Annotated in this window: 46 protein-coding genes and 4 pseudogenes; 40 read left to right on the top strand and 10 right to left on the bottom strand. The window is 44.1% G+C overall.

What is annotated here, in order from left to right:
• Positions 1 to 624 precede the first annotated feature (624 nt).
• From CFT61_RS03775 to CFT61_RS03745, 7 genes are all read left to right on the top strand, one after another.
• Positions 625 to 1314: a DUF4468 domain-containing protein gene (locus CFT61_RS03775; protein ID WP_089543141.1), complete on the top strand. Its 690-nt coding sequence runs from the start codon at positions 625 to 627 to the stop codon at positions 1312 to 1314.
• Positions 1315 to 1502: 188 nt separating this feature from the next.
• Positions 1503 to 2543: a helix-turn-helix transcriptional regulator gene (locus tag CFT61_RS03770; RefSeq protein WP_089543140.1), complete on the top strand. Its 1041-nt coding sequence runs from the start codon at positions 1503 to 1505 to the stop codon at positions 2541 to 2543.
• An 8-nt stretch (positions 2544 to 2551) separates the two neighbouring features.
• Positions 2552 to 3694 (top strand): nucleotidyltransferase domain-containing protein, encoded by a 1143-nt coding sequence (locus CFT61_RS03765; RefSeq protein WP_089543139.1) that lies wholly within the window; start codon positions 2552 to 2554, stop codon positions 3692 to 3694.
• Positions 3695 to 4135: 441 nt separating this feature from the next.
• Positions 4136 to 5920, top strand: coding sequence for a DUF262 domain-containing protein (locus CFT61_RS03760; RefSeq protein ID WP_089543138.1), 1785 nt, complete (start codon positions 4136 to 4138; stop codon positions 5918 to 5920).
• A gap of 2 nt (positions 5921 to 5922) precedes the next feature.
• Positions 5923 to 7356 (top strand): DUF262 domain-containing protein, encoded by a 1434-nt coding sequence (locus CFT61_RS03755; RefSeq protein ID WP_089543137.1) that lies wholly within the window; start codon positions 5923 to 5925, stop codon positions 7354 to 7356.
• 336 nt (positions 7357 to 7692) lie between these two features.
• Positions 7693 to 8964 carry a site-specific integrase gene (locus CFT61_RS03750; RefSeq protein ID WP_089543136.1) on the top strand — a complete coding sequence of 424 codons (1272 nt, stop codon included), beginning with the start codon at positions 7693 to 7695 and terminating at the stop codon, positions 8962 to 8964.
• Positions 8961 to 9356: a hypothetical protein gene (locus tag CFT61_RS03745; RefSeq protein ID WP_229035388.1), complete on the top strand. Its 396-nt coding sequence runs from the start codon at positions 8961 to 8963 to the stop codon at positions 9354 to 9356. The genes CFT61_RS03750 and CFT61_RS03745 overlap by 4 nt, the downstream gene beginning before the upstream one ends.
• A 103-nt stretch (positions 9357 to 9459) precedes the next feature.
• Here the strand turns inward: CFT61_RS03745 and CFT61_RS03740 are convergent, their stop codons facing one another.
• Together CFT61_RS03740 and CFT61_RS03735 are read right to left on the bottom strand one after the other, a co-directional pair.
• A complete protein-coding gene (locus tag CFT61_RS03740) occupies positions 9460 to 9795 on the bottom strand; it encodes a helix-turn-helix domain-containing protein (protein WP_089543135.1) in 336 nt (111 codons plus the stop codon).
• Positions 9796 to 9888: 93 nt separating this feature from the next.
• On the bottom strand, positions 9889 to 10176 hold the full coding sequence (locus CFT61_RS03735) for a helix-turn-helix domain-containing protein (RefSeq protein WP_071122342.1): 288 nt from the start codon (positions 10174 to 10176) through the stop codon (positions 9889 to 9891).
• 241 nt (positions 10177 to 10417) lie between these two features.
• On the opposite strand from CFT61_RS03735, the gene CFT61_RS03730 reads away from it, so the two are divergent.
• The 28 genes and pseudogenes from CFT61_RS03730 to CFT61_RS03600 all read left to right on the top strand — a co-directional run bounded on the left by CFT61_RS03730 (position 10418) and on the right by CFT61_RS03600 (position 47470).
• Positions 10418 to 10717, top strand: coding sequence for a helix-turn-helix domain-containing protein (locus CFT61_RS03730; RefSeq protein ID WP_068856520.1), 300 nt, complete (start codon positions 10418 to 10420; stop codon positions 10715 to 10717).
• A gap of 77 nt (positions 10718 to 10794) precedes the next feature.
• Positions 10795 to 11073: a helix-turn-helix domain-containing protein gene (locus CFT61_RS03725; protein WP_081978971.1), complete on the top strand. Its 279-nt coding sequence runs from the start codon at positions 10795 to 10797 to the stop codon at positions 11071 to 11073.
• A gap of 31 nt (positions 11074 to 11104) precedes the next feature.
• The gene (locus CFT61_RS03720; RefSeq protein ID WP_089543134.1) at positions 11105 to 12763 is read left to right on the top strand and encodes a DUF4099 domain-containing protein; all 1659 of its coding nucleotides are present in this window, start codon (positions 11105 to 11107) and stop codon (positions 12761 to 12763) included.
• Positions 12764 to 12861: 98 nt separating this feature from the next.
• Positions 12862 to 15018: a type IA DNA topoisomerase gene (locus CFT61_RS03715; protein WP_089543133.1), complete on the top strand. Its 2157-nt coding sequence runs from the start codon at positions 12862 to 12864 to the stop codon at positions 15016 to 15018.
• A 180-nt stretch (positions 15019 to 15198) separates the two neighbouring features.
• Positions 15199 to 15648, top strand: coding sequence for a DUF1896 domain-containing protein (locus CFT61_RS03710; RefSeq protein ID WP_089543132.1), 450 nt, complete (start codon positions 15199 to 15201; stop codon positions 15646 to 15648).
• Positions 15635 to 20386: pseudogene (locus tag CFT61_RS03705) on the top strand (DNA methylase); the annotation flags it as partial. The gene CFT61_RS03710 and the pseudogene CFT61_RS03705, both read left to right, overlap by 14 nt.
• A 677-nt stretch (positions 20387 to 21063) precedes the next feature.
• Entirely contained in the window at positions 21064 to 22749 is a 1686-nt protein-coding gene (gene ltrA, locus CFT61_RS03700) for a group II intron reverse transcriptase/maturase (protein WP_049702337.1), read from the top strand.
• A 103-nt stretch (positions 22750 to 22852) separates the two neighbouring features.
• Positions 22853 to 23926: pseudogene (locus tag CFT61_RS03695) on the top strand (hypothetical protein); the annotation flags it as partial.
• A gap of 681 nt (positions 23927 to 24607) precedes the next feature.
• Complete coding sequence (locus tag CFT61_RS03690; RefSeq protein ID WP_254918838.1) at positions 24608 to 25207, top strand: transcription termination/antitermination NusG family protein; 600 nt, start codon at positions 24608 to 24610, stop codon at positions 25205 to 25207.
• 154 nt (positions 25208 to 25361) lie between these two features.
• The gene (locus CFT61_RS03685; protein ID WP_089543130.1) at positions 25362 to 27623 is read left to right on the top strand and encodes an AAA family ATPase; all 2262 of its coding nucleotides are present in this window, start codon (positions 25362 to 25364) and stop codon (positions 27621 to 27623) included.
• Positions 27624 to 27734: 111 nt separating this feature from the next.
• On the top strand, positions 27735 to 28190 hold the full coding sequence (locus CFT61_RS03680) for a hypothetical protein (RefSeq protein WP_142990542.1): 456 nt from the start codon (positions 27735 to 27737) through the stop codon (positions 28188 to 28190).
• A 21-nt stretch (positions 28191 to 28211) separates the two neighbouring features.
• The gene (locus CFT61_RS03675; RefSeq protein WP_142990541.1) at positions 28212 to 28628 is read left to right on the top strand and encodes a hypothetical protein; all 417 of its coding nucleotides are present in this window, start codon (positions 28212 to 28214) and stop codon (positions 28626 to 28628) included.
• A gap of 181 nt (positions 28629 to 28809) precedes the next feature.
• Positions 28810 to 30729, top strand: coding sequence for a tetracycline resistance ribosomal protection protein Tet(Q) (tet(Q), locus tag CFT61_RS03670; protein WP_089543219.1), 1920 nt, complete (start codon positions 28810 to 28812; stop codon positions 30727 to 30729).
• A 24-nt stretch (positions 30730 to 30753) separates the two neighbouring features.
• Entirely contained in the window at positions 30754 to 31875 is a 1122-nt protein-coding gene (locus CFT61_RS03665; protein ID WP_005816213.1) for an efflux RND transporter periplasmic adaptor subunit, read from the top strand.
• On the top strand, positions 31872 to 34985 hold the full coding sequence (locus CFT61_RS03660; protein WP_089543127.1) for an efflux RND transporter permease subunit: 3114 nt from the start codon (positions 31872 to 31874) through the stop codon (positions 34983 to 34985). The genes CFT61_RS03665 and CFT61_RS03660 overlap by 4 nt, the downstream gene beginning before the upstream one ends.
• Positions 34986 to 36344 carry an efflux transporter outer membrane subunit gene (locus CFT61_RS03655; RefSeq protein WP_089543126.1) on the top strand — a complete coding sequence of 453 codons (1359 nt, stop codon included), beginning with the start codon at positions 34986 to 34988 and terminating at the stop codon, positions 36342 to 36344.
• A gap of 121 nt (positions 36345 to 36465) precedes the next feature.
• Positions 36466 to 36693 (top strand): annotated as a pseudogene (locus CFT61_RS03650) (hypothetical protein); the annotation flags it as partial.
• A gap of 2 nt (positions 36694 to 36695) precedes the next feature.
• Positions 36696 to 37739 carry an ABC transporter permease gene (locus tag CFT61_RS03645; RefSeq protein ID WP_005809236.1) on the top strand — a complete coding sequence of 348 codons (1044 nt, stop codon included), beginning with the start codon at positions 36696 to 36698 and terminating at the stop codon, positions 37737 to 37739.
• Positions 37739 to 37990, top strand: coding sequence for an efflux RND transporter periplasmic adaptor subunit (locus tag CFT61_RS03640; protein ID WP_005809234.1), 252 nt, complete (start codon positions 37739 to 37741; stop codon positions 37988 to 37990). Before CFT61_RS03645 ends, CFT61_RS03640 begins: the two co-directional genes overlap by 1 nt.
• A gap of 301 nt (positions 37991 to 38291) precedes the next feature.
• Positions 38292 to 38714: a dihydrofolate reductase family protein gene (locus CFT61_RS03635; protein WP_004291474.1), complete on the top strand. Its 423-nt coding sequence runs from the start codon at positions 38292 to 38294 to the stop codon at positions 38712 to 38714.
• A gap of 238 nt (positions 38715 to 38952) precedes the next feature.
• The gene (locus tag CFT61_RS03630) at positions 38953 to 39558 is read left to right on the top strand and encodes an RteC domain-containing protein (protein WP_004304269.1); all 606 of its coding nucleotides are present in this window, start codon (positions 38953 to 38955) and stop codon (positions 39556 to 39558) included.
• A gap of 301 nt (positions 39559 to 39859) precedes the next feature.
• Positions 39860 to 40990 (top strand): ATP-binding protein, encoded by a 1131-nt coding sequence (locus CFT61_RS03625; RefSeq protein ID WP_089543125.1) that lies wholly within the window; start codon positions 39860 to 39862, stop codon positions 40988 to 40990.
• A 16-nt stretch (positions 40991 to 41006) separates the two neighbouring features.
• A pseudogene (locus CFT61_RS03620) lies at positions 41007 to 41858 on the top strand (P-loop NTPase fold protein); the annotation flags it as partial.
• A 266-nt stretch (positions 41859 to 42124) separates the two neighbouring features.
• Positions 42125 to 44425, top strand: a complete 2301-nt coding sequence (locus tag CFT61_RS03615) for a hybrid sensor histidine kinase/response regulator (RefSeq protein WP_089543124.1) — start codon at positions 42125 to 42127, stop codon at positions 44423 to 44425.
• A complete protein-coding gene (locus CFT61_RS03610; RefSeq protein ID WP_089543123.1) occupies positions 44422 to 45738 on the top strand; it encodes a sigma-54-dependent transcriptional regulator in 1317 nt (438 codons plus the stop codon). The genes CFT61_RS03615 and CFT61_RS03610 overlap by 4 nt, the downstream gene beginning before the upstream one ends.
• A gap of 230 nt (positions 45739 to 45968) precedes the next feature.
• The gene (locus tag CFT61_RS03605) at positions 45969 to 46598 is read left to right on the top strand and encodes an RteC domain-containing protein (protein ID WP_089543122.1); all 630 of its coding nucleotides are present in this window, start codon (positions 45969 to 45971) and stop codon (positions 46596 to 46598) included.
• A 133-nt stretch (positions 46599 to 46731) separates the two neighbouring features.
• A complete protein-coding gene (locus CFT61_RS16810) occupies positions 46732 to 46893 on the top strand; it encodes a hypothetical protein (protein ID WP_171479883.1) in 162 nt (53 codons plus the stop codon).
• A gap of 22 nt (positions 46894 to 46915) precedes the next feature.
• A complete protein-coding gene (locus CFT61_RS03600) occupies positions 46916 to 47470 on the top strand; it encodes an N-acetyltransferase (RefSeq protein WP_254918837.1) in 555 nt (184 codons plus the stop codon).
• Positions 47471 to 47594: 124 nt separating this feature from the next.
• Here CFT61_RS03600 and mobC read toward each other — a convergent pair whose 3' ends face one another.
• The 3 genes from mobC to mobA are packed head-to-tail and all read right to left on the bottom strand — an operon-like array spanning position 47595 to position 51296.
• On the bottom strand, positions 47595 to 49601 hold the full coding sequence (gene mobC / locus CFT61_RS03595) for a conjugal transfer protein MobC (RefSeq protein WP_089543120.1): 2007 nt from the start codon (positions 49599 to 49601) through the stop codon (positions 47595 to 47597).
• A 37-nt stretch (positions 49602 to 49638) separates the two neighbouring features.
• Positions 49639 to 50892 (bottom strand): conjugal transfer protein MobB, encoded by a 1254-nt coding sequence (mobB, locus tag CFT61_RS03590; RefSeq protein ID WP_089543119.1) that lies wholly within the window; start codon positions 50890 to 50892, stop codon positions 49639 to 49641.
• Positions 50877 to 51296, bottom strand: coding sequence for a conjugal transfer protein MobA (mobA, locus tag CFT61_RS03585; RefSeq protein WP_089543118.1), 420 nt, complete (start codon positions 51294 to 51296; stop codon positions 50877 to 50879). The genes mobB and mobA overlap by 16 nt, the downstream gene beginning before the upstream one ends.
• Positions 51297 to 52118: 822 nt before the next feature.
• Here mobA and CFT61_RS03575 point away from each other — a divergent pair.
• From CFT61_RS03575 to CFT61_RS03560, 5 genes are all read left to right on the top strand, one after another.
• On the top strand, positions 52119 to 52877 hold the full coding sequence (locus CFT61_RS03575) for a ParA family protein (protein ID WP_089543116.1): 759 nt from the start codon (positions 52119 to 52121) through the stop codon (positions 52875 to 52877).
• Positions 52878 to 52881: 4 nt separating this feature from the next.
• Positions 52882 to 53328 (top strand): DUF3408 domain-containing protein, encoded by a 447-nt coding sequence (locus CFT61_RS03570; protein WP_089543115.1) that lies wholly within the window; start codon positions 52882 to 52884, stop codon positions 53326 to 53328.
• Positions 53329 to 53353: 25 nt separating this feature from the next.
• Positions 53354 to 53998, top strand: coding sequence for a hypothetical protein (locus CFT61_RS03565; RefSeq protein ID WP_254918836.1), 645 nt, complete (start codon positions 53354 to 53356; stop codon positions 53996 to 53998).
• 19 nt (positions 53999 to 54017) lie between these two features.
• Complete coding sequence (locus CFT61_RS16805) at positions 54018 to 54185, top strand: hypothetical protein (protein WP_005823744.1); 168 nt, start codon at positions 54018 to 54020, stop codon at positions 54183 to 54185.
• Between the two features lie 82 nt (positions 54186 to 54267).
• On the top strand, positions 54268 to 54765 hold the full coding sequence (locus tag CFT61_RS03560) for a DUF3408 domain-containing protein (protein WP_227740970.1): 498 nt from the start codon (positions 54268 to 54270) through the stop codon (positions 54763 to 54765).
• A gap of 307 nt (positions 54766 to 55072) precedes the next feature.
• Here CFT61_RS03560 and CFT61_RS03555 read toward each other — a convergent pair whose 3' ends face one another.
• From CFT61_RS03555 to CFT61_RS17170, 5 genes are all read right to left on the bottom strand, one after another.
• Positions 55073 to 56350: a PcfJ domain-containing protein gene (locus tag CFT61_RS03555; protein WP_089543112.1), complete on the bottom strand. Its 1278-nt coding sequence runs from the start codon at positions 56348 to 56350 to the stop codon at positions 55073 to 55075.
• Positions 56347 to 56772 (bottom strand): PcfK-like family protein, encoded by a 426-nt coding sequence (locus CFT61_RS03550; RefSeq protein WP_004312216.1) that lies wholly within the window; start codon positions 56770 to 56772, stop codon positions 56347 to 56349. The genes CFT61_RS03555 and CFT61_RS03550 overlap by 4 nt, the downstream gene beginning before the upstream one ends.
• A gap of 23 nt (positions 56773 to 56795) precedes the next feature.
• Positions 56796 to 57035, bottom strand: a complete 240-nt coding sequence (locus tag CFT61_RS03545) for a DUF6926 domain-containing protein (RefSeq protein WP_089543111.1) — start codon at positions 57033 to 57035, stop codon at positions 56796 to 56798.
• A 12-nt stretch (positions 57036 to 57047) separates the two neighbouring features.
• Complete coding sequence (locus tag CFT61_RS03540) at positions 57048 to 57272, bottom strand: hypothetical protein (protein ID WP_068855719.1); 225 nt, start codon at positions 57270 to 57272, stop codon at positions 57048 to 57050.
• A gap of 12 nt (positions 57273 to 57284) precedes the next feature.
• On the bottom strand, positions 57285 to 57671 hold a 387-nt coding region (locus tag CFT61_RS17170), incomplete at its 5' end, for a hypothetical protein (RefSeq protein WP_254918835.1).

The following is a 57671-nucleotide window of genomic DNA, read 5'->3' as shown; positions in this document are numbered from 1 at the left end:
ATCGCTAATGGCATTAAAAGCGATTTTTTCTCTTTTTTATGCATTTTCTTAAAAATATTTTTCTATGCAGATTGACTGCACAGGACGCCCGTACCTTTGCATCGTGATTCAGAGAAACCGAGGAATGGTTCCAAGGTACTGACTAATAACATTCATAATATGGGAGCAATTTTCTTATTACTGTTTTTTGCTAATTTCTTCAAGGGTTTTGGTAAAGCTATGGAACATAGTAATGATACATATCGCCAAGATCGTTAGAAACACAGAAAGTATGCAATAATGAACTATGACAGTTCATTGAATCTTGCAGGAATGTATCTCTATACAAATTCCCTGCATAGCTAACACCTATTTTATAATAATAAGATTCAGAGAAACCGAGGAATGGTTCCAAGGTGCTGACAAACATATTTAATTTTATGGGAAGTATTTTTTTAGTTTTTTTCTTTGCATGGTTATTTAAGGGTTTTGGCAAAGCCATCACCCACACCGACAAAAGAAAGCCACGTACCAACTGGGATAGACTCAGTTATGAACAGAAAGCATGGATTCATGACCATGATAATGGAAGATAATCTGCCAGAAACGAGATAAACAATTCACATTCATAAAACAAGGTAAACAATGAAAAAAGTAATAATGTCATTAGCACTTTTGCTAACAGCTGTAATTTCAGCAAACGCCCAGATTCTCAGAGCAGAGGAACTAGAGAAGTATGCCAAGGAGAAATATGGAGACAAATGGGTAGAAGCTGCCTCTAATCTTGGCAAGCAACTCACTCTTGACAAGAACAACGCCATCGACTATGTACAGGTCATGGAAGCACCTGGCCAAAGCAAGGCACAGCTCTATGTTCTTCTCAATTATTGGTTCACTGCCACCTTCAATGACGCCAACTCTGTGATCAAACTCAATGACAAGGAACTGGGAACCATCATCGCACAAGGTTATGTAGCAGACATCGCACAACACGCAGGTGGAAGCAACGCCTACAACGTGAGCATCAAACCCGTCATCAAGTGTGATATCAAGGACGGAAAGGTGAGAGTTACCTATACTGTACCTTTCTACAGTGTCACCAAGATGGTAGGCGGCGGATGGATGGCAGCTCTTGGAGGAAGCCAGACTCCACCAGTTCGTTCCGATGAAAAGTGGACCTTGGATTCCTGCTTCCCATTTGCAGCCAAAGACTCCCATAAAAAGACATCCTGCAAAGCCTTGATCATGGCACATGCCTACTCAAATGTAGTAATGGACAAGATTGAGGAGTGTATCAAGAATGGTCTTACCGGCAACGAGAACGACAATTGGTAAAATACAAAGCGTTTACGAACTTATTCTTTCGTGGATGTATTTATTTAATCGGCAAATGTAGGAGGACTCTTCTGGAAAAGGAGTCCTCCTTTTGTTTTTTTGCAGGAAAAAGTTAAATATTCATGGCTACGCAAATAGATTGCGGAGTTATTTGTTATCTTTGCACCAAACTTTTAAATGAATAGCTTATGCCAGCAAACAAGAATGCCTTAATAAGGTACAAGACTATAGACAATTGCCTGAGAAACAAGTATCGCCGATGGACTATCGACAATCTGGTGGATGCTTGCAGTGATGCCCTCTATGACATGGAAGGCATCTCTAAAGGAGTCTCATTAAGAACCGTGCAGGCCGACCTGCAGATCATGCGCAGTGACAAACTGGGCTACAATGCCCCTATAGAAGTATATGACGGCAAATACTACCGCTATGCCGATCCCGACTATTCCATCTTCGACATGCCTCTGTCTGAAAACGACTATGAAATCATGAAGGAAGCCGTTGAAATGCTCAAGCAGCTGGAGGACTTTGACCATTTCTCGGAGATGGCAGACGTGGTGGGAAGATTGCAAGACAAGCTATCGATCAGCAGAAGCAACAGAAAGCCCATCATCCACTTTGACTCGATGCCGAACCTCAAAGGACTGGAACTTCTGAACCCTCTCTACAATTACATCGCCAACAAGCAGACGCTTAGAATCATGTATCAGTCTTTCAACGCAAAGGAGGCAAATGAATATATTCTCTACCCTTATTTGCTGAAGGAATACAGAAACAGATGGTTCCTTTTCTGCTCAGTGAAAAAAGACTTGGTCCTGTACAACTTTGCCCTTGACAGAATTGTATCCATTGAGCCTGTCGATGAACCCTTCAGGGAGAACCCGAAGTTTGATAGCGAGAAGTTCTTCGACGATGTTATAGGGGTGAGCAAGAATATCGACAACAAGCCACGCACCATCAAGTTCTGGGCTTCCCCTGAGCAAAGCAAGTATATCATGACCAAGCCGCTTCATCATAGCCAGGAGCTTATCAGGCAGAATGAGGACGGAAGCTGTATCTTCAAGATCTCAGTGGTCATCAACTTTGAACTCTACTCTGTACTCATGAGCTATGGCCCCGGGGTAAGAGTCATCTATCCCCGAAATGCTGTAAGCTATATGAGAGACAAAACTAAGGAAATGGCAGAACTGTACGAACAGCATACCCATTTCGATGAAGACAACAATTAAAATGCAAAATGATGGAACAAAACAATAATATGGCAGACTTGTATGGCATGAGCCAAACAGACTATCTGAGAGAATACTTCAATAAAACAGATACCCTAACGGCAGTTTACCTAGGAGGCAGCTACACCGAACTGGAAACAGGAAAGGAATATAAGGTATCATATATCTCTGTGGGAAGATCATCCTCCATGATTCTTCTGGAGGGATTTGAGAACAAAGAGTATAACACCATCCACTTTAAGATCCTGGAAAATGGCAAGGAGATTGAATATACCAAAGAAAAGAGATTCTTGTCTCCTCACCTTCTCAAGGTTCACAAGGCTATGCAAGAGCATTATTCCATTAAGGAAAGAATTCTCGGACACCTCCATGAAATCGAGCAGCAGCAACACGTGAAGATCCTGTATGCCGTGGAATCAGGTAGCAGGGCATGGGGATTCGCATCTCCTGACAGCGATTGGGACGTACGCTTCATCTATGTCCATGAACCGGAGTGGTACTTCCATATCGAAGAGCAAAAGGATACCATAGAACAGATGTTTCCTGATGAAACGGATATGTCGGGCTGGGACCTGAGGAAAGCCCTACGTCTGTTCAAACGTTCCAACCCTTCCCTCTTTGAATGGCTCCACTCCCCTATCATCTACTGCAAGGACGAAAAGTTCATCGGCGAAATGCAGCAAATGGAAGACCAATACTTCAACAGGGAGAAAGCCATGTTCCACTATAATCACATCTACAAAAAGCATAATGACAGATACATCAAGGACTATGGACTGCCATTAAAGAGATTCCTCTACTACCTTAGAGGCATTCTTGTATGCAAATGGTTAACAGACGAAGGTACCGTTCCACCGGTGAGATTCTCTGAACTGGTAAATGCAACAGTAGAAGATACAAGCATAAAGGAGAAAATCGCCCACCTGTTGCAACTCAAAAAGAAAAGCAACGAGCATAACTTGGAACCAGTGGATGAGCAGCTCTTCTCTTGGGCACAAGAATGGGCAAAGTTCTACGACAAGAAAGTAGAGCAGATCCACCCAGGAAAAAAGACTTGTCTTGATGACAAGCTCAACAAGCTGATGTACGATACTGTCAACAGAATGGCTACGGAAATAACCAACGCCCCATCTGTACAGCTATTCAATTAGTTAATATAAGAAGGCTTAAAGCTTCATTCCTGTAGGTTAACAGAAATGAGGTTTTAAGTTTTTTATTTTACCCTATGGGCAGCATTTGAGCATAAGAAAACAGTTAACCTGAAAAATATCTTTGACCCCATTTTATGTGCAAGATCCTTTTTAAATGAATCAGAAGCCAGCTCTATCTACTATGAATCAAAAGAAAAGAAGGACATCAGTACTATAAATCAGGTTAAAAGTGCTATTAAATTGCTTCACAATGAACTTTTAACACAAAATATGTTGGATTAATCAAAAAAACACTTAACTTTGCAGCCATAACAGTTACTCTTTAATTTGTTGTTCCTCTGTCATTAAACGACCATAAGGGTAATAACTTTTTTCCAGGAAGCTGTTATTATTTCCCCTATATATCAGGGGTATGTGGAATTTTAAACAAGATTCAAACATATGGCAACAAATTTCAAAACTCTTAAGGAGTATTTTTACCCAGATAATGGTAGTAAAACATTCATCATACCGAGCTACCAAAGGGGGTATAAGTGGTCTGTTAGAGAATCCAAAGACGAGACTTCGGTTGAGTATTTGGTTTCTCGCCTTATTGACTCCTATCGTAATAATCCTAACCAGCAGTATTTTCTTCAAGGAATGACTGTTGTTGAAGAGGGTAATGAAGTAACCCTAATAGATGGACAACAGAGAACTACAACATTATATCTCTTATTGTGGTGTCTTGACCCTAAAAATATAATACATAAAGATATTTCTTTGAACTATAGTATTCGAAAGCAATCAAAAGAGTTCCTGGAGAAACTGAAAGAACCAGAATTTGACTACAACTCATTTGATCCTGATAACAAAATTCAAGACATCTACTATTTTAAGCAGGCAATCAGCCAAATAAACAAGCTCATTGCAGAGATTACAGACAGGACTGATTTCTTGAATTATCTTTTGAATAAAATAAGTCTTCTTTATATCGTCATAGATCGCACTAAAGCTGTCCGTACATTTACAATGATGAACGGACAAAAAGCTATTATGCATGATGAAGAACTCATTAAAGCAGAGATGCTCCATATCGTTTCACTTCCTGAAGAGATTAAAGGCCTCCCAAAAATGAGAAGTGTAGAAGACACATATGCTGTTCTTCAAGAAATCATATCTGTTGAATGGGAAACCAACGCACTACGCTCTAAATATGCTAGAGAATGGGACAAATGGCTTTATTGGTGGAATAGAAAAGATGTCAAGGAGTTCTTTAATGTCAATAAGCCAATGGGATTGCTCCTTGAATATTATTTCAAGAAGAAATCAGGTTCAAAAAATGAATTTTCCTACAAATCATTTAAGCAACTTATTCCTGATGGGAATAAAACAAGAGCAAAAGAAGTATTTAAGGAACTTCGCGATTTACAAAAAGAATTCGAGGATGTCTTTAATGCACCAACATCATATAATTACCTGAAACTTTCTCTTATTGGCTCAAATGGTGAGGCAGACGATAAATATAATATAATTATATACTTTCTGGAACACAAACGTGATTATGAAGCAATGAATGATTACGCCAAGTGGCGTTTAGTTGGATGTACTCATAAAGAAATTGTAGAAGAATATACTATCGATGCTATAAATACAGAAAAGCGAACTCCTAATTCAGAAAAGCGAGTAGAAAAAGCAAAGATTATATTAGAGAAACTGTCAAAAGCTCATGTCTATAATGTCGAAAATGACGCAGCCTTAAAGCAGTTATTATGGCTTAACGTTACTGAGTATAACAGACTTAATGCACAGAATGGTGTGAAATTTGATTTTTCAATATGGGAAAATAAATCTCTAGAGCATATATATCCAAAATCAAAGTTCTATCATACAGAATATGATAAAGACCATAATACGGAAACATATATTAGGGGAGATGGTACAGAGCTGGAAAAAGACCAAATTTCAGATTTGAAGGATTCACAGGCCGTATTCAGCAACAATTCAAGATATAGCGAACATTGTATCGGAAATCTCGTACTGCTGTATGGTAAAGATAATTCTGAATTTGGCAAACTATCTTTTGAAGAAAAAAAACAAAAGTTTTTCAATAATGAAAGATGCTTCGAAAGTAGAAATTTACTTCATACTATCTCCTCGTTTGCTAACAGTAAGTGGGAAATAGAAGATATAGAAAAGAGCGCAGATAAGTTTCTCAATCTTTTTAAGAAATTATACAATTTAGATTAGACATGAATAAGGTTATAAGTTTTATTAGTGGCAGAGATTACTCATTAGCAGACCTGTTTGGAGGTGATACAAAGATTATCATCCCTGATCTGCAACGTGATTATTGCTGGGGTAATTATGCAGTTACTGACCCAAAGTCTAGCAAGACTAAGGAACTAGTATCTGACTTTGTTAAAAATATTATCGAGTTATTTGAAGAAAAAAATGGCTCATCCCTTACTATGGGGCTAATTTACGGATACGAACAACCACATAATCATATCCAGATATGTGATGGTCAACAAAGATTGACTACTCTTTTTTTACTTTTGGGCTACATAAACATTAAGTGTTCTGGCGTATATGATGATTATATTATCTCAAAGCAGGAAAGAGAAGACGATTATGAACCTCATCTGCAATATGCAATCCGTGAAAGTACCCTTTATTTCTTAAGCGATCTTTCACGTAACGTGTTCATCGAAAGAAATACAAGAGTTACTGATATAAAACTATCAAACTGGTATTTTGCCGAATACGACAACGATGCATCTATCCAAAGCATGACTGCTGCGCTACAAATCATAGATAATGTATTTAATTCGTTGGAATTTAATTGTTTTTTGGAACTTGGAAAATTTGTTTTGAACAATCTTAGAGTTCTCTATTATGACATGGAGAACCGTTCAAGAGGAGAAGAAACTTATGTTATAATAAACACTACAGGTGAGCCTTTATCACCCACAGAAAACATCAAGCCAGTACTTCTTGGTAATTCCAAATTAACCAAGGAGCAAGTCCAATTGTATTCAGACCAATGGGAAGATAGAGAAGAATGGTTCTGGAATCACCGTGGGACTGACACAACTTCAGACAATGGCATGCAAGTTTTTTTTATGTGGTATTGGCAGATTGGACTTATGAAGGAAAGAGTTTCGGTGAATGAAAAACCTGTGCCTTTGAATCCAAGAAATCTGTTTATAAGTGCTCCAACAAAGACGAAAGAGATGGAAAATTATGAGAAATTCCGTTCTCTTGACAATATTGAAAAGTATTTTAAGGCATTGACAAGACTTGTTGAAAAAATATCTAGCGATGTTGAGCTTCAGACTATTCTGCATAGTATTTATAGAAGACAGAATAAGGATATAGCCCTAGATAATCAAGAAAATGTCTGGCAATGGCTTAGAAATGCTGATCTGGATATCGTTTTGCCACTGATTGCATTGTTAGCAGAACATCCTAATACAAAACAGCTGACAGCATTTACACGTCGCATTAGAAGAAATTACTTCGATGGTTTGTGGGCGAAAGATGAAAATAATGTAGATACAAGAAGGGGACAAAACAAAATGGATTGGAGCGATTTGATACAAATAATTAACCAAGTAGAAGATAAAGATCTGCTCAATATTGAAAACGAAAAGATTACATTCATTACCAGAAAGTACATATAAAAAGTGTTTGAGAGAAGAATGAGGAAAGTTTACTGGTTATCAGTTACTTTCCTCATTTTGGTTAAAAGTGGCGAGGACAGACGAAGACGGGAATACGACAAGATGAGACAGAGGAACGTTACCTATCCGTAACCTATACCCCAAATGAGGAATGTTAAGGTTCGGAAGAATGAGGAAGGTTACGAATTGAATTTGAATACTCTGATTTATAGTGAGTTACTGATGAGTAACGTAAGATTTTTGGTTACGAACCAAATTTGCCGTGTTCTGCCGTGAAATGCGTAGCAAGAAAAGACTCTTCATGTATTAATTTTGAACGCAAAAAAGAATGACGTTATGAAGAGTACATTTTCAATTATCTTCTACCTCAAAAGACAGGTAGTAAAGAAAGATGGTACTGTTCCAGTTATGGGACGTATCACAGTGGACGGAACACAGGCGCAGTTCAGTTGCAAGACAACTGCCAATCCAGATTTGTGGGACACTAAGGGCGGACGCATGATAGGTAAGAGTATGCAGGCTTTGGAGGTGAACCGCAAATTGGACAAGATGCGTGTGAGTATCAGCAAGCATTATCAGGAGATTATGGACAGGGACAACTTCGTCACTGCCGACAAGGTGAAGAACGCCTTTCTTGGCTTGGAGTATCGTTGCCATACACTGATGAAAGTCTATTCTCAAAGCCGTGATGAAATGGAAAAGCAATATAAGGCTGGCATGAAATCTTTGAGTACATACACGAAGTATAGAATCGGGTGTGCCTATGTGGGCGAGTTCTTGCAGACACATTACCATGTGAAGGATATTGCTCTGAAAGAGTTATCGCTGCCTTTTATAACAGACTACGAGACTTTTCTCAGAACCGACAAGCACTTGAAGATAAACTCTGCGATGGTGTTTGTCCGCAATCTCCGTGCAATGGTATTCCGTGCCATAGATAATGAATGGCTCGTAAAAGACCCATTCAGACGATATGAGTACAAGGAAGAAGAGACCACAAGAGAGTTTCTGAGCAAAGAAGAGATTCACCTGTTGATGGAAACACCTATCACAAGAAAGAAGATGAGTATGGTGCGTGACTTGTTCCTGTTCTGCTGTTTTACAGGTCTCGCTTTCATTGATCTGTACAACTTGAAGGAAGAGAACATCAAGGAATTTTTCGATGAAGGTGAATGGATCGTTATCCATCGACAGAAGACTGGAACGGAAGCCAACATCAAGTTGCTTGATTATCCCAAGCAAATTATGGAAAAATACCGTGGATTGAGTGAAGACGGCAGGGTGTTTCCAGTACCCAACTACCAAAGTTGTATGGATTCGCTCAAAAGACTGGGCAAAAAATGTGGTATTACCAAGCCGCTTTCCTGGCACATGAGCCGTCATTCGTTCGCAACCTCGGTTTGCCTCTCCAACGGAGTTCCAATAGAAACCGTGAGTTCAATGCTTGGTCACAAGGACATAAAGACAACCCAGGTGTATGCCAAGATTACCAAGGAGAAATTGAGCAAAGACGTGGAAAAGTTGTCTCAGCAAATAAATAACATTGAGGAATTCACGTTTGGAAATGTTTGCAACGATAATACTAACACTATAAATGGCAGAGTATGAAACGACAAGTGATAACAATACAAGAAGATATGGTCATCTACGCCCCACATCATGGTGAGGTGTGGATGACTGTTTGGGAGATTGCCGAACTGTTGAATGTAACAGGGACAGCAGTGAAGAATACCATCAAGCGCATTTGGAAACAAAGTGTGCTGAAAGATTTCCAGCATTCTCAATACATCAAACTTGAAAATGGATATTCTGCGCATGTCTATGATATGGAAGTGATTATCGCCATAGCACTTCAAATGGATACATACCAAGCCTTGTTGTTCAGACAATGGTTTATCAGTAAGGTAGTAAACCGCAAGGATTGCCAAGCAGAGCAAGTAAAACACGAGTATCCGATGATTATTGTGATGAACGGAACGATGCCAAGAGGTGCAAGTTAGAATCTCTCATCTTTTAATAAGATTCCTACACCTTTATAATATAATAGCGTACGGGGGGAACGATTTTTGTCGTTGTACCCTGTACGCTATTTTTGTTTCGCTATTATGAAGCAGTACCCTCCCCTTGTGAAACAGTGCCGTCGATTATCGGCTTGCGGTAATTACCAGTGAGAAGTGCTTGTATCTCGGATTCCGGATAGAGGGTTTTGCCACATAATATAATGTAGGGCAAGATGCCTTGCCTGCGATATTCCTGCAAGGTACGGCGACTAAGCTTCAGGAGCTCGGAGAGTTCCTTGTCGGTGAGGTATCGCTCCCCGTCCAAAGGTGGGCTGTAGGACTCGATGAATGAGGATAGCCAGTTGTTGGCTTTCTTCAAGGATTGCATGGCGGTGTCTATCGACTTGCTCTCATGCGTAAGAAGTTGGTTCATGTTCATTGTTTACAATTTGGATTAAGTGGTGAATATAAAATGTGTTGGCTCGCCCAGGGTGAAGTTTTCGGCTTTGCCTTGGGCGAGTTTGGTTTTATGCTATACCGATTTGATTCTGGCGATAAGCGGAACGATGGCTTTGACCTCTTCGGGGCAGTAATAGAATTGGCGACCTATCTGGGTATGCCCCAAGAAACGGCGGTCACGAAGTTTTTGTAAGGTGCGCTGGCTGATGCGAAGTTGCTGGCAGACCTCATGACCTGTAAGCCATTTGTTCAGACGCTTGCCGTTAGCCTTATGCTTCAGCAACTCAACTTTCTTTACCAGGGCATCGTATCTTGCCATCATCAAGTCGAATGCCTTCTTTTCCATTGTTACTACTTCCATATTCTCTGTTTTATTGGTTCAACAAATTCGGATGCAAAGTTAATGTGTGCATGTAGAAAAACAATGAAAATGAATAACTGTGGCAGTGCTTTTCTGGGGTTTGCCGACCGCTTGGCAAGAAAAATCAAGAAAATTATACGTGGGTCATTAATGAGTTGTTAAACGGGTATTTCGCAAATGGTTAATTTTGCCGCCGAGAAATAAAAACAACGAATTATATAACATTTCAAACGGAATTAGAATGGAAGTAATAACAATGGAAAGTGCAGCCTTCAAAAAGCTGACAGAACAGTTGACAGAAATAGTCCAGTACGTGCGATTGGCAAAAATGGCATTTCAAGAGAACTTGACGGGTAAGGGATTGAAGCCGATGTTGACCAATGACGATGCAGCTAAGATGCTTGGTGTGAGCAAGCGCACCTTGCAGAGAATGCGCTCAGAGAACCGCATTGATTTTATTAAAATTGGTAATCAATGCCGATACCAAGTTGAAGCCATTGAAAGAATGGTTGAGGAACGAACAATAGCAAAGGAAACATGAGCATGGAAGATGGAACATTGAGAAAACTGGAGTTATATCTCCATGACCTACACAAAAAGATAGACGGCATCTACGACATGCTGATGTTGAGACACGAACGAGAGACGGAGCAAAAAGGAAGTTCTGCCATCAATGAAAAATTGCTCGACAACCAAGACCTCTGCCTCTTATTTCAAATATCCCCTCGTTCCCTTCAACGCTATCGCAGTCTGGGAGTGCTTCCCTACAAGCGTTTGGGGCAGAAAACCTACTACACGGAAGAGGATGTGATGCAGTTTGTAGAGAATAATGTCAAAGAATTCAAGAAAGAGAATGTGGAGCATTACTTGACTCGCATTCATCAGAAATTCAAATAACAACAGTATTCACCATTAAAAATTTACAATTATGGTACAAAAGAAAAAGAGTGATGAACAGGACGTGCTGGTAGTCCGTGACGAGAAGACGGGCGAGATCAGCGTCGTCGCCGGACTCAGCAGGGACGGCACCCCGAAGCGAGCACCCGCCAAGGCGGAGAACACGCCCGACTTCCTGCGTTTTGACCGCAACAGTGACCTGATGGACAGTTTCTTTAGAAACTTCTTCCGCCAGTGCAAGGAGCCAAGCCGATTCGGATTCTACCGCATAGCGGCAGACCAGGCAGAAAACCTGCTTGGCGTGATGAAGGAGTTGCTGAAAGATCCGGAGGCTAACAAGGAGATTCTTTCCGCCCACAAGGTTGACACCTCCAATTATGAGAAAGAGGCAAAGCAATCGGAAGGTCAGGCGAAAGAAACCGCATCATCGGACGATGCGTCCAAGACGCAGGCTAACACCGAAAAAGAGAATGTATCATCTGAACAAACCAACGAAAAGAAGAACGACATGGAACAGAAACCAGAACAGACCGCAACCGAACAGCAGGCACAGACCGCTCCGGGTGTAAAGCAGAACCTCATTAGTGGTAACGATGTGAACCTGCAGGAACTTGGTGCCAAATATGGCATAGACTTCAACAGTATGAATGAGAAGGATATGAAAGCCCTGCTCAACTACGGCAAGACGGGGCTTGTGATTGTGAAGCCGACCTTCGGCGGTGAACAGATAGAGATACAGGCCCGTCTGTCATTCCGCAAGGACGATAACGACCAGTTGCAACTCGTGCCGCATTTCGTGCGCAACGAGCCAAAACTCGATGTCGCTTACAAAGGCTATACCTTCACTCCAGAGGACAAGAAGAACCTGTTGCAGAACGGCAACCTCGGAAAGGTAGTGGATTTCCCCGACAAGAATACAGGTGAGCTGCGTCCTCATTTCATCAGTATCGACCGTCTCACCAATGAGATTGTTGACATCCCGACCAACAAGGTGCGCATACCCGATACCATCGGCAAGACACCTATTACCAAGGACGACAAGAGAGTGCTCTACTCAGGTATTCCGCTTCGCAAGGAGATTGAGCTTGCCAACGGGCGCAAGTTTACACCGCTGCTGCAGGTGAATGTGGAACAGCGTGGTGTGGAGTTCGTGCCTGGCAGCACAAGACAGGCGCAAGGTCAGAAACAGAATGGAGACAAGAAGCAGACCGCTGACAAGCAGGAGCAGAAGGCAGAAGGTGATGCGGGCGGTCAGAAGAAGCAGCAAGATCCCAACCACTGGCTCAATGAGGACGGGACCATCCGCCGACTCAACACCTATTTCAAGAAGGAACTGACCGAGCAGCAGAAGGACGACTATGTGGCAGGCAAGACCATCGAGATCAAGGAAGTGCCCAACAAGAACGGCAGCGGTACCTATACCGCCTATGTAAAGTTCGACTTCGACAAGATGCAGCCACGTTCCTACCGCAACAATCCAGACCTCAAACAGGCGAAGGAACAGATTCCGACCAATGAGAACAAGGTACAAGTCGCCGTCAACGAGCAGGGCAAGACCCATGAGGCGACCAAGCACACCAAGGAGCCGCTGAGTCCGGGACAGTCTGCGCCAAAGAACGAAAAGCAGCAGAAGGAACAGAACGCCGAGGAACAGAAGCCAAAGAGAAAGGCAAGAAGCGTGAAGATGTAGTTGCCGCCACTTGATCCACAGAGTTAATCATCCATTATAACAACCGACATCTGCGACCGTCTATCCCACGGTTGCGGATGTCACAAAAACAACAGACAATGAAGACAATCATCGCAGAGAAACCAAGCGTAGCCAAGGAAATCGCCCACATTGTGGGAGCTGACAAGCGTGAGGAAGGCTATATGCAGGGTAACGGCTATTTTGTGACATGGGCATTCGGACATTTAGTGCAGCCTGCCATGCCGGAAACCTACGGCATGAAGGGATTCCATGCAGAGAATCTGCCTGTGATTCCCGACCCGTTCATTCTTGTTCCCCGACAAGTCAAGACAGAGAACGGCTACAAAGCAGATGCAGGTGTGCTTGCCCAGATTAAAATTATCGGCAAGCTGTTTGACAGCAGTGAGCGCATTATCGTAGCAACCGATGCCGGACGTGAGGGAGAGTTGATTTTCCGATACCTCTATGCGTATCTCGGTTGCCAGAAACCTTTCGACCGTCTCTGGATCAGTTCGCTTACGGACACCGCCATCCGTGAGGGACTTCTGAACCTCAGGGACGGCAAGGAGTATGACAATCTCTATCATGCAGCCAAGGCAAGAAGCGAAGCTGACTGGCTCGTCGGCATCAACGGCACACAAGCCCTGACGATAGCCGCAGGACGTGGCACCTATTCCGTAGGTCGTGTGCAGACCCCGACCCTTGGCATGGTGTGCGAACGCTATTGGGAACACAAGCGTTTCGAGTCGAAACCGTTCTGGCAGGTACACTTCGGTGTGGTTGATGCAGACAGTGGCAATATACTGAAGTTCACATCAGTCAACCGCTGGACAGACAAAGCTACCGCAACCGTTATATATAATAAGGTGAAAGATACCGGTTCTGCCATCATCACAAAGGTCGCAACCAAGCGAAAGGTGGAGAAGGCACCGCTCCTTTACGACCTCACCACCTTGCAGAAAGAAGCCAACTCCCAGCATGGCTTCACGGCAGAGCATACACTCTCCATCGCCCAGAAACTCTACGAGGCAAAGTTCATCACCTATCCAAGAACATCAAGCCGCTATATCTCGGATGATGTATTTGCCACCCTTCCCAAACTCTTCAAGAATCTGGAGAATCATTCGGAATATGGAGAAAAAGTGAAACTCTTGCCTGGCAGTGAGGACTACAGCAAGAACAGCGTGAATGCCGCCAAGGTGACCGACCACCATGCCCTGCTCATCACAGAAAATGCAGCCATTGGTCTTTTCAAGGACGAGAAGATCGTTTATGACATGATATTGTGCCGGATGATTGAAGCGTTCTCGGCAGATTGCATCAAGGACATCACATCAGTAACGGCGCAAGTGGATCATGAAGTTGAGTTTGGCATCAGTGGCTCCATCATCCGACAGACTGGCTGGCGAGCGTTGTCGCTCAAGGAAAAGAACAAAAGGCAGGACAAGGATGCAGATGCAACAGACAATGAGGTCAAGGATCAAGTCATTCCCAACTGGCAAGAAGGACAGCATATCACTTTTTCTGGCTGCACCATCACGGAGGGCAAGACCAAACCGAAGCCATTGCATACGGAATCCACATTGCTTGCAGCAATGGAGACCGCAGGCAAAGAGATAGAAGATGATACGATGCGCCAGGCAATGAAGGACAGCGGTATTGGCACACCTGCCACACGTGCCGCCATCATCGAAACCCTGCTCAAACGAGAGTATATGGTGCGCCAGCAGAAGAAACTTGTGCCGACGGAAAAAGGACTCGCCCTGCATTCCGTGGTGAAGAACATGGCGATTGCCAATGTGGAGATGACGGGCAAATGGGAGGCAGAACTTGCCAAGATTGAACGAGGTGAAGCAAGTGCAGACGGGTTCACCCATAGTATCGAAGGCTATACCCGTGAAATCACTGCGGAATTGTTAGGTTGTGACAGACTTTTCAGCCACAAGGATTCCGGCTGCCAGTGTCCTAAATGCAAGCAAGGTACCATGCAGTTCTTCGGAAAGGTAGTAAGATGCAGCAACAAGGAGTGCGGTATGCCAGTGTTCAAGCAGGTAGCAGGAAAGTTGCTCACTGATGCCGACATCACCGACTTGCTCACCAAGGGCAAGACCAGAACGCTCAATGGTTTCACCAGCAAGCAAGGCAAATCGTTCTCCGCAGCCATTGCCTTTGACGAGAATTTCAACACGAAATTCGTCTTTGCAGAGCGCAAAACAGCAGAAAAGCGAGGAAATGTGAAGAGATACAAGAAATAGTTTGTACCTTTGCCACCGAAACATGGTTCATAAATGGTGTCTTTATTCAGGATGCTTTTATTTACTGTGGATTAAGTGGCGGCACTCGGAGGGATACCGAGTGCCTTTTTCTTGCTTTCACACAAACACCAACCGCCATCCACGGTTTATTATTCACCACTTAATCCATTCAACAGACAAATGAACAGAAAGAAACAGGCACAGACAGAGCTGTCCTATTACGGACTGTACCTCTTGCACCACCTCAGAGAGAACCGTTTTCCACAAGCCAGCGATGCGGACTTTATCCGCGAACGTGCAGACCATGCCGCAGAAGTATATGAGCAGGCACGGCGTGATGCCCTCTTTGCCGATGCGGCACAAGAGCTTGCCATGGCAGCATTGCTGAAAGGTCTCCGCTTTTCCAAGTACAGCATCCTGTATGATGTTGTTGACAGTGAGTTTCCCCTGGAGGTAGCAGTAGAAGACCAGGAAGCGTTTGTCAAGAACCTCCTGCCTTTGGTTGACAACGTGTATTCCATTTACGACCTCACCGATGACGATTTTGCCCAGTCACCGGACTACGACCAGCTCTACACAGAGTTGACGGGAGCCGTAGCCCTTTTCATAGAGTCAAATGGCGTACAATAGAAAACAACGTCTGAACGACAACATCAAGGCGATAGAGACAGCATTCATCCTTGACAGGGAACAGCGCACGCCGACCGCCCGTGAGCGTCTCCTTCTGGAGCGTTATTGCGGATTCGGTGGATTGAAGTGCATCCTGAACCCTGCCAGGGAACTGGCGGATGCCGTCCATTGGGCAAAGTCAGACCTTGAATTGTTTGCTCCAACCGTGGAGCTGCATAGACTTATCCGTGAAAACAGCAAGAATGAAAGCGAGTACAAACAGTTGATGGACAGTCTGAAACAGTCCGTCCTTACGGCATTCTACACGCCGTCAGCCGTTACGGAGGCTCTGATGGATGTGTTGAAAGAGCATCAGATTATCCCCGAAAAGGTACTTGAACCCTCGGCAGGCATCGGTGCCTTTGTCGATTCCGTCTTGGATAACAATCCCAAGGCAGACATTATGGCATTTGAAAAAGACCTGCTTACGGGAAAGATACTCCGCCATCTGCACCCGGAGCAGAAAGTGCGCATAGAGGGATTCGAGAAGATAGAAAAGCCTTTCAATGATTACTTCGACCTCGCCATTTCAAATATTCCCTTTGGCGATGTTGCCGTATTTGATCCGTCTTATACAGCCATGAAAGGCATGAGGGCACTTGTCACCAGACGCATACACAACTACTTCTTTGTCAAGGCTCTTGATACGGTAAGGGACGGCGGGTTAGTTGCCTTCATCACCTCACAAGGCGTATTGAATGCCAAAAACAACAGTGCCGCGCGTTTTATGATGCTCTATCATGCTGATCTCGTGTCAGCGATTCGTCTTCCCAACAACCTGTTCACGGAAAATGCCAATACGGAAGTGGGCAGTGACCTCATCATTCTCCAGAAAAACAGCCAAAAGGAGTCGCTGCGAGGAGACGACAACCTGCTTGACACTGTCTATAATGACGAGAACCGCATTCCGACAAACAACTACTTTCTTGAGCATCCGGAACGCATTATCCATACAACGGCAAAGTTGGATACTGACCCGTTCGGCAAACCTGCAATGATATACACGCATGAGGATGGTGTGGAAGGCATTGCAGAGGATTTGCGAAAGATGCTCCATGAAGACTTTAAGAAGAACCTCAATTTGAACCGATACTTGGGGATAGAGGAAACCAAGGCTGAGGAAGTTAAGGAGGTTGAAGAAACAGAAAAGATAGAAGAAACAGAGAAGATAAAGCCTTCCATTGAGGTAAAGCAGAACGATACGGTAGTATCCTTGCAAAAGCAGGAAAAGCCTACTGATGATGCTGAGCTATCCCAAAAGTCCAATCATCAGCAGCCACCAGTCCAAATGACTCTGTTTGACCTTTGGGGAATGGAAGAAGAAAACCGTCAGGCTGTACATTCAACGAAGAAGAAAGCAGAGGTAACAGTGGGTGCTGCCGCCAAGAAAGTGTCAAGGAAGAAAGCAAGTCCGTTGGTAAAAAGCGTCAATCCGACTTTTGAAGTTGTGACAAAGCCTGTGGAAAAAGAAGAAAAGCCTTCGTTGACAGATGCAAAAGAGCAGGAAACAACACAGGAGACAAAACCAATCCTGCCTGGTGATGAACCATACGCAAGCATCTCTTGGGAAGAGAATCCGCCAATCAACGGCTTTTACGAGATGATGATGACCATGGCTCCCGAAGACAGGGTGCTGCTGCGCCAAAAGGCGGAACTGCACCGCCAGGAACAACTCAAGGCTTTGGGCGTTGAAGATACGCTTGATCCGAAGTTCAAGCCGCCGATGGAACCGATAGAAGTTCTCAAAGTTCAAATCGGGCATGGACAGTCGAAAGGGAATGAGCCAAAAGAAGATTCCAAGACTCAGAGCACATTGAAAGAAACAAATCATGAGCGGGAACAACAAAAAGGGCAAGAAAGAATGCGGGAAGAGCAGGCAAGGAAGAAAGAGGATGCTATGAAGCCCCGTCCATTTGATGAGAAACTGGAAAGTTTTCATCGTGAGGGTTCTATGGTGCTCGACTCTGCCAGAAACATCGGTGTATTGAAAGACCTTACCAAGTATGGTGCTACCTTCATGCCGTTGGATCTGAATATGGAGCAGAAAGAAAAGGCTGTCCTGTATATCGCCCTCCGTGATGCCTATCAGAAACTTTACACCTATGAAGCGGAAGAACAGACGGAAAACAAGCAGATGCGTGAGAGTCTGAATGTCTATTATGATGCTTTCTTCATCCGCTTCGGCAACCTCAATGCCAAGCAGAACGTGAAGTTAATCCTTATGGATGCCTCAGGGCGCGACATGCTGTCGTTGGAACGGGTGGAAAACGGACAGTTCACAAAATCAGACATCTTCGACCACCCGGTCTCTTTTTCGCTTGACGAGGTCAGTCATGTGGATTCTCCAGAGGAAGCGCTCACCGCCTCGCTCAACAAGTTCGGCCGTATCGACTTGCCGTATATGACAGAATTATCGGATATGCCGGAACCGGAACTGACGGAAGCGCTTAAAGGGCGCATCTATTACAATCCGCTCATAGACGGCTACGAGATAGCCGACCGCTTCATTGCTGGTAATGTCATAGAGAAAGCGGAGCGTATAGAAGAATGGCTGAAGGAAAATCCCGACCATGCAATCGTGAGGGAGTCGTTGGAAGCCTTGAAGGCAAGCATTCCCGAACCGATAGCCTTTGAGGACCTGGACTTCAACTTCGGTGAACGTTGGATACCTACAGGTGTGTATTCCGCTTACATGAGCCACCTCTTCAATACACAGGTCAGCATCGTCTATTCCGACAGCATGGACGAATATTCGGCAAAATGCAGTATGAAGACCATGGCCATCACGGATGAGTATATGGTGAAGGGATATTACCGCCACTATGACGGCATGAGTCTTCTGAAACATGCCCTGCACAACACCTGTCCCGACATGATGAAGAGCATCGGTGAGGATGAACACGGCAACGACATCAAGGTGCGTGACAGCGAGGGCATACAGCTTGCCAATGCCAAGATTGACGAAATCCGCAACGGGTTCACTGAATGGCTGGAGGAGCAGTCTGACTCCTTTAAGGAACGCTTGACCACAATGTACAACCGGAAGTTCAACTGCTTTGTGCGTCCGAAGTATGACGGTTCTCACCAGACCTTCCCCGGTCTGGATCTGAAAGCCCTTGGCGGAAAGTATGGTGTCAAGAGTGTGTACCCAAGTCAGAAGGACTGTGTATGGATGCTTTTGCAGAACGGCGGCGGGATATGTGATCACGAGGTCGGTACTGGCAAAACCCTCATCATGTGCATGGCTGCGCATGAGATGAAACGCCTCGGTATGGCTCACAAGCCGATGATTATCGGACTAAAAGCCAATGTGGCGGAGATAGCCGCCACCTATCAGACAGCTTATCCCCATGCGAGGATACTCTATGCCTCGGAGAAGGACTTTTCCACCAAGAACCGTGTCAGTTTCTTCAACAACATCAAGAACAACGACTATGACTGTGTAATCATGTCGCATGACCAGTTCGGGAAGATACCGCAATCGCCAGAACTCCAACGGCAGATACTGCAGGCGGAGCTTGATACCGTGGAGGAAAACTTGGAGGTGATACGTACGCAGGGCAAAGACGTGTCGAGGGGAATGCTCAAAGGCTTGGAAAAGCGGAAGCAGAATCTGGAGGTGAAGTTGCAGAAGATAGCCTACAGCATCGAGCAGCGCACCGATGATGTAGTGGATTTCCGCATGATGGGCATCGACCACTTGTTTGTGGACGAGAGCCACCAGTTCAAGAACCTTATGTTCAATACCCGTCACGACCGTGTGGCAGGACTCGGCAACAGCGAGGGAAGCCAGAAGGCGCTCAACATGCTCTTTGCTATCCGTACCATACAGGAGCGGACAGGCAGAGATCTTGGAGCGACATTCCTGTCGGGAACAACCATCAGTAACTCACTGACTGAGTTGTATCTGCTCTTCAAGTACCTGCGCCCCAAGGAACTGGAGCGTCAGGACATCCGCTGTTTCGATGCGTGGGCGGCAATTTTCGCCAAGAAAACTACCGACTTCGAGTTTAACGTTACCAACAACATCGTGCAGAAGGAGCGTTTCCGATACTTCATCAAGGTACCGGAGCTTGCTGCTTTCTACAACGAGATAACCGACTATCGCACGGCGGAGGCGGTTGGCGTGGACAGACCGGAGAAGAACGAGATCCTTCATAACATACCACCGACACCCGAGCAGGAGGACTTCATCCAAAAGCTGATGGAGTTTGCCAAGACGGGTGATGCCACCATCCTCGGCAGACTGCCATTGTCGGAAATAGAGGAAAAGGCGAAGATGCTCATAGCCACAGACTATGCCCGAAAGATGGCACTCGACATGCGCATGATAGACCCGACTTGTGAGGACCATCCCGACAACAAGGCGAGCCATTGTGCCAAGATGATAGCGGACTATTACAAACGCTATGACAATCACAAGGGGACGCAGTTCGTATTCTCAGACTTGGGAACATACCGACCGGGCGAATGGAACGTGTATTCTGAAATCAAGCGCAAGCTGATAGAGGATTACGGCATACCGTCGTCTGAAATCCGTTTCATTCAGGAATGCAAGAACGAGAGGGCAAGAAAGGCGGTGATAGCAGCTATGAACGAGGGATCGGTACGAGTATTGTTCGGCTCCACATCCATGTTGGGTACAGGTGTAAACGCACAAAAACGGTGTGTGGCGATTCATCATTGCGACACACCCTGGGTGCGACATGAAGTCGCATAGATAATTGTTGGAATGATACTTTAAGTATCAGTTTTAACCCGCTGTTCCGTCAGCGGTAGCCTACCGACCGATGCACCTTAATGTTGTATTAAGCGGTCGGGACAAAGTACACTTTCACAAGACAAGACAGAACCGTGAGGGGAAGTCAAGTATGGTTAGTATCATACCGTAGAGTGGCGAGGCTGGATAGTATGGTTAGCGTAAGCGAACTGTTAGTAAACTTCGTAATGTCGTAAAAGAGTGCAAGATACTGATACACTCTACCCAAAATGGGATGCGGTCAGATAATCCTCTCCATGGTAGGATTACACGGATGTAAAGACCGTCGGAGGATGAGACAGAACCTAACCTATCCGTTAGTTATCTATGTGGAACATGGTAAGCCTGTACATCTCCTGTCAGACAAAAGACAGGTAAGCTGAAAGTAATGGATGCTGAATGATGTGCAGGTATAAGATAACAGAGAAAGCGAATGCCGTTCTGTAATGGGACGGATAGGGTTTGAGCCACTTATCACGAGTTGACAAGGGACAACATCAACCTACCACGAAAGTGGGCAGACTTCTGTGGTAATGTTTGGGAGGCAAATACCCAACATTAGCCAAATGGTAATTCTTTACAATAAACTTTTAGAACTTTTTAAAGTAGGAATGCAAATGAACGATAAAATCAAAGAAAATCTCCTCGACCAATCGTGTGCGCCGACTGACAACCTGCAATCAAATTGGGACAGAATAGACTGGACTAAGGCGGAGCAAGCTGTTAAGAAGCTTCAAGCTCGTATTGTAAAGGCTCAGAAGGAAGGCAGACATAACAAGGTGAAAGCCTTGCAATGGACGCTTACCCACTCTTTTTACGCAAAAGCCTTAGCCGTAAAGAGGGTTACTTCTAACGGGGGTGGTTGTACTCCTGGGGTTGACAAAGAAATATGGGATACCCCTAAAGCTAAAATGCAAGCAATAACCCAACTCAAACGCAGAGGCTACCAGCCAATGCCGCTGAGAAGAGTTCATATCAAGAAGAGCAACGGCAAACTGCGACCGTTGGGAATACCGACAATGAAAGACAGAGCCATGCAAGCACTCTATCTTATGGCATTGGAGCCTGTATCAGAAACTACAGCTGATACTCGTTCATACGGTTTCCGCAAGGAACGCTGCTGTATGGATGCAATACAGCAATGTCATAACATTCTCCGAAAGGGATATTCTCCCGAATGGATTTTGGAGGGTGACATAAAAGGGTGTTTTGACCATATCAGCCATGAGTGGTTACTTGCCAATATCCCAATGGATAAGGCAATACTCCGAAAATGGTTGAAATGTGGCTATGTTTTCAACAAGCAAATGTTCCCGACCGAGGAAGGAACACCGCAAGGTGGTATAATTTCTCCGACACTTGCCAATATGACTTTGGACGGATTGCAGAAAGCTCTTGCAGATAGATATAAGCGCCATCATGTTAATGGTAAGTTGTATTCACCAATGGTGAACCTTGTACGTTATGCGGATGATTTTATCATCACTTGCGAGAACAAGGAAACTCTTGAAAATGAAATCAAGCCATTGGTTGCTGAATTTATGTCTGAAAGAGGTCTGACCTTATCAGAGGAAAAGACGGTGATAACCAACGTGCATGACGGTTTTGATTTTCTTGGCTTTAATATCCGCAAATACGGCAAGGACATATTGACCAAGCCGACAAAGAAATCCGAGAAACGCTTTATGGAGAATATCCGTAAGGTAATTAAGGAGAACAAGGGTTGCAGACAGGAGTCGTTAATCAGAATGTTGAACTCTAAAATCCGAGGATGGGGAGGTTATTATCAGCATGGAGCGACACGTGATTCATTTCACAGAATCGACCATCAGATATTCCTCTCACTATGGCAATGGGCAAAACGCCGTCATTCCAAGAAAGGGAAACGGTGGATAAAAGACCGATATTGGCATGACATTCGAGGGAACAAATGGACTTTCGCTTCAAAATTCAAGAAACCAAACGGAAAGGAAGACCAATTGACATTATTGTCTCTGACTTCATCGTTTCCATTCCTGCAATACACGCAGATTAAAGGAGACATGAACCCGTTTGATGCAGACTGTCGTCTGTACTTCTATAAAAGAAAGAAGTCGAAAATGCTTGTTACGCTAAAAGGACGCAAGTCACTGCTGTACCTATGGGAAAAGCAAGGACGCAAATGTCCTATATGCGGTGAGCCTATTGATACGCACAAGGCATGGAATGTCATGCCAACCGTTCAAAACGGAAAGAAATGCAATCTGTTGGTTCATGATGAATGTTTTAAATTATCCCGCAAATCAAATGGAAACAAGAAGTAGTTTGAGCCGGTCTCTGCATACAAACAGAGGCTTAGAAAAGCTTGAGCCGTATGAGGGGAAACTCTCATGTACGGTTCTTAGGGGGGAAGAGGGCAGCAATGCCCTTGACCTACCCGATCGTCCATCAGATCTTGAACAACGCAATGGTCGTGGAGTTCGTGCTGGCAACGAGATAGCTAAGTTATACGCTGACAATAAGGTGGACATTATCATCTATGCGGTGGAAAAGTCGCTTGACTCGTACAAGTTTAACCTCCTGCACTGCAAGCAGACTTTTATCTCGCAGTTGAAAAGCGGAGCCTTGGGGGCGAGAACTATTGACGAGGGAGCAATGGACGAGAAATCGGGTATGAATTTTTCCGAGTATATGGCTATTCTCTCCGGAAATACCGACTTGCTTGACAAGGCGAAGTTGGAGAAGAAGGTTGCTTCTCTGGAGGGTGAGCGCAAATCGTTTAACAAGGGCAAGCGTGACTCAGAAACAAAATTGCAGTCAAAGACGGCAGAGCTGGGCAACAACAAAGCCTCTCTCAAGGGAATGACCGAGGACTACGGCAAGTTTATGGGCAAAGCCAAGAAAGACAAGGACGGCAACATCCTCAACCTCATCACTCTTGATGGTGTGGAGTCCACGAACTTAGAGGTTATAGGAAAGCATCTGCAAATGTTGGCGGAGAAAGAGACAACTGGCGGACAATACAAGCGGATTGGAGAAATCTACGGATTCCCTGTCAAGATTGTCAGCGAGACAAGTTTCGAGAATGGTCTTCCATTTGTTGACAACCGCTTTTTTGTCGAGGGCAATTACAAGTACCAGTACAACTACGGTCACATTGCCAAGTCGGACCCGATAGCAGCGGCAAACAACTTTGTGAATGCCTTACAGAAGATACCAAGCTACATTGAGCAGTATGATTCAAGATGCAAGGCTTTGGAAAAGGAAATACCGCAACTGGAAGAGATAGCTGGCAAGACTTGGAAGAAAGAGGAAGAACTGAAAGGTCTAAAAGCTGAGTTGGCGGCGTTGGACAGGAAAATACAGCTTGAACTTGCTCCATCTACTCCAGAGATAGATAAAGCAGAAAAGTCTCATGAAATAGAGGAACAACATAAACCCAAAAACGACCATACAGAATCAACTGTTGCTCAAAACAGGATGTTTCGAGTAGGTCTTTAAAATATTATAATAGGTGACAGACATATATATAATATGTTTGCCACCTATTATGATGTAATTATTATATATAATTTCAGAGATATTCAAGCAAATAGATTTAAATTATCTTAAATTTGCTGCAAAAGATAGACTTTTTCAATTGTTGTTGCTGTTTTCTCAATTAATTTTCGTACTTTTGCAATCGGACTGTATTTGCTTGACCGCAGTTGTCACTGTTAGACGTGTTCTTTCAAGATAACTGAGTCGGCAGCCTACGCCGTGCTGAGTGTAGTGAAGTCACTTATCTGACATATCTATACAAAAGCGGGCATTGGGTGGGATGACAGTCCAGACATATTGAAGGCGTTTATCGACGCTTTGTTCTTGACACATCGAAATCTTGCAAACTTCCGATATTATAGTCATGAACATAGCCAACGGTAGATGTCCCGGGTGTGATTATATCTATCCGTGGAGTACTGTGTATACTCATATTGTATCTTATTGGGTGCAATGTTGATGTGTACATCTGTTTCTTCATGGAGTTTATATATTCATATCGGCGTGGGCTCTGACGTTGTCTGTTCAACTATAATAGGCAATGCAAGAGCCTCGATGTGTGGGATGGACAACAGGACGATCTCACGCTTTTTTTATGTCGGAATTTAACGGATTTCTGTCTAGAAAAAAGTTAGCACCGATATGAAAGTCGATGAATGGACATCAACAGATGTACACACCCCAGGAGGCGGTGAACTCCCTCCTTGCGCTGGACTTACCTCCAACGCCCTCCCCGAAGCTCAAAGCACTATTTCCGCAGAGAGTTCACAAACAGGGGTGTCCACCAGAAATGCACATATAGCAAGTAAGTCAAAGGCTCAAAAAGAGATAGATGTTCCCCATTGGTATGCCTTACGCACCACTTATGGTAGAGAAAAAAAGGCATACGACTATATGACAGCCAAAGGCATTACGGCTTTCTATCCAACTACCAGTGTTGTAAAACTTATAAAAGGTAAGCGCAAAGTTGTTACCGTATCACGTTTGCCGAACATTTTCTTTGCATACGGTACAGAAGAAGAAATCAAAACTTTTGTTTACGACAACGTAAATCTCCCATTCCTTCGTTTTTATTATCGGCACATTCATATTGGTCGCAAGATAGAAAAGACACCAATGATAGTTCCCAACTATCAGATGGATAGTCTTAAAATTATCTGTGCTGCCGATGTGGACAATACTATCGTGACATTAGATGAAGTACCAAAGTTTGAAAAAAGGACAATTGGTGAGAGTTATTGATGGCGCATTCAAAGGAGTTATTGGGAGGGTCGCAAGATGGCAAGGGCAACAGAGAGTTGGTGTTGTGGTGGATGAATTGGTAACTGTTTGTACAGCTTATGTGCCAAGTGCATTTTTGGAAATTGTAGAATGATTATTCATATTCAACGCAGAAATGATGAACAAAAAAATTGCAGAATATTTTAATGGACTTCAAGTTGATTTAATCCATATATCTCAAGCTTTTGCAGTGGACAATAAATCACCGCAAATAGAGCCAGTACATATATTCAGAGCACTTTTACACAAAAGTGCAGGTTTGGTTAATTACATAGAGGATAGTCTTAATGAGGATTACTACTATTTAATTGATTGGTGCGATATTCATATTCAGCAATGCGACAAGTCCCCTTATCCTATGAAAAAAGCTGAATTTTCACGAGATAGTCAAAATGTGATAAAAGAAGCTATATCTTTGGAAGAGCAATATGGAACGGAGACGCATAAATTAGAATTTCTTTTGACCGCATTGGTCAGTCCTGGTGTAGGTTTTTCTTCAGAACAATTAAAGACAATGCCACTTTCAAGAGAAAAGGTTTTATCTTTTATAAGCAAGAATGTAAAGAATACCGTTAACTCTTCTAAAGAGATTCGTCCATCAGCTAATGACAGAAAATCTCAAAATGTATATTACAATTCCTTATTTGATGCAACAAATGATGTTGAAATCATTGACATGGAAAATGATTTACGTTCATTGGTGGAAATTTTGGCTCGGAAGGACAGGGCAAATGCTCTTATTGTTGGAGATACGGGAGTTGGCAAAACCTCGTTAATACGTAAATTGACCGATAATCTAACCAAAGGTGAACTTCCTGCATCAATAAGTACCATACAGCCATACGAACTTGATTTAATCGCTTTAAGTCAAGGCGTAAGCTACAAAGGTGAGATGGAAGACAGGTTTAAGTCTGTTATAGATGAGTTGTCGGATATTTCACAGCCAGTTCTTGTTATAGAAAATTTTTACCGTTTAGGAGAAACATCCTCACCTCTTAATGCGATATTGCCATCTATAAAAAAGATTCTATCCAATAATACCATACAGTTTATTTGTACTTCATCAATAGACGGATATACAAAGAATCTTGAAAAAGATAGAGAACTGACAGCTTATTTTGAGAAAATATCCTTAGAAGCACCTACGGAAGAGGAGGCTATTGGCATATTGGATAGCAAAAAAACTATATATGAACAGTATCACAATATAACTCTTGATGGCGATGTAATTCCAGAGATTGTTCGTTTGGCAAAACGATACATGCCAGAGCGTAATTTGCCAGCATCTGCAATAGACCTTTTGGATCGTTCGATGGCTTCTGTGAAAATTGAGAAAGAAATGGAGCAGACAACAAATGACGAGTCTAACACTATTATTTTAAAAAAGGATGAGATTAGAAATGTTGTTGCGAAGATGACTGGTATTCCAATGGGAAATATTCAATCAGAAGAACGTCAAAGACTTTCAAGTGCGGAAGATATTCTTCATAAAAGAGTTGTAGGTCAAAATCATGCTATTAAGAGTATCTTGGATGCCGTATTCGAGTCACGTTCAGGTCTAAATAAAAAAGGACAACCAATTGGGTCTTTCTTCTTCCTTGGTCCTACAGGAACAGGTAAAACTGAATTGGCGAAGTCTTTGGCAGAGTTCCTTTTCAATGATGATACCTCAATACTAAGATTTGACATGTCGGAATATAAAGAGGAGCATTCTGTCGCACTCCTTTATGGAGCCCCTCCAGGATACGTCGGTTATGAAGAAGGTGGACTTTTGGTCAATCAAATCAGACAGCATCCATATTCTGTAGTATTGTTCGATGAAATAGAAAAGGCACTTAGGTCTGTATTTGATTTATTCCTTCAGATACTAGATGAAGGAAAGTTGCACGACCGTCTTGGGCGTGTTGGTGATTTCTCCAATGCCTTGATTATATTCACCTCTAACATTGGCAGTGATTATATTTTCAAGTCTTTTGGTGAAGGTCATGTTCCGACACATGACCAGATGTTGGAAGTCATGCAAGGTCAATTCAGACCAGAATTCTTGGCAAGACTTACAGAAATTGTCCCATTCTCACCTATTACGCCAGAGATGATAGACAGAATTTTTGATATTCACATACAAAATCTGCTCAAGATGCTAAGAGAGCAGAATATCTCTTTGACGATTGATGAGTCTGCTCGTAAATATGTAACAAAAGTAGGTTTCAATGCCCATTACGGTGCTCGTCCTATTCTTGGCATAATCCGAAAAGAGATTCGCCGTCCTTTGTCGAAGCTTATTATTTCTGGTGACATCAATAGCGGTGATCGTGTTACCATGAAATACAATGAAGAGACTAAAGAAATAGCATGGGACATAGAAACTCCTGATTAATTACAATAATTTATCATGAGATTTTTCAGATGGCTGAAAAGTCTGTTGAATACAGACATTACCCCCAAAAAACAACAAGAAGTAAGTAACACAATAATAAATAGAAGAACAATGGCAAGAAAAACCGTTATTTCCAAAGTTGTTGAGGAAAATGCTCAGGATGGTGTCATTGAGTTTCCACAAAATAGGACACTCTATGTAGACCAGTTTACTGACGCTGCTCCCAACACCGATGAAGACCGAGAAGGCTTCAAAGCAAAAAGCATGAAGGAAGTTTTCGAACATTTCCAACCATCAAAAGAGGGCGTAACCCTCTCTACGGAAGAAGGTGGTGCTGTATATGAAGATTTCCAGTTTAAGCAGATGAAAGACTTCGAGGATGAGCAGCTTATTGCTCAGAGTGAGTTGCTTAGTGGAAAAAAGTCAAAGATTGACGCATACAATTCTGTAATTCGTCAGTTGGAGAAGAACAAGACATTGCGTAACGCATTGAAAAATGATGCTGCGCATGAAGATTTGAAGAATGCGTTAAAGTCTCTCCTTGCAGAGCTTGAGGACGCAGATTAACAACTAAAATTGATTATTATTATGGCAGTAGAAGAACAGAATTTGGCATCTTCGTCCGCCGGAATGGAACTACAGGAAAGACAAACTGTAGCAAATCCTGCGGAACTCCTTCAGAAAAGCCTGTCTGGATTGGATAAATTTGGAGGCTTCCAGTTGTTGAAGGGACTTATCAAAGGTGTTGAGAATATGGATTCTCGTAGAAAAGCCATCAAGAATGTTTTCTTGAACGATAGTGCATACGAGGATGCGAGAAACAGATTGAAGAATGAACTTTCCCTTTGGGTTGAGATTCTTGAATCTGGTGGTAAAGACCCAATGGAGATTGTTGACTCTTGTAAGGAAGAGTGTCAAAAAGCGGAAAGAAATCTCAGCGAGAATTTGTTCTGCATTCATGACGAGATATGCCATATGCGATTATCTGCTGCTTGTCATTGCTAAGAAGGTATATCGTATTGATCAAAATCTTTATATATTATCGGCCGCCATTGGTAAAGTCCTCTTTGAAAGGAAACCTTTAGGTGAGCTATTTGTTAAACCCAAACGTCCTCAGAATGACTACGATAATAGTCAGTTGACCTTATGGGAAGATTTCTTTGGACAATATTATTGCTTAATCCAAATGAATATTATAAATTTAGGAATTCTTGCTCACATTGATGCAGGAAAAACTTCCGTAACCGAGAATCTGCTGTTTGCCAGTGGAGCAACGGAAAAGTGCGGCCGTGTGGATAATGGTGACACCATAACAGACTCTATGGATATAGAGAAACGTAGAGGAATTACTGTCCGGGCTTCTACGACATCTATTATCTGGAATGGAGTGAAATGCAATATCATTGACACTCCGGGACACATGGATTTTATTGCGGAAGTGGAGCGGACATTCAAAATGCTTGATGGAGCAGTCCTCATCTTATCCGCAAAGGAAGGCATACAAGCGCAGACAAAGTTGCTGTTCAGTACTTTACAAAAGCTGCAAATCCCGACAATTATATTTATCAATAAGATTGACCGTGCCGGTGTGAATTTGGAGCGTTTGTATATGGATATAAAAACAAATCTGTCGCAAGATGTCCTGTTTATGCAAACTGTTGTCGATGGATCGGTTTATCCGGTTTGCTCCCAAACATATATAAAGGAAGAATACAAAGAATTTGTATGCAACCATGACGACGATATATTAGAACGATATTTGGCGGATAGCGAAATTTCACCGGCTGATTATTGGAATACGATAATCGCTCTTGTGGCAAAAGCCAAAGTCTATCCGGTGCTACATGGATCAGCAATGTTCAATATCGGTATCAATGAGTTGTTGGACGCCATTTCTTCTTTTATACTTCCTCCGGCATCAGTCTCAAACAGACTTTCAGCTTATCTCTATAAGATAGAGCATGACCCCAAAGGGCATAAAAGAAGTTTTCTTAAAATAATTGACGGAAGTCTGAGACTTCGAGACGTTGTAAGAATCAACGATTCGGAAAAATTCATCAAGATTAAAAATCTAAAGACTATTTATCAGGGCAGAGAGATAAATGTTGATGAAGTGGGTGCCAATGATATCGCGATTGTAGAAGATATAGAAGATTTTCGAATCGGAGATTATTTAGGTGCTAAACCTTGTTTGATTCAAGGATTATCTCATCAGCATCCCGCTCTCAAATCCTCCGTCCGGCCAAATAAGCCCGAAGAGAGAAGCAAGGTGATATCCGCTCTGAATACATTGTGGATTGAAGACCCGTCTTTGTCCTTTTCCATAAACTCATATAGTGATGAATTGGAAATCTCGTTATATGGTTTGACCCAAAAGGAAATCATACAGACATTGCTGGAAGAACGATTTTCCGTAAAGGTCCATTTTGATGAGATCAAGACTATCTACAAAGAACGACCTATAAAAAAGGTCAATAAGATTATTCAGATCGAAGTACCACCCAACCCTTACTGGGCCACAATAGGGCTGACTCTTGAACCCTTACCGTTAGGGGCAGGGTTGCAAATCGAAAGTGACATCTCCTATGGTTATCTGAACCATTCTTTTCAAAATGCCGTTTTTGAAGGGATTCGTATGTCTTGCCAATCTGGTTTACATGGATGGGAAGTGACTGATCTGAAAGTAACTTTTACTCAAGCCGAGTATTATAGCCCGGTAAGTACACCTGCTGATTTCAGACAGCTGACCCCTTATGTCTTCAGGCTGGCCTTGCAACAGTCAGGTGTGGACATTCTCGAACCGATGCTCTGTTTTGAGTTGCAGATACCCCAAGCGGCAAGTTCCAAAGCTATTACAGATTTGCAAAAAATGATGTCTGAGATTGAAGACATCAGTTGCAATAATGAGTGGTGTCATATTAAAGGGAAAGTTCCATTAAATACAAGTAAAGACTACGCCTCAGAAGTAAGTTCATACACTAAGGGCTTAGGCGTTTTTATGGTCAAGCCATGCGGGTATCAAATAACAAAAGGCGATTATTCTGATAATATCCGCATGAACGAAAAAGATAAACTTTTATTCATGTTCCAAAAATCAATGTCATGAATTAATACAAAACAAGAAGAAAATATGAACAAGCAATTCATTATCACGAATTTCGCCGCATTTGCTCTCATGCTGTTCCTGCCGACCGGATGCAGGCAGGCGGACGGCAAGCAGGATGCGGTGCAGAGTTATCGGGTCATAAAGGTCGCGGCAAGTCCGGTGGAAATCTCCGAGTCCTATTCCGCCGCCATACGCGGACGGCAGGATGTGGACATCCTGCCGCAAATATCCGGGCGCATTATCCGTCTGAAAGTGAAAGAGGGTGAACGGGTGAAGACCGGTCAAGTATTGGCTGTAATTGACCAAGTGCCCTATCGGGCGGCATTACGCACGGCGCAGGCCAATGTCAGCGCGGCACAGGCAAAAGTGGAAACGGCAAGAATCGAGCTGCGGGGCAAGCAGGCATTGTTTGACGAGAAGGTCATATCCGACTACGAGCTTTCTCTCGCCCGGAACCAACTGGCAGTGGCGTGTGCTGAACTCGAACAGGCAAAGGCACAAGAATCGGATGCACGCAACAATCTCTCCTATACGGAAATCAAAAGCCCGAGCAACGGAGTAGTAGGCACATTGCCCTATCGCATCGGTGCGCTTGTCGGTCCCAATATGGCACAGCCTTTCACGGTCGTGTCCGACAATGCGGAGATGTATGCCTATTTCTCCATTTCGGAGAATATGCTACGGCGATATTTGGCTCGCTATGGCTCGATTGACAGCATGATAGCCGGGATGCCGGAAGTGGGCCTGCAACTCAACGACGGCAGCCTGTACAAGGCGAAAGGACGTATTGAAACCGTAAGCGGCGTGGTGGATCCTGTTACCGGAACGGTACAAATCAAAGCCCTGTTCCCCAATCCCGACCGCGAACTGTTGAGTGGCAGCATCGGCAATGTCATCCTTCAAAACCCGAAAACGGAGGCCGTAACCATTCCCATGACCGCCACCGTGGAACTGCAGGACAAGATTATCGCTTACCGTCTGAAAAACGGACAGGCGGAAGCCGCCTATCTCACGGTGGACCGCCTGAACGACGGCAACCGGTTTATCGTAAAAGAAGGTCTTTCGGTCGGTGACACCATTGTCGCCGAAGGCGTGGGACTGGTGAGAGAAGGCATGAGCATAACCCCTAAAAACGAAACGAAATGAACCTGCGATTTTTTATAGACCGCCCGGTGTTTTCGGGCGTTATCTCGGTGGTGATTGTACTGTTGGGCATGATTTCCATGTTTTCCTTGCCGGTGGAACAATACCCCGACATCGCACCTCCGACCATCAACGTATCCGCAACTTATCCTGGAGCAAACGCTGAAACTGTGCAGAAGGCAGTGATAACCCCTCTGGAAGAAGCCATCAACGGCGTGGAAGACATGACCTATATGACTTCCACGGCATCGAATACGGGCGATGCTTCCATCGACATCTATTTCAAGCAGGGAACCAACGCGGACATGGCGGCGGTAAACGTGCAGAACCGCGTGAACGGCGCGCTGAGCCAGCTTCCGGCGGAAGCCACCAAGACCGGTGTCACCACTGAAAAGCAGCAGAATGCCGAACTGATGACTTTCGCGCTCTATTCGCCCGATGACCGCTTCGACCAGACCTTCCTGAACAATTACGTGAAAATCAATGTCGAGCCGAGGCTGAAACGTATCAGCGGCGTGGGAAAGGCACAGATGTTCGGTTCCAACTACAGCATGCGACTTTGGCTGCGTCCCGACAAGATGGCGCAATACGGGCTTATCCCCGATGACATATCCACCGTACTCGCACGACAGAACATCGAGGCCGCCACCGGCTCCTTCGGTGCCAATCATCCTACCGCCAATGAATACACGATGAAATACCGCGGACGCTTGTCCGGCGCGGAAGAGTTCGGTGAGTTGGTCATCAAGTCACTGCCGGGCGGCAATGTGCTTCGGCTGAAGGAGGTTGCCGATGTGGAACTGGGCGATGAATACTACAAACATTCCTCCGAAGTGAACGGGCATCCGGCAGCCATGATGCTCATCAACCAGAAAGCCGGGTCCAATGCTTCAAGCACCATCAAGGAGATTCACGAAGTGCTTGACGACCTCAGCCGGGACTTGCCCGAAGGGACGGAATTCGTGGTGCTTACCGATACCAACAAGTTCCTGTATGCTTCCATCAATTCTGTTATCCGGACACTTATTGAAGCGATACTTCTGGTTATCGTGGTGGTATATGTATTTTTGCAAGATATTAAGTCCACGCTTATTCCTACGATATCCATTTTCGTCTCCATTATCGGTACGTTCGCCGTGATGTCCATGATCGGCTTCTCCGTCAACCTGCTCACCCTGTTCGCGCTTGTGCTTGCCATCGGAACTGTGGTCGATGATGCCATTGTGGTGGTGGAAGCGGTGCAGGCGAAGTTCGACGAGGGCTATCAGTCTGCGGTTCTCGCGGCTGATGATGCCATGAAAGGCGTTTCGTCGGCTATCCTGACCTCTACCATCATCTTTATGGCAGTGTTTTTCCCCGTTGCCATGATGGGCGGGACTTCGGGAGCGTTCTACACGCAGTTCGGTATCACGATGGCTGTTGCCGTGGGAATCTCGGCAGTCAATGCCTTCACACTCTCACCGGCACTTTGCGCGCTGCTGCTGAAACCCTATATCGATGAGCAGGGCAACACCAAGAACAATTTTGCAGCCCGTTTCCGTAAAGCGTTCAATGCCGTCTTCGACCGTCTGAGCCGACGCTATGTACGTGGAGTGATGTTCATTATCCATCGCCGATGGCTGTTGTGGAGCATCATAGGCATTTCTTTCGGGTTGCTGGTGCTGCTGGTCAATGTCACAAAGACGGGACTTATTCCCGAAGAGGACACCGGGACGGTCATGGTGAGCATGAACACGAAGCCCGGCACATCCATGGCTCAGACAAGTAAGGTGATGGAGCGTATCAACAGCCGTCTCGACAGCATCGGCGAGATTGAATACAGCGGTGCGGTCGCCGGTTTCTCTTTCAGCAGTTCCGGTCCCTCGCAGGCGATGTATTTCTTGACACTCAAAGACTGGGAGCAGCGTAAGGGAGAGGGGCAGTCGGTCAATGATGTCATCGGAAAGATTTATGCCGCCACTTCGGATATTCCCGATGCCACGGTGTTCGCCATGTCGCCTCCGATGATTGCCGGGTACGGCATGGGAAACGGTTTCGAGCTTTATTTGCAGGACAAGGCGGGCGGAAACATCGCCGCCTTCAAGGAAGAGGCAGACAAGTTTGTCGAAGCCTTGTCGCAGCGACCCGAAATCGGCGAAGTCTATTCCTCCTTTGCCACGGATTATCCGCAATACTGGGTGGATATCGATGCCGCCAAATGCGAACAGTCGGGTGTGTCGCCCGCAGATGTGCTTTCCACATTGTCGGGCTATTATACCGGACAATATGTTTCCGACTTCAACCGGTTCTCCAAGCTCTACCATGTGACCATGCAGGCTCCGGCGGAATATCGTGTGAATGCGGAATCCCTGCACCACATGTATGTGCGTGCCACCGATGGCGGCATGTCGCCTTTGAGCCGGTTCGTGCGCCTGACCAAGACCAACGGCCCGTCAGACCTCACCCGTTTCAACCTGTTCAACGCCATCTCGATTAGCGGGTCTCCGGCTCAGGGCTACAGTTCGGGGCAGGTGCTCGAAGCCATCGGCGAGACGGCACGTGAAGTGCTTCCGTCAAATTACACATACGAGTTTGGCGGCATTTCGCGTGAGGAAAGCAAGACGACCAACAATGCCACGCTTATATTCCTGCTCTGCATGGTTCTGGTCTATCTGATTCTGTGCGCCTTGTATGAGAGCGTGTTCATACCCTTCGCGGTTCTGTTGTCGGTGCCTTGCGGACTGATGGGCAGTTTCCTGTTTGCGTGGCTCTTCGGTCTGGAGAACAACATCTACATGCAGACCGGACTTATCATGATTATAGGCCTGCTTGCCAAGACAGCGATCCTGCTTACCGAATACGCCGGCAAACGGCGGTCGGAAGGCATGACGCTGGCACAGGCGGCATACAGTGCGGCAAAAGTCCGCCTGCGCCCCATATTGATGACTGTGTTGTCCATGGTGTTCGGTCTTGTCCCGCTGATGATGGCGCACGGAGTGGGTGCCAACGGCAGCCGTTCGCTTGCCACAGGTGTAATCGGTGGAATGATTGTAGGTACTTTGGCTCTGTTGTTCCTTGTGCCGTCATTGTTTATTGTATTCCAATATATCCAAGAACGTGTTAAGCATAATTAAATGAAGAAGACAGTAATATATATCATATTGTCGGGATGGATGCTTGCCGGCTGTGGCACATACAGCCGGTATCATCGCCCTGACCTCTCAACGGAGAATCTGTATCGGGACATGCCGGCGGACATTGATACAATGACCATCGCGTCCCTGTCGTGGCGGGAAATGTTTACCGACCCGAAACTCCAGTCCTTGATTGAAACCGGACTTGAACGGAACGCAGACCTCAATGTGGCACGGTTACGCGTGGAAGCGGCAGAAGCCGTCCTGATGACTGCCAGACTATCATATCTTCCATCACTGGGACTGACTGCCGAAGGTAATGCCAATAAACATGACGGAGCAACGGCAAAGACATATAATGTGGGAGCGTCGGCAAGCTGGGAACTGGACATCTTCGGCAAACTTACGGCGGCAAAGCGTGGCGCAGCCGCCGCATTACAAGGAAGCCGTGCCTACCGGCAGGCCGTACAGACACAGCTTGTCGCCACTATTGCAGACAGTTACTACACCCTTGCCATGCTTGACGCACAAATGACAATAAGTAACCGGACTTTGGAGAACTGGCGGACTACCGTACGCACTCTTGAAGCGTTGAAAAAAGTGGGGAAATCAAACGAGGCTGGCGTATTGCAGGCAAAGGCGAACGTGATGCGACTCGAAGCATCCCTGTTATCCATACGCAAGAGTATTTCCGAAACAGAAAATGCCCTGTCTGCGATACTTGCCATGCCGTCACACTCGATTGGACGAAGTAATCTGGCCGAGGCTGCTTTCCCCGATACTGTCTCGATTGGAGTCCCTTTGCAACTGCTTTCCAACCGTCCCGACGTGCGTCAGGCTGAAATGGAACTGGCGCAGGCGTTCTACGCCACCAATGCGGCTCGTGCCGCCTTCTATCCCAATATTACCCTCTCGGGGACTCTTGGATGGACTAATAACGGCGGTGGCGTAATCGTAAATCCCGGACAATGGTTGCTCAATGCCATCGGTTCCCTGACACAGCCCTTATTCAACCGGGGCACAAACATCGCCAACTTGAAGATAGCCAAAAGCCGTCAGGAAGAAGCCAAACTGTTGTTCCGGCAATCATTGCTGAACGCTGGAAAAGAAGTGAACGATGCTCTGACTGCATGGCAGACGGCAAAATCGCAAATTGAAATCAATGCTCGACAGGTTGAAACATTATGCGATGCTGTGCGAAAGACAGAATCGCTTATGCGTCATTCCAATGCCACCTATCTGGAAGTGTTGACCGCCCAACAGTCTCTTCTCGAAGCGGAAGTGCAACAGCTACAAACTCGTTTTGAACGCATACAAAGTGTAATCAAACTTTATCATGTGTTGGGAGGAGGAATGTAACTGCAATAAATAGAAAAATTTGAAATTATTATTAGTGTTATTCATCTCGGATATTTTTCGTGATTCTGCCGCATGTAGATATTGTACGAAAGCAATATTTGGATTGTAAAATATCAAGCCAATGAAAATACTTTTGCAGCATAAAATATTTATAGGATACTTTCTTTTAATGGCGATCATTGGCAGCATGGTCGCTATTGTTCTGCACGAGCGTAGTCGTGTACAGAAAATAGAGAATGAATCAATCGCTATTTTTCAAACCCAGCACAATATCAATACCACACACCGCTATGTGACCACGTTAGTAACTTATGGTGAATCCGTCATGGTATGGAATGATGAGGATTCTGGGTGAAGTATAAGAATATCAGAGAAGGGGAACAATTGCATTTCGATTTGCATTTTCTTAACCGCATAAAGAAACAGTTCCCGGGGATAAAAGCTATTTCGCCTGAAATAACAGGACCTTATTCGCAAGTGATGAATAAAGCTAAAAGCGGACTTTTTAAGATTATAGGAATCAATGAAAACTATATGGGAATTAAGATACTTAAAATCAACGAAGATGGACGATATTTTAATAAAGGAGATGACGAGAATACCCGTAATGTTACCATTATCGGCGAAAATGTCAGTACGACCTTATTTAATAATCAAAAAGCGTTGGGTAAGTCGATCAACATTGCCGGTATTGATTTTAAGGTGATAGGCGTACTAAAGAATGATGATATTTTCAGCGCTTCGGAAATCAATTCGGTATATGTGCCCTTCTCAAGTTACATAAACTGTATTGACAATAAGACTCCATTGCGCGCTTTCTGTTTATATCTGAACAAAGAAGTTGATTCCAAGCGATTTGAGAATGAGCTGAGAGCCTTCATCGCTAATAAATACCAATTTGCTTATTCTGATAAGCAAGCCTTACAGATAATCAATTTTGAGACACAAACATCTGCTTTTGAGGGACTCTTTGATGGATTGAAAATGTTTATCTGGATCGTAGGAATTTGTTTTCTGATAAGTGGTATTGTTGGAGTAAGCAACATCATGTTTGTCGTGATCAAAGAAAGGAGTAGCGAAATAGGCATCCGTAAGGCTGTAGGAGCAACTCCTAAATCCATTCTTGTGTTAATGCTGACGGAATCTGTCATCATAACTGTAATCTCCGGTATCATCGGATTGATATCAGGTGCAGCTATTCTTGAGATTATAAATTGGTTGCTCGAAAGCGCCCGTCACGCGACAATGATAAAGCATGCAGAAATAGATATAAATGTAGCTGTTCTCGCTTTGGTTATCTTGATTTTGTCCGGTGTCATTGCCGGAGCATTTCCGGCTATGAAAGCATCTGTTATACAACCCATTGACGCCATTAGAAACGAAAATATAGGATAATGAAGACATTTAAGATTATATTAATTTGCATCTTTTCCGCCACACTGGCATTTGTTGCTTTTCGTTCTTCGCTAAGAGGTACAAAGGCAATTTACGAAACTACACAACCACAATATCGCGAGATCAAAGAGGAAATAAACATATCCGGCAATGTTTTTCCGATGAAGGAGATCGAAATAAAATCGCAGATATCGGGAGTCCTGGACAAGATTAATGTTTCGATAGGAGATAAAGTGCGCATAGGAGATTAAATATAAATTCAAGCAATCATAGCCCGTAATTCACTGAATTTGGCTATCTTTGCATAACATTTGAGAAAAACGGCGATTGGCAGGAGCTTTTCGCCGCCAACATATAGGATAAGACCGCAAGGCGTTTCAAGCGAAAATCTGGTAAATTGGAACTACGGAGACGATTGCGTGATGCTTATGCTATGCTTACGCATAGCGTGCATTCACGTACTCTCCGTAAAGGCTTTACCAGAGCCATCGCTTGAAGGTAGTGTGAATTGCACGCTACTTTTTTACCCTTGCCTAACGAAAGGAAACGATTATGGGTAAAGTTCAGATTCTCGCCGTACTGACGATGGACGGATGTCTTTCTTCAGAGTTATATGATAAAGCACATCAGGATTTGTGCCTTGACCGTTGCGGTCTTGATGAAATCAGGAAGAAAGCCTTTTACCGTGTGACACCGGACTATTCCATTTCAATGCTGCACGAATGGAGAAAAGACTGCACAAACATCCGTTACCTCGCGGAAGCCACACCGGACACGGCAGACTATATAAACGGACTGCTGCGGATGCACGCTGTGGATGAAATCATACTATACACCGTTCCTTTCATATCCGGAAGCGGACGACATTTTTTTAAGTCGGCTCTGCCAGAGCAACACTGGACGCTTTCCTCTTTGAAAAGCTATCCCAACGGTGTATGTCGCATTATCTATATCCTTGATAAAAAAGCAAGATAGCCAAAATGTGCGGCAAGCATACATTTCTATTTTCAGGAATAGAATAAATGTTCCGATTACAAACAATTTAAGTCGGAGATAATTTGTCCTTGTGAAAAAATACTGAATTTTATACCTCTGAAATCCAGCACTTTGTAAAATTGAGTGTTGGATTTTTTATTTTCTGCCGCGTTTTTTGCCAATTATATTCATGTGCGCACGCAGAAAACAAAGTGTAATTTTCAAAATTGACAGAACCATGAATTATTTCTTGCTGGCGGAAACCGACTTTTTCCGCCTGATAAACGAAGCCGGCGACTGCAATATGGAAACGGCATACACGGCTTTCGCCACCCAAGTGATCGAACTGTGCAACGGCGGCATGGACATGAACCTTACCGTCATCGCGCTTGCCTACATCGAAATCGAGTTGCAGCACCATCCCGTACGTAATCTGTCAGAAGAAAAAAGAGAGATTGCCGCCTACGTCAGCAAGGCTCTGTCTTTCGTAAGAAAGATGCAGAAATTCCTTGCCACGCCCCAAGTGCCACCACTAATATCCGCCAACAACGCAACAGAAACCACCGCCAGCCTTCTTCAATGGACGGGCAATGCCATCGACCTCGTGGAACTTATCTACGGCATAGACGTGATGGGCTGCATCAACAACGGCAATATGCCGCTCAAACAGCTCGCCCCACTTCTCTATAAGATATTCGGGGTTGATTCTAAAGACTGCTACCGCTTCTACACTGATATCAAACGCCGGAAGAACGAAAGCCGCACCTATTTCATTGACAGGATGCAGGAAAAACTGAACGAGAGAATGTTGCGTGATGAGGAGTTGGAGCGGATGAGAAAATAAAAAAATATCCATTACATATGAGAAGACAGGAATACTCGTATCCTGTCTTTTTATTTTCATTTAATTATATATTAATTAGCACAATATATGTGAGTTTTTCATTCCTATAAGGACAAATTTCAGAAACGTATGTCTGGTAAATTATTGAGTCATCATAGTATGAACATATATCATTACTAAAAACAATGAAACAACTTCCATAAGATTGTGGTTGTAAAAATCGCCATTTAATAGCCCGTTTTTTTTGTAAAATTCGCCAATTAAAAAAATATGATTATCTTTGCATTATATTTTATAAGGTATGGAAACAGTAAATAGAATACTTCAAGAGAAGATTACAGCACGAATCGCGCCCAATAAAGCAGTACTGATTTTTGGTGCTCGCCGTGTTGGTAAAACGGTAATGATGCGTAAAATTGTGGACAACTATTCAGGTAGGACGATGATGCTCAACGGCGAAGACTACGACACATTAGCACTATTGGAGAATCGCTCAATAGCCAATTATCGGCATTTATTGGATGGTATTGATTTGCTGGCTATTGATGAGGCACAGAACATACCACAAATCGGTAGTATTCTGAAGTTGATAGTTGATGAAATACCGGGAATAAGTGTCTTGGCAAGTGGTTCTTCGTCATTCGATTTGCTGAATAAGACTGGTGAACCGTTGGTCGGCCGCAGTACGCAATTTCTCCTTACACCATTCTCGCAACGGGAAATCGCACAGACGGAAACGGCACTTGAAACCCGCCAGAACCTCGAAGCGCGCTTGATTTACGGTTCCTATCCCGAAGTAGTAATGATGGAGAACTATGAACGTAAAACAGACTACCTACGTGATATTGTCGGTGCATACCTGCTTAAAGATATCTTAGCAATTGACGGCTTAAAAAATTCGAGCAAGATGCGCGATCTACTGCGATTGATAGCTTTTCAGTTGGGCAGCGAAGTTTCTTACGAAGAGTTAGGTAAACAACTCGGCATGAGCAAGACGACCGTTGAAAAATACCTCGACCTATTGGAAAAGGTCTTCGTTATCTATCGTCTGGGGGCTTATTCGCGTAACCTACGCAAGGAGGTTACAAAAGCTGGCAAGTGGTACTTCTACGACAACGGCATTCGCAATGCCATTATCGGGGCTTTCTCACCGCTGGCCATTCGGCAGGATGTCGATGCGCTGTGGGAGAACTACATCATCGGAGAGCGGCGCAAAGCGAACTTCAATGAGGGACTGCACAGGGAGTTCTATTTCTGGCGCACCTACGACAAACAGGAAATCGACCTGATTGAGGAGAGTGCCGACAGTCTTACCGCCTTGGAGTTCAAGTGGGGAAATAAAATGCCGGCCGCACCGAAAGCCTTCCAAGAAGCCTATCCCTATGCCGAGTTTCATGTGGTAAATCGGGAGAATTATTTGGAGTTCGTATAATCAATAAATTACGTATATGGAAACAAAACTACAATCCAAACAGCAATATCCGCGGTTTATCCAAAATAAACCGTGTGGTATTGACAAATTCGATGTAGGTTCGCAAGAAAGGTTGGCAAAAACTATTGCTCGCCATTTTTGTCAGAATGATTCATTGGATGAGGAATGTACTTTACCTCGAATTATCGGCATCGAAGGTATTTGGGGATCTGGAAAATCCAACGTGGTTAAAATGTTGGAACGTGAATTATCAGACGACTATTACTTTTTTGAGTATGACGCATGGGGACATCAAGAGGACTTGCAACGCCGCTCTATATTGGAATTGCTTACAAGCAAACTTATTGATGATGGTATCCTATCTGGAAATGCAACAATAAAAGTCAAAGGTGGAGGTACGAAAACCGTATCATGGTCTGAAAAGCTGAAATATTTATTAGCCCGTAAAACGGAGACCGTAACCGAAAAATATCCCCTTATCAGTAATGGTATGGTTGCGGCATTTTTGGTTGCAGTTTTAACTCCGATATTTACATTTATTGCGTATGCAGTAAAACCTACACCCACAACATGGTGGTTTTCTTTATTGTCTATTATCATAGCTGCACTGCCAGTTCTTATTGCATTGTGCGTTTGGAAATGGGCATATAGCAAAGATCATAAATATGGATGGAGTTATATGTTAGCTATTTATCAAGATAAAGTCGAAAAGGACGTTTGCTATGAGACTTTGAGCGAAGACGAACCAACGGTTTACGAGTTCAAAACATGGATGCAAGACATTTCTGATTTTATCAAGGAAAAAGGACAACGTAAATTAGTCCTTGTTTTTGACAACATGGATCGTCTCCCCGCTGAAAAAGTAAAAGGTTCCCTGAGTTAGCGTGATTTTCCTCCTACTCGATTTGAGTTCCATAATCTACACTTTGTTAGTTTTTGACTTTGTTGTCAATGATTATTGTTCAACAACAACTGTTTTTTTCTAACAATATACTATTTCTACCAAGAAAATACATAAAAGTTGTTGTAATATATGTAAATATTCGTCTTTGATGCTTTCTGCCATTATCTTTGCCGATTAAAATGTTAGTGCAAAGCAATAATGAAGTAATAGAAACGTAAAAAGTAAACAACATGGAACGCAAAGAACAGACCGGGCATATCTGTAGATGGATGGCTTTAGGCATCATGACTGCCATCGTCATCGTAGGATGTACCATTGTAATCGGCCTATTTGAATGGCGCGACAGAAAGGAGATTGAGTGTAGAAATGCAGAACTGCATCAGTGGCGAAAGAATGTGCATGACTTAAACTTGCACATAACGAAATTGTCACTGCTTGGTGAAATGGTTGCGGATTGGGACTCAACAGATGTAAATGAGTATCATTCGCTTCGATTGGAAGTGGACAGTATGCTTCAAGGCATCGCAGGTATCTGTCCGAAGAAAGATGCTGATACAATCTGCCATCTTTTTGCAGAAAAGGAACAGCTTCTTCTGGATATAAAGGATGCTATGCAGGAACTGAATGCCACTCAAGAAAAGCTGACCGCAGAAGTTCCAAGAATTGTAGAGCAGAATAAGACTGAAAGCAAAAGATTTTCAGCTATGCCACAGCAGGCAAAGCCAAAGAAGCGAGGTTTCTTCAGCAGATTGTTCGGCAAGAAAGAAAATGCAGTAACAACAGGAAACCGTTTAACCCAAACTGAAAAGATGCTCACCAACCTAAACCAAACGGTTGTTGCTAAACATCACCAGCAAAGCCGTAAGGTAGTGGAGATATTGGATAGTCTTGGAAACAGAAATGAAAGTATCAATAAGCAGTTGCAAAGAGTAATCAGCATAGCTGATGAGAATGTGGATAAAGGCATCAAAGTTCGTGAGCGACAAATCGCAGACTTGGAAGGCAATTATACCTATTATTATATAGGGATGATAGGATTGTTGATATTGGTGTTTTTCGTATTATTCCTATTGGTGTGGCGATTCGCATTCAAGACACGTAAGAGCAAGGAAGAAACAAGAAAGGTGATGCTGACTGTAACGCATGAGATGCGCAGTCCCTTGTCTGCCATCAAGGATTATGCTCGCAAGATTAGCGGACTTGAAGATGCTACGGATGAAAGCAAACGGTATGCCGACTTGATTGTTGACACATCGAAAGGCTTGACTTCTATGATAGACAGTTTCCTGGTTTACTCCAAATTAGCGAATGGAAAGGCGACCGTCAAGGAACGCCCTTTCCGTATGATGGACATTGCCGAGCAATTAAAAATGGAGTATGAGCCCTTTGCTGCGAAGAAACAACTGGAATTGAGCGTCAACAATAAGGCAGATGGTGTTGTCAATGGAGACAAGGAAAAGGTGCTTACAATAGGACGCAATCTGCTTTCCAATGCCATCAAATATACGGGAAAGGGTGAGATTGTATTATCCACAACCTATAAAGATGGTGTGTTCATGCTAAAGGTTAAGGATACAGGAACAGGATTGGACGACAAGCAACAAAAACAAATCTTCAAGGAATTTGCAAGATTGGGAAATGCGGTTACCCAACCGGGATTTGGCTTGGGGCTTTCCATTGTCAAGAACCTCGTTTCACTGATGAAAGGAAAAATCGATGTGTCCAGTCACCAAGGGCTGGGAAGTATCTTTACCATTAGTCTTCCTATGGCTGCAGCCGAAAAGCAGAATGTAGAACCAACTCAGTATAGAACGAAACGACAAGATTCGTTTACTGTCATTGCCATTGATGATAGCCATGTGCAACTGAGTACCATCCGTGAAGCGTTTGCATCAAACGGCATCGTATGTGACACTTGTAATAATGCCACGGATTTATTGGATATGATGCGCAAAAAATCTTATGATCTGCTGATAACGGATTTGAAGATGGCTGAAGTGAATGGTATCGAGATTCTGGAAATGATGCGTATGGTGAACGTGCGTAACTCCAAGACCATTCCTGTTGTCGTTATGACAGCAGCACCAAATGTGAGTGAGCAAGAACTGCTTGATGCAGGATTTGTCGCTTGTCTGTTCAAGCCGATGTCTGACAAGGATTTGATAAACACTGCAAGAAAGTGTGTGAATGGCAAGATAGCAGAAAAACAAATAGACTTTTCTATGTTGCTGACCTACGGCAATGAAAAAGAGACTTTGGAGAATTTCGTAAAGGAAATGACTGACACATTGGGCAGTATCCGTAATGCAGCCCAAGAGGAGAACCGCAAGAAAATGTCCGATGCCATTCACCACGCAAGAAGCTCGTGGATGATGGTACAATCTGACGAGTCTTTGAACCATCTCTTTGACCTGATTGAAGATTCTACATCATCAGACGACGTTATCAACCAAGCGGTTGAGGATGTTTTCGCACATGGTGAGGCAATCATCAAAGCCGCACAAAAGAAAATTGAGGAGGTAACAGCATGAAGAAAGTAATAATCATTGAAGACAGCCCTACATTTTGCAATATGTTGGGCAAGAAGTTGGAAGCGAAGGGATGGAAAACAATCTTATGCTACAATTACAGAGATGGTCTGAAAGCTGTGAGGGAATCCTCTGAATGGGATGTTGTCATTTCGGATATGCGCTTGGGGAATGATAACGGTATCGACCTGTTGGAATGGATGCGTAGTAACGGCTATCAGAATCCATTTATTATCATGACATCTTACGATGAAAGCATGAGTGCCGTGAGGACTATGAAATTGGGAGCAGAAGACTATATACCGAAGAAATTGTTGCTTGATGTAGTTTATGAACGTTTGGAAGAAATCATAGACAAGCAGAAACGACTCGTAGAGTTGAATAACAAGATTGTTTACCGCAAAAGTGAGAAGTTTCGCCGTATATACAAAATGGCAGAATTGTTTGCCAAAAGCGACATGGCTGTTATGATATTGGGAGACAACGGAACAGGCAAAGAACATATAGCGGAAAAGATACATCTGCAAAGCAAAAGAGCCGACAAGCCTTTTGAAGTAGTAGATTGCGGTACGCTTTCTGCGGAACTTGCCGTTTCCGCTCTCTTCGGACATGAGAAAGGAGCATTCACAAGTGCAGACGCAGCAAGAAAAGGTTACTTTGAATTGGCTGCTGGAGGTACGCTGTTCTTGGACGAGATAGGCAACCTGCCGAAAGACGTACAGGCGATGCTGCTGCGTGTGTTGCAATCCAAGAGCTACCGACCATTGGGAGCTACAAAAGATAAAGTGGCTGATGTGCGCATTATTGCCGCCACCAACGAAAACCTGCAAGAGGCAGTTCGGGAAGGACGATTCAGAAGCGACCTGTATTATCGACTTCACGAAGCGGTTATTGAGATTCCACGATTGCGAGATTGCAAGGAAGATATTATGCCATTAGCTAACTTCTTTCTGAAACTATATGATAGGCATACGGACAAAGAAATAAAATGTATCAGTAAGGAAGCGCAAAGGGCACTTGTAAGCCATACATGGCCAGGTAATGTGCGTGAGTTGAAATCATGTATCATGCGAGCTATGCTGTTATGCGAGAATGAGATAATAGATGTCGAGGACTTGCAGTTGTCACAATCGACATTGACAGAAGAGGCTTTGGACTTTGATGAACAAGAACGCAAGATCAATCGAGAGCGTATCTTGTGGGCTTTGAAGCAATGCAATGGCATCAAGCGTGATGCGGCAAAAATGTTGGAAATGAGCCATACTACATTCTATGCCCGTATGAAAGAGTATGGTATTCCTACTAATAAGTTGTAATGGTATAGGAACCGTGTAAGGAAGATTGGACGAGTGTCCGGTTTTCCTTACACTATTTCTGCTTGCAATTTCCTCGTGAAAATCTTATTCTCTTGATAAAGTTGCTGATTATCAGGAAATATCATCATCCTATTGTTTAGTTTGTCTTGGAATGGCATAGGTATTGGACTAATAAATGGTGTGCGCAAGAATACATCAAATTAGTACAAACCCATAAAAGAGACAGCAACATGGAATACAACATATTGATAGAGACTGATTTTTTCAACTTGCTGAATGCAGGTCATAAGAACAAAGGTGGTAACGCTTTGGAGAACTCATATCGTGAGTTTATCAAGGTTGTGGTTGATTTATGCAGCACCAACGTGAAGCAAGCGGTCTTTGCACTGTCATACGCAGAGACCGAGCTTGACTTTTATCTGTCAATGCCCCATATAAAGGATTGTTTGGGAACCGTAGGCTTGTATGTGCGCAAAGCAATTGCATTTGTCCGCAGAATGCAAGAGCATGTGGCAGCAACATATCATCTTCATGTGACCACATCCACTTCAGAAGCCTCTCCGCCAGTATCATCAGAATCAAAGCCATTTGTGAAATGGACTGGCAATGCCGTTGACCTTGTAGAAATGGTATATGGCATCTGCGTCATGGGAAGCGTGAACGATGGCGATGTGAAGTTCAAGGACTTGGCGCAAGCCATGTACCAGTTCTTTGGTATCAAAGCCAAGGACTGCTATCGTTTCTACACCGACATCAGAAGACGCAAGAACTATAGTCGCACCTATTTTCTGGACAAGATGCAGGAGAAGTTGAATGAGAAAATGCGGAGGGATGATGAATTGGAAAGAATGAGGAGATGAAAATGCATGAAGTTGGTATTTGGAATTTTTTCGTAGAAATTCAACAGAAAGTTAACAAAAAGTTTGGTAAAGTGAAAATAAAAGCATATTTTTGCAGATTAAATAAGTACATAACATTAAAAACAAGAAGATTATGGCAATAGAAATTAAAACAATACCTGTCCTTCATGGTGAGGCAGCAGCTCGTTTCGTTGAAGCGGCTGATGAGGCATTGGAAAAGCGTGGCTCCATTGACTTCTCCAAGCAAGTAGCCAAGGCACGTGCTATATTAAAACGTTCAAAACTGTACATTTAAAATGTTAGAGCAATGTGATTTTATGGAACTGACAGAGGAAGTCTTGCAGCAATGCAAAGGCTTCACTTGTAAGGATGAGGACATAACAGAGTTCTTCACCCAAGACTATGCTGACTATGCCTATCAGTTGCTTGGAAAATCATATTGTTTTGTTAAACCAGATACATCTGAAATAGTCTGCGCATTTACAGTCGCTAATTCGAGTGTAAAAGTAGATTCACTTCCTTCAAACCTTCGGAATAAGCTTAATAGGCAGTATCCAGCAGTGTTGGTTGGACAGTTGGCAGTAAGCGATTTATTCAGTGGGCATCATGTGGGAGATGAATTGTTGGATTTCATCAAATCATGGTTTATAGACCCATTGAATAAAACAGGATGCCGATATGTCATTGTTGATGCCGTCAACCATCCGAAAGTGTTTGAATATTATCAACGAAATGGTTTCAAGTTCTTGTTTTCGTCAGATGAAGAAGAATGGACCTTTTTGCATAACAAAGGTTTAGAGCAAACAACTCCGATAGAGCCGATGAAGACACGACTGATGTACTTTGATTTGATTTATCTTCGCACAAAATAACAAATAAAAGATAATGAGCCTCTCAAGCGAGCCGTAAGGCAGCATAATAGAGGGGCGTTACTTATTTTAGGCAGTAACGAAATCCATAGGGATACGTTGCTGCCTAAATTCATTTTATCAACTATTATTGTTTCTGTATCAAGTGCTTCAAATTCTCGTTAGCAGCGATGCGTTCCAGCTCGTCCTTGACAATCTGCTTGACGTCCTCCTTTATCTGATTGTAGTTGTCCTGAATAGCTTGCTTCATGCAGTCATTGCCATTGGTATCCTTGAAATCGTTAATGATAGGGATCGGCTGATAACGACTTTCCTCCCGTTTCACTTTGTCGGTGTCAACTACAATCTCGGCATGGAAGATCTTCTGCTCTATGCGCTCGGTGAAGTTATCGGAAACGGAGCCTACAAACATACCCTGGGTGAGTCCGCTAATCTTGCTCGGCGGAATGAGACTGTCCATCTGGGTATTGATGGATGTAGAGACATCCTGACGGTTGATGGAAATGGACTGGCGCTTTTGGAGCACTTTTCCAAAACGCTCGGATAAAGTCTTGGCGGTCTCGCCAACAACTTGTCCGCTGAAGATATTACCAACGGTATTGGTAACCACCTTTGCCTCCTTGTCTCCATAATCACGGACCAATTGCGAGAAGTCCTGGAAGCCCAAGCAGACGGCAACCTTGTTGCTCCGTGCCGTAGCAATCAGGTTATCCAATCCCTTGAAATAGATGGTCGGCAACTCGTCAATGATAACGGATGATTTGAGTTGTCCTTTCTTGTTGATGAGTTTCACGATGCGGCTGTTGTACAAGCCGAGTGCAGCACCATAGATGTTCTGTCGGTCGGGATTGTTGCCTACGCACAGAATCTTTGGTTCTTCGGGATTATTGATGTCGAGCGTGAACTCGCTTGCCGACATCACCCAATAGAGTTGTGGTGAAATCATTCGTGACAACGGAATCTTTGCGCTTGCAATCTGACCCGCCAACTGCTCCATCGCCCCACCTTGCCAGGCATCCATGAACGGAGATAGGTAGTTCTCCAGTTCGGGATAGCTCGTCAGTATCGGAAAGACATCCTCGTATCTGCGGTTAAGCAATTCGATGGCATGGGGAAAGGTACAATACTTCCCGTTCTTGTAGATGCGTAAGTACCAGATGATGGCTGCAAAGAGGATAATCGGACTCTCCACGAAAAAGTCGCCCTGCTTCTGAACCCACGTCTTGTTGAGGTTGAGCATGATGGTGTATGCACTCTCATAAGCATCGGAAATATCACTCATGAAATCCGGGTGAATCGGATTGCAGCGATGACTTCTGCGAGGATCGTCAAAGTTGATGACATAGAACTGGGGCTTGACCTTATATCCATTCTGATGGTTCATCATGTGGTTGTAGGCAATCGTCGAAAGGTCGGAAAACTTGAAATCATAGATATACATTGAATACCCCTTCTCTATCTGCTGTTTGATGTAGTTGTTCACTACAGCAAAGGACTTACCACTACCCGGTGTACCTAACACGATGGTCGCTCGGAACGGATTGACCACGTTGATCCATCCTCTCTGCCATTTCTTCTTGTAATAGAATCGTGTTGGCAGATTGACGGAATACTCGTTCTCCATGAGTTTAGTCTCCTGCATGAAACTCTCGTTCTCATTATTGAACACATCCTCCATGAGGTTGTGTTTCAAGAGTCTGCTCATCCAAAGTCCTCCCATCAACAGGCAGATATAACCCGCTGTCATTGTAAATATGTACAGCGTTGCATTGCCCAAATTAGATATAGGCAACAATAATATCCACCAGTTGAGGAAGAACAAGAAGAAGCCAACAGCAAGAACCGTCCAAATCCTGTTCCAACTCATCTTTTCCGCTTTCACGCCCTTGGTTCCCAGACATGAGAGTGCCAGGAGCAGAAGCGAAAACAGCTTGGTGTAGAGAATGGAATGGAATAAACCGCCTGTACGGTTGAAGTTGATTAGGATTCTGTCAACAACCCCGATTGTCACTCCCCACATGCGCATTGCCTCATAGCAATACCAATATACATTCATAATTGCGAGTATGATACTCACAGCACGGAGAAAATCCATGATTTTTCCCAATGCTCTCAAATCGTCTTCTTGTGCCATTGTTTTTCTGTTTTGAAGTTATACCTTGATAATATGATTAAAGGTTTCTCCCTTTTCGCTTCTTTTTCTTTCTGCGTAACTCTCTATCGAATGCTGCTTCCTGTGCTTCGTTAGAAGAACCATTCCCTGCCATAAGTCCAAGACCGCTGCCGTACTCATCGAACAAGCCAGAACCATGATATTCCTGTTCCGGCATTGTGCCATCTTCCTTCGGGATGGTAAGCGGTATCGGCTGCACATTCTCGTAAGGCAAGGTGAAGTGCTCCTGCAGGGCATTGGCAGAAAGATTCGTTCCAAGCCTTGAACCATTGAAAACGCTTTGGGTGCGGTGGTCAATGAATGTTGCTCCGTAGATACGGCCGTCAGCTGTATGGCGGAAAACGACATCAATGCCCTTTGCTTTCAGCAGTTCAACGAACTTATCCTTATGGTACGTCTGCTTCAAGACAGCTTCCACGCTATGACGAGTCATCTCGGAGAGTTTCTTGTCCTCCTTGAACTTCTTGGCAGAATAAGCGAACCGCTTTTCTATCGCCTCCGCACCGACAGACCTGTCAATCTTGGAAGCCTTGAAAGGATTTCCAACCTTATTGCCCTGTCCGTCCGTGGCAGAATAGACAAAACCATGATACTCACGATCGCCTACTTCGCCTCTGACCTCCTCTAAGGATATATTATATAAGGAAAGAAGTGCACGGTATTCGCCCAAGGACTGGAACCTGTAGGTGGCGCAGAGTGATTTCACGGTGTTGGCAACCTGCTTTTTCATATTGCCTTGGCTTACATCCACCTTACGGAGCGGATTGTCTGCCTGGCGTTGCTTGCGGTCTGCCTTGTGGAGATTGTACTTCTCCTCCAAGTCACGGGTGATAGCCTTGCTCCTATGGTAGTTGTATCGGCTATCTAAACACTTGCCGTTTTCATCCACTCGGATGGTCACGATGTGCATGTGATGACGGTCGATGTCCTCATGCTTGTAAACCATGTATGGCTGGTTGCCATATCCCATGCACTCCAAGTATTCCCGTGCGATGTTCTCCATCTCCATATCCGTCAGCACATCATCAGGATGCGGATTCAGGGAGATATGCACGACAGGCTTTTCCGTTCTTATATGCGGAGAAAGGTATCGCTGGAAATCACGCAAGGCGTTGGTGATGCTCGTCTTTCCCGAACAATCATCGAAGATCTTGTTTGTAGCTAAGAGTTTTCCTTCTTCCTTGTTAATCTTCTCACCATTGTATGCCAGTGCGCCATACAATGAACTTCCGAAACTTATCTTTGCGACCATCTTTCCTCAAACTTATGGGTTAGTTCAACAATCTCACGGGTAAGAGAGACCAGTTCCCTGGTGCAATTCTCCAGCTTATAGAGCAAAGCCATCGCCTTTTTCTCTGAGAAATGACAACGGAGTTCCTTGACAACCTGGTTGTAGTTGTTGCCAATCATTCGGTACTGCGAGTGAAAAGAAGAAAGCTTGGTGTAGTATTCCACCAGCGTCTTATCCTCACGCAACACCTTGAACGGCTCGCCGAAAATGCGTGCCTTGGCAAAGACAGCCTTCGCCTTCACATCAGTCTGCTCATACATGACGAGGAATTTCATCCACTCGTCATCGTCGAACCGAAGCATCACATGGTGCGACTTCGGGTTCAGCTTGGGGATTCGTCCCCCTCGTTTTCTTTCTGTGTTCATATAAAATGGATTAAGTGGTACATATGGCAATGATGGAATTGCACAAACTATCGTCAGATTGGAACATGGGGAGCCCGACTTCGGAGAGGCTACCAACCCGGCAGGGCAAGGTCTTTGAGGTACCCTCGAACATCGGCTGCGCTCGGAAGAATGAAAAGGAACTTTTCTTCTTCACTCGCTGGCACGATGTTACGGAGAGTAACTCCAAAGGTTTTGAGTAACTCAAAACATACCTTGCTATGTCTTTGAGGACATAAAAATCCGCTTAGGGTGGATTGAAGTTAGCCTTCGTAAGAAGCTGTCCCATCCCGAATGGAAGCTGTTCGGGAAATCCTGTCCTTTGCGGAGCATCAAGCCTTGTTCTTGTCGGAACGATATGGATGCGCTATCCATTGCTTTGCCTTTCGGGTGCAAAATTACGGCTAAAAATGCGCCCTTGTAACAATGCTACCCCAGACAACCACTGCAACTATCGGCAACATGCTGCCACAGGATTTGAAAACCATTGTTTTTCGGAAATTTCGTTGTTATTTTGCAGCCAAACATTGAACCAATGATTTGAAAATATGATGAAACAAGCATTTGCAGCAACGAATAAGTCTGTCACTATTGCAGCGTCTCTTTGCATCCATGATGCTCCACTGACGTACAGACTTACTGATTCACTGTCGTACTGTCGTATGGAAATGATGAAGCATTGCAACAGTTCAAGGTCTCCATAATGGAGCAATGACCGATAGACATGGACATCAAAGTGTTCATATCTTTGAATTGGCAGGAAATCATAGAAACGAGTAATCAACAATTTAAAAAGTTAACGATATGAGTAAGACAAGATTTGTTGCGTTCGCAACACAGAAAGGCGGAATAGGAAAGTCCACCATCACGGCTCTTGTAGCCAACTACTTTCACAATGTCAAGGGTTACAATGTGGCGGTCATAGACTGTGACGAGCCACAATACAACCTTGCAGACCTGCGAGACGAGGAACTGGAACTCATCAAAAGTAGCGCCTATTTCAAGGCGCAAGCCTGTGAGCATTTCAAAAAGCTGGGCAAGAAGTCCTTCAGCGTAACGAGAAGCAATGCTGTCAATGCGCTTGACGACGCAGAGACAGTGTTGAATGAAACAGAGGTTAAACTTGACTTCATCTTCTTTGACATGCCTGGGACTATCAAAAGTGAGGGCGTCATGAAGACCTTGTCTCAGATGGATTACATCTTTGTACCCGTCAGCGCAGACCGCTTTGTTGTAGAAAGCGCAATGAGCTTCATGCAGTTGTTCCACGACAACTTTTTGACACAGGGTTGGTCGGTCACCAAGAAACTTGCTTTCTTTTGGACAATGGTTGACAAACGAGAACGCACGAGTTTGTATGATGTATATGAAGGTATGTTCAAGTCTCTCGACTATTCGGTTCTCAACACACGACTGCCAGACAGCAAACGTTTCAGAAGAGAGCTGTCGGAGAACAGAAAGGCAGTGTTCCGTTCCACCATCTTTCCATCAGACCCAAACCTGTTGCGAGGGAGTGGCATCAAGGAGTTGTCCGACGAGATTTGTGAAATCATAAAGACATGAGCCTATGGTAAGCAGAAAAATCAACACTGACGCAATAGATGAAAATCTGCTCATTGCCTCTATTGGCAAGAGCAAGATTGGCACGACAACAGCATCCATTCTTGACGGAGCTTCCCAATCCCAAGTGAAAGATACTGAAGAGAAAGAAGAGGTTATCAGGAAGTCCCAATGCTCGCAGACCGATAAGTCGCCAATTTCACGCAAGCCTCCCAAGGCTTCTTCGGAAAGTTACGATTCGGCATTCTTCAAGCGAAACGAGATAAAGACTCGTCAATGCGTTTATATCAGCCGTGAGATACACAGGAGAATTTCAAGAATAGTCAGTGTGCTCGCAAAGCATGAGTTGACAGTTGGTGGTTATATCGACCTTATTCTTGAGAGACATCTTGAAGAGAACCAGGAAGAAATCAACGGCTTGCTGAGAAAAGAGATAGATGACTGGAATGTATGACAAATAAAAAGGAATAAGCATGACAATGGAAAGTATATTCATGATAGTTTTGGTTGCATTCAATGTCTGGACTATCTATTTTTACAACAAGTTGCTCCTTGAAGTTGCGAACAATAAGGAAGAAGAGGAAAAGCCACCCATCGACCCGATGGCACTTGTAGGCAAAAGTCTTTTCAAAGTGTCCCAACTGCGGAAGAAAGAAGAAACGGAACAAAAACAAACAGAATCCATATCCGTATCGGATAATGACGTGACATTTGACGATTCTCCAAAGAGTACGGCACGGATTTCTGACGAACAGCTTGATGACGTGTTTACGAATGTTCGCATAGAAGATATTGGTGTGAAATATTCTGACAACAAGAAAGATGCCGATGTGCCACAAGCCAAAGGGTCAAGTTTTGAGGACATTGACGCAGCTGTGAATACCGTCAAGGCACCGAAAGCAACGGACAAGGAGAAAAGACATGCAGGCAAGGTTTTCCATGAGATGGATGGCAACCAATTCTATGAGAAATTCATGGAGAACAGCGAGGAGTGCAAGAAGAACATCCATGATTACGTCACCTTCTACTTGCAAACTCACAAGATTGTAGAGATTTCCAAGCCAAAGAAAGAGTTTAAGGTGTCAGACAGTATAGAGGACTTCAATATCCTCGACTTTGTATAACAATTTAATAAGGAGAATTATGGAAAGAACAGAAGAGAACAATGCAACAAAGGATAGATTTGCACATGTGGGCAAAATATTCTCGGAAATGGACAGCGAAAAGCTACAAGCTGAAATCGCAGAACGCTCAAAGATTATTAAACGCAAAATAGATGCGTTGATGGAATTGCATATGTCAGGTATCTGACAAAAACTGTTGAGGTTGGATTTTCAATAGTCAACAAGTATTTCAATAGCAGAGAATTTGTATAACAATTAAAAAAATGATTATGGCAGACAAAACAAAAAACTGTGGTAAAGGACAACTCACTTCGACAGATGCCAAGGAGTTGTATGAGGCTTTCATGAGAAATTATGAAGAGACAATGGAGGAAGTTGGTAAACAGATTGACGCTTGTCTTGAAGAGACATTTCAAGACCGTACATCGTCAACTATTTCCGACAAGGAGGAGTGTTTTGATGAAGATGCAGCATATGAGAATTATGATGTGGGTGAATTTGAGCCAATCGACAGAATGGAGAAAGAGCGTGCTGAGCAGTATGTCGGTAAGTTCATGGCAAATGCAGGTTTTACCGCAAGATATGGCAGACATGTTGGCATCAGCGAGGACATTCATGAGCGTGTGACTAAATTTGTCAGTATCGTAGGCAAGGGAAAGATTTCCATTGCAAGTTATGTGGATAACATCATCAACGAACACTTCAATGCCTATGCAGCCGAAATCAAGGCTGCATTCGATGAAGGTCTCAAGTCGTATCGCCTCTGACAATAAATTAAGAGTACGCCAATGAAAAAGAAAGACTACGGCTAAAATCTCAGCTTGCCACTGAATCCATAGGACGGCATCATGCCGCATTAGTAAGCAAAAGTGTCAATCGCCAGATGGGACTATCTCCCAAGGAACAGAAAAAAACGATTTATGAATAAAGGACAGTCCTTTTTATTGGGGGCTGTCCTTTGTTCTTTGCAAGCATCGCAGATAAGGAAAAGGCGGTTTCTTTGCCACTTTCTTTTCCGCTCCTCGGCTCAAGAAAGTGGCGGAACGAATTTTCATCGCTCCGCCCTTATGGATTTCATGTCGTTGCAACCATACGCTGCTCTATAAGTCTTGCATTGCTGTTCACCAAGTTGATGATGTCGGCATGGTGCTCGGTGTCCTTGTTCTGTAGTCCGTGGCATTGTACAACTTTCATCTGTTCGAGTGAAAACTCCACGGTCTCAACCCTTTGTTCGGCTATTCTTGCAGAGAAGATGATGCAGTCGGGATTGAGTGAGTAGTTTGTACCGCTGCCTACACAATGATGCATCGCCTTGCCCTCAAGAACGTGCTCCCTGACGCTTTCAAGCATTCTCACCACGATATTGCCGTCCGTGAACATCAAACCGAAGAAACGGCTCTTCATTTCCTTGAATTTGTCCTCGTTCTTCAATGCCTTGCGTATCTCCTCCTCGGTGCGCTCCTTTTCTTTCTTTGCTCTGATTTTCTCGGATATTCTGTCGTGCTCGGCTTCAAGGTTGTCGGGGCAAATGTAATGTGGACTTCTGATGTCCTTGCCCATTTCTACCAACATACAGATGTAGTCCGCCCATTTGCCGATGTCTGTAATAAGGTAATGGTTGCGGTTGGCTATCTTGTAGGCATTCCAACAAGTTTCCAAGTGCCGTGGGTGGTCTATGAAGTAGCGGACGTGTCCGTAACGGCATTGTTTCATCATCGTTTCGATGCGGTGGTCTGTCAGCATCGCCTTGAACAATGTAAGCGGTTCGATGCCGTGAAACGCTCCGTCAAAGCCGTTGCGCCATATCTGAGGAATGACTTTCATATCGGGGCAGACCGGAAATGAAGCAATATGCTGATAGGTGGTGTTGTCCCTGCGCAGTTCAATGTCGGAGTCGTAGCAGAACGTGTCCATATAGATACCCATTGTGCGCTTGCGTGCCATAACCTCCACCTTGCCTTTCTCGTTCATCCAATAGCGTGCCACCTCCCAACAACAGATGTCTGCCTTTTGTCCCTTGCGGTAATAGGCTTTCATCTGATATGCTCGCATGAGTTGCAGTCCCTTACGCTCGGTGAGTACGCTGAAATAGGTAGAAGACATTGCCTTCTGTCGCTTGGTGCGCTGTACTTCCAACTTTGCCTTACACTTCGGGCAGACACATTTGTCCGCATCCTCGTCCGTAGTCCAAGTGTGTCCGCAGTCCATGCAAGTGGTCTGTCCGTGCTTCAACTGAAAGGCATAGTGGTCAAGACATTCACGGAATGCCCATTGCATTTGCGCTCCCTTGATAGGTCGTAACCCCTTGTTTGAGGTTACGACTTGCTTCTGATATTTCGTTCTTGGTTTCATAACGTGTCGAATAATGATGGTTGGTGTACTTCTGTTTCCGTTCTCTGTGAGGTGCGCTTGGCGGTATCTCTGTTACGCATCTTGTTCATCTGCTCTTGCTGATATTGGCGGATGGCTTCCTGTCTTGCTTGTGCCTTCTCCTCCTCGGTGAGTTCGATGTGGTGGTTGACTGACACTTGGCAGTTCAGAGGTTTGCCGACCTCGATGTCCTTCTCCTCGTAGTAGTGGATGGCTTGCCCATATATCTCGTCATCGCAAAAGCCGTTGCAACCGCTCTTCTGTACCCAATTAAGGATATAGGTCACGCAATCGTCTATGTTCTTGTCGGGGTTGTCATACTTGGCTGCAAAGAGTTCGTCCTCCATAGCACGCTCCTCCAAATAGGCTTGTATGGTTCTCTTGAAATATTCCGTAGTGTTCATATCTGATGTTGTTAAAGGGTTCGTTACTCGTGATAGATGATGTCGCAGTCCTCAACTTCTGTAGGCAGTCCGAAGAACGGATAATGGCTGAAGTAAGGTTCTGTGCACATGTCCTCGTTGTATCTTGGACTTACTATCTCTATATTGTTCTTGCGCATGGCTTCGTCCACCATACGGATTTCCTCGTCTGTCAGTCCGCTTGCATCGCCATTGATGATGTAGCAGAGTGACCATGTAGGTATCGCTTCAATGCTTCTGTTCATATCGCTTGCTCATTAAATGGTTTGCTTGATTAGCTCAATCGTGTATTTCGGGTTCACCTCGTTGAAGATGAAGTCCACGAAATCACGTCTTGCGTCCTTGTTCAACTCTCTGTAGATGTCCTTGAATGATGTGATGTTACCATTGATGTATGTGTCCACCATATACTCAAAGATGTTGTCCACCTCATAATATCTGCACTGCTGTGATGCAGTCTTTGAATGTCTTTTTGTTCCCATATTCTTGTATGCTTAAAGTGTCAATAACCAAATGAAAGTCCCAATCAGCACCGCCACCGAGAATATTGCTATGATGATGCCGAAGATGAACTTCACAATTCCCAATATGACTTCACCGACTATGCAGAGAGCCATATATCCCAACCAAGCCACCAAAGTGATGAGGGTTGAGCCGACTGCGGAGAGTAATCTCCACCAAGTCTGTGTTATATTGATGTTTGTTGTCATATAGCCTTGAATTAAATTTATTTGCGGTTCCAGGAGCTGAAGGGAAGTTCTCGTTTCTTCACCTTTTTGTCGCTCCCTTTTCCGACATTTTTTTTGCGTCTTCCTGTCGCATCGGTCGTTTCGTTTCAGGTGCCTTTCAAGGGCGGCGAGGCTGGAAATACAAGGTTTTTC

Source organism: Segatella copri (assembly GCF_002224675.1).
GTDB classification, from domain to species: Bacteria; Bacteroidota; Bacteroidia; order Bacteroidales; family Bacteroidaceae; genus Prevotella; species Prevotella copri_U.
The sequence above is the reverse complement of the archived record's forward strand: the minus strand, read 5'-3'. Positions and strand labels throughout refer to the sequence as shown.

Excerpts from the sequence above, each read along its gene's own strand:
- CFT61_RS03775 (WP_089543141.1), top strand. The coding sequence starts at position 625 with ATGAAAAAAGTAATAATGTCATTAGCACTTTTGCTAACAGCTGTAATT.
- CFT61_RS03770 (WP_089543140.1), top strand. The coding sequence starts at position 1,503 with ATGCCAGCAAACAAGAATGCCTTAATAAGGTACAAGACTATAGACAAT.
- CFT61_RS03765 (WP_089543139.1), top strand. The coding sequence starts at position 2,552 with ATGATGGAACAAAACAATAATATGGCAGACTTGTATGGCATGAGCCAA.
- CFT61_RS03760 (WP_089543138.1), top strand. The coding sequence starts at position 4,136 with ATGGCAACAAATTTCAAAACTCTTAAGGAGTATTTTTACCCAGATAAT.
- CFT61_RS03755 (WP_089543137.1), top strand. The coding sequence starts at position 5,923 with ATGAATAAGGTTATAAGTTTTATTAGTGGCAGAGATTACTCATTAGCA.
- CFT61_RS03750 (WP_089543136.1), top strand. The coding sequence starts at position 7,693 with ATGAAGAGTACATTTTCAATTATCTTCTACCTCAAAAGACAGGTAGTA.
- CFT61_RS03745 (WP_229035388.1), top strand. The coding sequence starts at position 8,961 with ATGAAACGACAAGTGATAACAATACAAGAAGATATGGTCATCTACGCC.
- CFT61_RS03740 (WP_089543135.1), bottom strand. The coding sequence starts at position 9,795 with ATGAACATGAACCAACTTCTTACGCATGAGAGCAAGTCGATAGACACC.
- CFT61_RS03735 (WP_071122342.1), bottom strand. The coding sequence starts at position 10,176 with ATGGAAGTAGTAACAATGGAAAAGAAGGCATTCGACTTGATGATGGCA.
- CFT61_RS03730 (WP_068856520.1), top strand. The coding sequence starts at position 10,418 with ATGGAAGTAATAACAATGGAAAGTGCAGCCTTCAAAAAGCTGACAGAA.
- CFT61_RS03725 (WP_081978971.1), top strand. The coding sequence starts at position 10,795 with ATGCTGATGTTGAGACACGAACGAGAGACGGAGCAAAAAGGAAGTTCT.
- CFT61_RS03720 (WP_089543134.1), top strand. The coding sequence starts at position 11,105 with ATGGTACAAAAGAAAAAGAGTGATGAACAGGACGTGCTGGTAGTCCGT.
- CFT61_RS03715 (WP_089543133.1), top strand. The coding sequence starts at position 12,862 with ATGAAGACAATCATCGCAGAGAAACCAAGCGTAGCCAAGGAAATCGCC.
- CFT61_RS03710 (WP_089543132.1), top strand. The coding sequence starts at position 15,199 with ATGAACAGAAAGAAACAGGCACAGACAGAGCTGTCCTATTACGGACTG.
- ltrA (WP_049702337.1), top strand. The coding sequence starts at position 21,064 with ATGAACGATAAAATCAAAGAAAATCTCCTCGACCAATCGTGTGCGCCG.
- CFT61_RS03690 (WP_254918838.1), top strand. The coding sequence starts at position 24,608 with ATGAAAGTCGATGAATGGACATCAACAGATGTACACACCCCAGGAGGC.
- CFT61_RS03685 (WP_089543130.1), top strand. The coding sequence starts at position 25,362 with ATGATGAACAAAAAAATTGCAGAATATTTTAATGGACTTCAAGTTGAT.
- CFT61_RS03680 (WP_142990542.1), top strand. The coding sequence starts at position 27,735 with ATGGCAAGAAAAACCGTTATTTCCAAAGTTGTTGAGGAAAATGCTCAG.
- CFT61_RS03675 (WP_142990541.1), top strand. The coding sequence starts at position 28,212 with ATGGCAGTAGAAGAACAGAATTTGGCATCTTCGTCCGCCGGAATGGAA.
- CFT61_RS03665 (WP_005816213.1), top strand. The coding sequence starts at position 30,754 with ATGAACAAGCAATTCATTATCACGAATTTCGCCGCATTTGCTCTCATG.
- CFT61_RS03660 (WP_089543127.1), top strand. The coding sequence starts at position 31,872 with ATGAACCTGCGATTTTTTATAGACCGCCCGGTGTTTTCGGGCGTTATC.
- CFT61_RS03655 (WP_089543126.1), top strand. The coding sequence starts at position 34,986 with ATGAAGAAGACAGTAATATATATCATATTGTCGGGATGGATGCTTGCC.
- CFT61_RS03640 (WP_005809234.1), top strand. The coding sequence starts at position 37,739 with ATGAAGACATTTAAGATTATATTAATTTGCATCTTTTCCGCCACACTG.
- CFT61_RS03635 (WP_004291474.1), top strand. The coding sequence starts at position 38,292 with ATGGGTAAAGTTCAGATTCTCGCCGTACTGACGATGGACGGATGTCTT.
- CFT61_RS03630 (WP_004304269.1), top strand. The coding sequence starts at position 38,953 with ATGAATTATTTCTTGCTGGCGGAAACCGACTTTTTCCGCCTGATAAAC.
- CFT61_RS03625 (WP_089543125.1), top strand. The coding sequence starts at position 39,860 with ATGGAAACAGTAAATAGAATACTTCAAGAGAAGATTACAGCACGAATC.
- CFT61_RS03615 (WP_089543124.1), top strand. The coding sequence starts at position 42,125 with ATGGAACGCAAAGAACAGACCGGGCATATCTGTAGATGGATGGCTTTA.
- CFT61_RS03610 (WP_089543123.1), top strand. The coding sequence starts at position 44,422 with ATGAAGAAAGTAATAATCATTGAAGACAGCCCTACATTTTGCAATATG.
- CFT61_RS03605 (WP_089543122.1), top strand. The coding sequence starts at position 45,969 with ATGGAATACAACATATTGATAGAGACTGATTTTTTCAACTTGCTGAAT.
- CFT61_RS16810 (WP_171479883.1), top strand. The coding sequence starts at position 46,732 with ATGGCAATAGAAATTAAAACAATACCTGTCCTTCATGGTGAGGCAGCA.
- CFT61_RS03600 (WP_254918837.1), top strand. The coding sequence starts at position 46,916 with ATGGAACTGACAGAGGAAGTCTTGCAGCAATGCAAAGGCTTCACTTGT.
- mobC (WP_089543120.1), bottom strand. The coding sequence starts at position 49,601 with ATGGCACAAGAAGACGATTTGAGAGCATTGGGAAAAATCATGGATTTT.
- mobB (WP_089543119.1), bottom strand. The coding sequence starts at position 50,892 with ATGGTCGCAAAGATAAGTTTCGGAAGTTCATTGTATGGCGCACTGGCA.
- mobA (WP_089543118.1), bottom strand. The coding sequence starts at position 51,296 with ATGAACACAGAAAGAAAACGAGGGGGACGAATCCCCAAGCTGAACCCG.
- CFT61_RS03575 (WP_089543116.1), top strand. The coding sequence starts at position 52,119 with ATGAGTAAGACAAGATTTGTTGCGTTCGCAACACAGAAAGGCGGAATA.
- CFT61_RS03570 (WP_089543115.1), top strand. The coding sequence starts at position 52,882 with ATGGTAAGCAGAAAAATCAACACTGACGCAATAGATGAAAATCTGCTC.
- CFT61_RS03565 (WP_254918836.1), top strand. The coding sequence starts at position 53,354 with ATGGAAAGTATATTCATGATAGTTTTGGTTGCATTCAATGTCTGGACT.
- CFT61_RS16805 (WP_005823744.1), top strand. The coding sequence starts at position 54,018 with ATGGAAAGAACAGAAGAGAACAATGCAACAAAGGATAGATTTGCACAT.
- CFT61_RS03560 (WP_227740970.1), top strand. The coding sequence starts at position 54,268 with ATGGCAGACAAAACAAAAAACTGTGGTAAAGGACAACTCACTTCGACA.
- CFT61_RS03555 (WP_089543112.1), bottom strand. The coding sequence starts at position 56,350 with ATGAAACCAAGAACGAAATATCAGAAGCAAGTCGTAACCTCAAACAAG.
- CFT61_RS03550 (WP_004312216.1), bottom strand. The coding sequence starts at position 56,772 with ATGAACACTACGGAATATTTCAAGAGAACCATACAAGCCTATTTGGAG.
- CFT61_RS03545 (WP_089543111.1), bottom strand. The coding sequence starts at position 57,035 with ATGAACAGAAGCATTGAAGCGATACCTACATGGTCACTCTGCTACATC.
- CFT61_RS03540 (WP_068855719.1), bottom strand. The coding sequence starts at position 57,272 with ATGGGAACAAAAAGACATTCAAAGACTGCATCACAGCAGTGCAGATAT.